The organism is Cryobacterium aureum (assembly GCF_002954245.1).
In the GTDB taxonomy this organism is placed as follows: Bacteria; Actinomycetota; Actinomycetes; order Actinomycetales; family Microbacteriaceae; genus Cryobacterium; species Cryobacterium aureum.
The window spans coordinates 57,672-111,126 of sequence record NZ_PPTG01000001.1 but is presented as its reverse complement, the minus strand read 5'-3'; the positions used below and the strand labels follow the sequence as shown (position 1 = coordinate 111,126).

The window sequence follows — 53,455 nt, the reverse complement described above, 5'->3', positions numbered from 1 at the left end:
TCCACCAGGTCGTTGTCGCGCAGCTCGCTGCCGCACGCCAGGGAACGAGCAAGGTCAAGCGCCGTGGAGAAGTTTCCGGTGCCGGCCGCAAGCCGTTCAAGCAGAAAGGAACCGGTCGCGCTCGTCAGGGCTCGATCCGCGCTCCTCAGATGACCGGTGGTGGAATCGTCCACGGACCGACCCCGCGCAGCTACGACCAGCGCACCCCGAAAAAGATGATCGCCGCAGCCCTCAAGGGTGCACTGAGCGACCGCGCCCGCGGTGGCCGCCTGCACATCGTCGAGGCACTGTTCACGGCTGAGACCCCCAACACGAAGATTGCCCTGGAGCTGCTCACGCAGATCGCCACGAGCAAGCACGTGCTGGTTGTGCTCGAGCGTACCGACGAGACCACGTTGCGCAGCATTCGCAACATCCCGACGGTGCACATCCTTTCGTGGGATCAGCTCAACGCCTATGACGTGCTCGTCAGCGACGACATTGTCTTCACCACCGGCGCGTTCAACGCGTTCGTGGAGAGCAAGACCAAGAAGGAAGAGGTGGCCGCATAATGACTATCGCGACCAACAAGGACCCCCGCGACATCATCATCTCTCCGGTTGTCTCTGAGAAGAGCTACGGCCTGATTGACGAGGGTAAGTACACCTTCATCGTTGACCCCCGCTCGAACAAGACGGAGATCAAGCTCGCGATCGAAAAGATCTTCAAGGTGCAGGTCGCTTCGATCAACACCCTGAACCGCGTGGGCAAGACTCGCCGCACCAAGTTCGGCATGGGCAAGCGCAAGGACACCAAGCGTGCCATTGTCACGCTCAAGTCTGGCTCCATCGACATCTTCACGGCCGTCGGCTAAGCGACAGGCAGAGGGATAACTAATGGCTATTCGTAAGTACAAGCCCACGACCCCGGGTCGACGCGGTTCATCCGTTGCCGACTTCGCGGAAATCACGCGTTCCACCCCGGAGAAGTCGCTTCTGCGTCCGCTCTCCAAGACCGGTGGACGTAACAACCAGGGCCGCATCACAACCCGTCACATCGGTGGTGGCCACAAGCGCCAGTACCGTGTGATCGACTTCAAGCGCAATGACAAGGACGGCGTCAACGCCCGCGTCGCTGAGATTGAATACGACCCGAACCGCACGGCGCGCATCGCGCTCCTGCACTTCATCGATGGCACGAAGCGTTACATCATCGCGCCGAACAAGCTCTCCCAGGGCGACATCATCGAGTCGGGAGCCGGGGCTGACATCAAGCCCGGTAACAACCTGCCGTTGAAGAACATCCCCACCGGTACCATCATTCACGCGATCGAGCTGCGTCCGGGTGGTGGCGCCAAGATGGCCCGCTCCGCCGGTTCGTCGGTTCGCCTCGTGGCGAAGGAGGGCGTCTACGCCCAGCTTCGTCTGCCGTCTGGTGAAATCCGCAACGTGGATGCTCGCTGCCGCGCGACGATCGGCGAGGTCGGCAACGCCGAGCAGTCGAACATCAACTGGGGCAAGGCCGGACGTATGCGCTGGAAAGGCGTTCGCCCGACCGTTCGTGGTGTTGCCATGAACCCGGTCGATCACCCGCACGGTGGTGGTGAGGGTAAGACGTCCGGTGGACGTCACCCCGTCAGCCCCTGGGGCCAGAAGGAAGGGCGCACCCGCCACCCGAATAAGGAAAGCGACAAGCTCATTGTTCGTCGCCGCACCGTCGGCAAGAAGCGTAAGTAGGAGTAGACGATGCCAAGAAGTCTTAAGAAAGGCCCTTTCGTTGACGACCACCTGCTTCGCAAGGTGTTCGCGGCGAACGAAGCCAAGAGCAAGAACGTAATCAAGACCTGGTCGCGCCGCTCGATGATCATCCCCGACATGCTCGGACACACCATCGCAGTGCACGACGGACGCAAGCACATCCCAGTGTTCGTCACCGAGAGCATGGTCGGACACAAGCTCGGTGAGTTTGCGCCCACCCGCACCTTCCGTGGACACGTGAAGGACGACAAGAAGGGCCGTCGCCGCTAACGCGGGGACGTGAAGGAGGAGAAGAAATGGTGGAGTCGATCGCACGCGTGCGTCACATCCGCGTTACCCCCCAGAAGGCTCGTCGCGTCGTTGACATGATCCGCGGCAAGCAGGCGCATGAAGCGCTGGGAATTCTGAAGTTCGCGCCCCAGGGCGCTTCCGATCCGGTGTACAAGCTGGTGGCCTCGGCCATTGCCAACGCCCGGGTCAAAGCAGATGCAGCCAACACGTATCTGGACGAGCAGGACCTGTTCATCAGCCGGGCATTCGTTGACGAGGGTACGACCCTCAAGCGTTTCCAGGCTCGTGCCCAGGGTCGCGCATTCGAAATCAAGAAGCGCACCAGCCACATCACGGTTGTGCTCACCACTCCTGAGGAGGGTACGAAGTAATGGGTCAGAAAGTAAATCCCTATGGCTTCCGTCTGGGAATCACTACCGATCACGTATCGCGATGGTTCTCTGACTCGACCAAGCCGGGTCAGCGTTACGCTGACTTTGTTGCAGAAGACGTCAAGATCCGTCGCCTGCTGAGCACCAGCCTTGACCGTGCCGGCGTCAGCCGCATCGAGATCGAGCGCACTCGTGACCGTGTTCGCGTTGACATTCACACCGCCCGTCCGGGCATTGTGATTGGTCGCCGCGGCGCGGAGGCCGAGCGCATCCGCTCTGACCTTGAAAAGCTCACCGCCAAGCAGATCCAGCTGAACATCCTCGAGGTCAAGAACCCCGAACAGGATGCCCAGCTCGTCGCGCAGGGTATTGCCGAGCAGCTCTCCGCTCGTGTGGCTTTCCGCCGCGCGATGCGTAAGGGCCTGCAGGGTGCACAGCGCGCCGGCGCCAAGGGTGTTCGCATCCAGGTCTCCGGTCGTCTGGGTGGCGCCGAGATGAGCCGCAGCGAGTTCTACCGCGAAGGCCGTGTGCCCCTGCACACCCTGCGCGCGAACATCGACTACGGCTTCTACGAAGCCAAGACCACCTTCGGCCGTATCGGCGTGAAGGTCTGGATCTACAAGGGTGACATCACCAACAAGGAACTCGCTCGCGAGCAGGCCAACGCTAAGTCGTCCCGCCCCGAGCGTCGTGACGATCGACCGCGCCGTGCACCTCGTGCAGATGCTCCGGCAGCGGCACCGGTCGGCGCAGTCGCGGAGGCTAAATAATGTTGATTCCACGTAGAGTCAAGCACCGTAAGCAGCACCACCCGGGTCGCACCGGCCACGCTACCGGTGGCACCACGGTGTCCTTCGGTGAGTACGGCATTCAGGCGTTGACCCCCGCGTATGTGACTAACCGTCAGATCGAGTCCGCTCGTATCGCCATGACGCGTCACATCAAGCGTGGCGGAAAGGTGTGGATCAACATCTACCCCGACCGCCCGCTGACCAAGAAGCCGGCCGAAACCCGCATGGGTTCCGGTAAGGGTTCGGTCGAGTGGTGGGTTGCCAACGTTAAGCCGGGTCGCGTTCTGTTCGAGCTCAGCGGTGTCACTGACGCCGTTGCGAAAGAGGCGCTGACCCGTGCAATTCATAAGCTGCCCCTCAAGGCACGCATCATCAAGCGCGAGGAGGGCGACGCATAATGGCGATCGGCACCAAGGAGCTCGCCCCAGTCGAGCTCGATACTTTTGACAATGAAAAGCTGTTCGAAGAGCTGAAGAAGGCCAAGGAAGAGCTGTTCAACCTGCGCTTCCAGTCGGCTACCGGTCAGCTTGAGAGCCACGGCCGCCTCCGCGCGGTCAAGCGCGATATCGCTCGCATCTACACGGTTCTCCGTGAGCGCGAGCTGGGCATTCGTGCCACGCCTGTTGCAGTGGAGGCTCCGGCCAAGGCTGAGAAGGCTGAAAAGAAGAACGCGGGTAAATCATCCGCTAAGAAGGCCAAGGCTGCAGTGGAGTCCACCGATGACGCTGAAGCCAAGGCCGTCGAGACGAAGGAGGCCTAGTCATGGCGAAGACTGACGAAACGGTCGTCGCGGGCGAAGCCACCGAGCTCGTACGCGGATATCGCAAGACGCTGCGTGGTTACGTGACCAGCGACAAGATGAACAAAACCATCATTGTCGTGGTCGAAGACCGCGTGAAGCACCCGTTGTACGGCAAGGTCATCCGCCGTACATCCAAGCTGAAGGCGCACGACGAGGCGAACTCCGCCGGCATCGGCGACCTGGTCCTGATCAGTGAGACCCGTCCGCTCAGCGCTTCCAAGCGCTGGCGCCTGGTCGAGATTCTTGAGAAGGCCAAGTAAGCCTCGCGCTTACTTGACGTAAAGGAGTTATAAAGTGCTTCAGCAAGAATCACGAGTCAAAGTTGCCGACAACACCGGTGCCAAGGAACTCTTGACCATCCGCGTTCTCGGTGGCTCCGGCCGTCGTTACGCCGGCCTCGGCGACGTCATCGTCGCCACGGTCAAGGATGCAATCCCAGGCGGCAACGTCAAGAAGGGTGACATCGTCAAAGCTGTCATCGTTCGCACCAAAAAGGAGACCCGTCGTCCAGACGGCTCCTACATCAAGTTCGATGAGAACGCTGCAGTGATCTTGAAGGCAGACGGTGACCCCCGCGGCACCCGAATCTTCGGACCGGTCGGTCGCGAGCTTCGCGACAAGAAGTTCATGAAGATCATCTCGCTGGCACCGGAGGTTATTTAATCATGGCCAGAATCAAAAAGGGTGACCTCGTTCAGGTCATCAGCGGCCGCAGCCAGGCTCGCGGCGGAGACCGTGGCAAGCAGGGCAAGATCATCTCCGTCGACGCCCCGAAGAACCGTGTCCTCGTAGAGGGCATCAACTTCGTGACCAAGCACGTTCGCGTCGGCCAGACCCAGCGCGGCACCAAGACGGGCGGCATCGAGACCTTCGAAGCCCCCATCCACGTGTCCAACGTTGCCATCGTCGACCCGGAGACCAAGAAGCCGACCCGCGTCGGCTTCCGCCAGGAAGAGGTAACGAAGGACGGCGTCTCCAAGACGGTCCGCATTCGTTACGCCAAGAAGTCAGGGAAGGACCTCTAATGACTGACACCGCAGTTGTTGAAGGCACTGAGGGCGCCGCGCCCGTCAAGGCCCTGCCGCGTCTGAAGCAGAAGTACCGCGATGAGATCAGTGCCAAGCTCTCCGCAGAACTCGGCTTCACCAACGTGCACCGCATCCCCACCCTGACGAAGATCGTCGTCAACATGGGTGTCGGCGAAGCAGCACGCGACGGCAAGGTGATGGACGGTGCGGTTTCTGACCTCACCAAAATCACCGGCCAGAAGCCGCAGGTCACCAAGGCCCGCAAGTCCATCGCGCAGTTCAAACTGCGTGAAGGACAGCCCATCGGCGCCCACGTCACACTTCGTGGCGACCGCATGTGGGAGTTCCTGGACCGGCTGCTCAGCCTGGCCCTTCCTCGTATCCGTGACTTCCGTGGTCTGTCCGACAAGCAGTTCGACGGTGCGGGCAACTACACCTTCGGTCTGACCGAGCAGGTCATGTTCCACGAGATCGACCAGGACCGGATTGACCGCGTTCGCGGTATGGACATCACGGTTGTCACGACCGCGAAGACCAACGACGAGGGTCGCGCGCTGCTCAAGGCGCTCGGTTTCCCGTTCAAGACGGACGACGTCAAGTAGCAGTTCCTCACTACGGAGGAACATTTTCAACTAGAGTTGGGAGCTTGCGCCTCGCAAGCTCCCAGCTTCGGTTGGCCCCGCCCGCCGAGAAATTGCGGGCGCACACAGATTTTCACCCCGGAATCCGATCAACCGATCGGTTTCCTTACCACCACAGGTCGTCATTCGTGTAACGGATGGGCGAAACCAGGCGAGAAAGGCACCACAAAATGACAATGACAGATCCGGTCGCAGACATGCTGACCAGACTGCGCAACGCGAACTCGGCGTACCACGACACCGTGTCGATGCCGCATAGCAAATTGAAAGCGCACATCGCTGACATCCTCAAGGCTCAGGGTTACATCTCCGCCTGGACCGTCAAGGATGCAACAGTAGGCAAGACCCTCACCTTGGACCTCAAGTTCGGTCCGAACCGCGAGCGTTCCATCGTCGGCATCAAGCGGGTTTCCAAGCCCGGCCTGCGCGTGTACGCAAAGTCGACTGAGATCCCCACGGTTCTCGGCGGCCTCGGCGTTGCCATCCTGTCCACCTCCAGCGGTCTGCTCACCGACCGCCAGGCTGAGAAGAAGGGCGTAGGCGGAGAAGTTCTCGCCTACGTGTGGTAACTGAGAATGTCACGTATTGGAAGACTCCCCATCGCGATCCCCGCTGGGGTCACGGTTGTGGCTGACGGCCAGGCCGTCTCCGTCAAGGGCCCGAAGGGCGAGCTCGCGCTCGTCGTTTCCAACCCCATCTCGGTGTCGATCGAGGACGGTCACGTTCTCGTCACCCGTCCGAACGACGAACGCCAGTCGCGTTCGCTGCACGGTCTGACCCGCACCCTGATCAACAACCAGATCATCGGCGTAACCGTTGGTTACACCAAGGGTCTTGAAATCGTCGGTACCGGTTACCGCGCGGCGCAGAAGGGCACCTCTGTTGAGTTCGCCCTTGGCTTCTCGCACCCGGTCGTCGTTGAGCCGCCCGTCGGCATCGTTTTGACCGTGGAGAGCGTCAACAAGCTCACGGTCAGCGGAATCGACAAGCAGGCCGTCGGCGAGGTTGCCGCCAACATCCGTAAGATTCGCAAGCCAGAGCCCTACAAGGGCAAGGGTGTGCGTTACGCCGGCGAGATTGTTCGCCGCAAGGCCGGAAAGAGCGGTAAGTAACCATGGGACTCGGAACTAGAGGCAAGAGCAAGGCCGCAGCCCGCGGACGTCGTCACACGCGTCTTCGTAAGAAGATCGAGGGAACGGCGCTTCGCCCGCGCCTCGTCGTCACGCGCTCGGCTCGCCACGTATTCGTGCAGGTCGTCGACGACAGCAAGGGTTTCACCCTTGCGTCGGCATCCACGCTCGAAACGGACTTGCGCACCTTCGATGGTGACAAGACCGCCAAGGCCCGTAAGGTCGGTGAGCTGGTTGCTGAGCGTGCGAAAGCCGCCGGCATCGAGGCCGTTGTATTTGACCGTGGTGGCAGTAAGTACGCAGGACGCGTCGCAGCCATCGCTGAAGGAGCTCGAGAGGGTGGATTGAACCTGTGAGCACTGAAAAGATCGAAACCACAGCACCTGTTGCTGCCGTTGCAGAGGCGCCGGTTGAAACCGCTGCCTCAACCACCCCGCCGCAGAACGAGCCTCGCGAGGCTCGTCGTGGTGGCCGTGAGCGCAATCCGAACAAGGACCGCGGAAGCCGCGATGCCGACAAGAGCCAGTTCCTGGAGCGCGTCGTCACCATCAACCGCGTGTCGAAGGTCGTCAAGGGTGGTCGTCGCTTTAGCTTCACCGCTCTCGTCGTCGTCGGCGACGGTAACGGCCTGGTCGGCGTTGGATACGGTAAGGCCCGCGAGGTCCCGACCGCTATCTCCAAGGGCGTCGAAGAAGCGAAGAAGAACTTCTTCCGCGTTCCTCGCGTTGGCCTGACTATCCCGCACCCCGTGCAGGGTGAGGCCGCAGCCGGCGTCGTTCTGCTTCGTCCGGCCGCAGCAGGTACCGGCGTTATCGCCGGTGGCCCGGTGCGCGCCGTACTCGAATGCGCTGGCATCCACGACGTGCTGAGCAAGTCGCTCGGTTCGTCGAACACCATCAACATCGTGCACGCCACGGTCGAGGCACTGCACCAGCTCGAAGAGCCGCGTGCGGTTGCGGCTCGCCGCGGCCTCGCCTATGAAGACGTGGCTCCGGCCCGTTTTCTTCGTGCCGACGCTGCTGCAGCTGCAGCGGCCGCAACCGCGAAGGCAGGTGCCTGATGGCCCAGCTGAAGATCACACAGATCAAGTCCAAAATTAGTGAGAAGCAGAACCAGCGCGACACTCTTCGCAGCCTGGGTCTGCGACGCATTGGCGCCGTCACGATCCGCGAGGACAACTCGCAGAACCGTGGCTACGTCAACACCGTCGCTCACCTCGTAAAGGTCGAGGAGATTGACTAATGGCTGACGAGAAGGAAGCTACCAAGGTAGCCGACAAGCCTGCCACGAAAAAGGCTGCTGCCCCCAAAAAGGCTGCCGTAACGAAGAAGGCCGCTGTTGCAGCGGAGCCTACTGAGCCCCGCGAGCACGTGCTGAAGGTACACCACCTTCGCCCGGCGCCCGGAGCGAAGAAGGCTCGCCAGCGCGTTGGCCGTGGTGAAGGATCCAAGGGTAAGACTGCGGGTCGAGGCACCAAGGGCACGAAGGCGCGCTACAGCGTGCGCGTCGGCTTCGAGGGTGGGCAGATGCCGCTGCACATGCGCACCCCGAAACTGCGTGGATTCAAGAACCCATTCCGCGTCGAGTACCAGGTTGTCAACTTGGAAAAGCTCGAACTGCTCTACCCGGACGGCGGCGATGTCACCATCGCCAGCCTGATCGCCAAGGGTGCAGTTCGTGACAACGAAAAAGTCAAGGTTCTCGGAACCGGTGAAATTACCGTTAAGCTGAACGTGACGGTCGACAAGGTCTCTGCTTCAGCTGAGCAGAAAATTGTCGCCGCGGGTGGATCTGTAAAGTAAGTCCGTAGACGCTCAGTCGAGCTTGTCGAATCCGTCAATCGAGTAAATCGTTTGGTGTGATTCGACAAGCTCGATCGTTTTAAGTCGAGTTGCCGCTCTATATCGATCTGCACTATCGATCTGCGTAAAAATCTGGAGGCCTTTTTGTTCAGCGCCATTGCGCGGATCTTCCGCACACCCGACCTTCGTAAGAAGATCGGCTTCACCCTGGGCATCATTGCTCTGTTCCGCTTGGGCTCGTTCGTTCCGACCCCATTCGTGGACTTCGGTAATGTACAGCTGTGTCTCGCAGCCAACCAGGGCACGAGCGGCCTCTACGAGCTCGTCAACCTTTTCAGCGGTGGCGCCCTGCTCCAGTTGAGTGTCTTTGCACTCGGAATCATGCCGTACATCACGGCCTCGATCATCGTGCAGTTGCTGCGCGTGGTCATCCCCCACTTCGACACCCTCTACAAGGAGGGTGCATCGGGCCAGAGCACTCTGACCCAGTACACGCGGTACCTCACCATCGCCCTCGGTATTCTGCAGTCGACTACGCTGATCACGGTGGCCCGAAGCGGGGCCCTGTTCGGGACATCCGCGAGTACCGAGTGCACTCAGTTGATCACCAACGACGCCTGGTACGCCATCATGCTCATGGTGATCACGATGACTGCCGGTACCGGCGTCATCATGTGGATGGGTGAGCTCGTCACCGAGCGCGGCGTCGGCAACGGCATGTCGCTCATGATCTTCATCTCGATCGCTGCCCTGTTCCCCGGCTCGCTCAGCTCGATCGGCCAGCAGCAGGGTCCCGACGTCCTCATCATCGTTCTGATCGTCGGAATATTGGTGGTCGCCGGCGTGGTCTTCGTGGAGCAATCGCAGAGGCGAATACCGGTACAGTACGCCAAGCGCATGGTCGGCCGACGCACCTACGGCGGCAACAACACCTACATTCCGATCAAGGTGAACATGGCCGGCGTGATCCCCGTGATCTTCGCGTCGTCGTTGCTGTACTTGCCAGCCCTGCTCGCGCAGTTCAACCAGCCGGCCGCAGGAGCGGAAGCGCCGGCCTGGGTGGTCTGGATCTCGCAAAACCTCACGGGCGGCGATCAGCCGCTGTACATGGCGATGTACTTCCTGCTCATCATCGGCTTCACCTACTTCTACGTGGCGATCACGTTCAACCCCGAAGAAGTCGCGGACAACATGAAGAAGTACGGCGGGTTCATCCCCGGCATTCGTGCCGGCCGTCCGACCGCCGAGTACCTGGACTTCGTGCTGACCCGCATCACACTCCCCGGATCGATGTACCTGGGCCTGATCGCGCTGATCCCGCTGATCGCGTTCTCGGTTATCGGTGCCGACCAGAACTTCCCGTTCGGCGGCGCGAGCATTCTCATCGTCGTCGGTGTGGGGCTCGAGACTGTCAAGCAGATTGACTCGCAACTGCAACAGCGACACTATGAGGGGCTTCTTAAATGACGCGGTTACTCCTGATCGGCCCGCCCGGAGCGGGCAAGGGTACTCAGGCCGAGCGTCTGGCGCTCGCCTTCGACGTTCCCGCCATCTCCACCGGCGACATCTTTCGCTACAACGTGACCAACAACACCCCTTTGGGGCTCGAGGCCAAGTCGTTCATGGATGCCGGCGCCTACGTGCCCGACTCCCTCACGAATGCCATCGTCGCTGACCGATTGAAAGAACCGGATGCCGCCAACGGCTTTCTGCTCGACGGCTACCCGCGCACGACCGATCAGGTCGCTGAACTCGACCGCCTCCTGAACGCCGAGGGTACCCAGCTCGACGTGGTCGTGCTGATCACCGCCGACACCGATGAGGTCGTCACTCGGCTGCTCAAGCGTGCCGCCGAGCAGGGCCGCGCGGACGACACGGCCGACGTCATCCGTCACCGTCTGAACGTCTATGCGGAGCAGACCGCTCCGCTCATCGATGTGTACAGCGCCCACGACCTGGTCGTCACGATCGACGGCCTCGGTGCCGTTGAAGTGGTCACCGACCGCATTCTCGCCGCGCTGGCCGAACGCGGCCTGCGCCCCGATACCAGCACGCTCTAGTAACCGCTTTGGGGCTGGGTCTAACGGCCCGGCCCATCACCATGTGCACCACCAGGTACATAGAAAAGATCGCTCCCCTTCTCGGAGCTAGTTTGTAGGAAATCAGTGAGTCTTCGTCGGTCCATTTACAAGAATCCCGCCCAGCTGCGCCTCATGGTCGCCCCCGGCCTGGCCACCGCAGCATCGCTCGCGGCCGCCCGCGCGGCCATGGTCATCGGCGCGACCACCCTCGAGCTTGATGCCGCGGCCGAGGCCGCCATCGTCGCGCTCGGCGGCAAGCCGAACTTCAAACTCGAGCAGGGCTACCACCACACCGTGTGCGCCTCGGTGAACGACGACGTCGTGCACGGAATCCCCTCGGAGCGTCGCCTCGGTGCCGGCGATATCGTCTCGATCGACAGCGGAGCCATCATCGAGGGCTGGAACGGAGACGCTGCGTTCAGCTTCGTGCTGCCCGACCCGGCCCGCCCTGAACTCGTCGCCGAACGCCAGAAGCTCTCCGACGTGACCGAGCAGTCGCTCTGGCACGGCATCGCCCGCCTGCACACGGCTCGTCACCTGAACGAGGTCGGCGACGCCATCGAGGACTACATCGAGTCGCAGGGCACTTACGGCATCCTGACCGACTACGTCGGGCACGGCATCGGCCGATCCATGCACGAAGCCCCGCCGGTGTTCAACTACCGCGTGCGCCAGAAGGGGCCGGATGTGAAGCCGGGCCTCGTCGTGGCCATCGAGCCAATGGTCGTGCTCGGATCGATCGACACCTACACTCGCGAAGACGACTGGACCGTCGCCACGAGCGACGGTAAGGCCGCCGCGCACTGGGAACACAGCATTGCCGTGCATAAGGACGGCATCTGGGTACTCACCGCCGAGGACGGCGGAGCGGCCGGTCTCGCCCAGTTCGGCATCGTTCCCGTCCCGATCGCCTAGGGTCTATGTGTCGATGAGGTGCACGAGCTCGTCGATAAAGGATGGGAAGTCCACCGAGCGCTTGATGAGGCGCTGCACATCGGCGCGTTCGGTGAAAACCTCGACGAACTGATCGAAGACGGACTGGAACGACGCCCGCCCGGCAGCGCTGAACGCGATCAGGGCCACGACGTTGACGCGGTTGTCACCCCAGGGCATGGGGGAGTCGTTGACCGCGATGGCGATGGATGTCTGCTGCGCGGTCATGGCCATGGCGTGGGGAACGGCGAGGTGGTCGGTGAACGCGGTCGACGACATCCGCTCGCGTTCAATAGCGCCGTCGACGTAGCTCGGGTCGATGAGCCCGCGCGCGACCATGCGCCCGCCGAGTTCGCGGATCATCGCCTCCTCGTTGGGCGCGGCGAAGTTGCGCAGGTAGAGGGACTCGTCGAAAAACTGCAGCAGGTCATTCTTGATGTGCGATCGCCGACGAAGCCGGCGCACACGGATGGCCGCCTCGCGGATTCGGTGCACGTCGCGCTCCGTGAGGAACGGCTGGATGACGATCACGCCGTCGGCCGGAACAGGCGGCTCGATCGTGGTGAGCACGATGTCGGCGCGAAGGTCTGCCCACGGCACGTCACTGCGCGTGATCTGGTCCACGACGGTCAAGTCATCGCCGAGAACCCGTTCGATGCGCTGACGCAACTGCACGTGCATCGTGTAGTAATTGGGGCAGACGATCACGCAGGTGACGAGTTGCTCGGATGGGGAATGCTGTTCCAGGTATGACCCGACGTGCATCGCGATGTAGGCGATCTCGTCGTCGTTGATGTGGATCTGCTCCTGGAGCTGCAGTTCGCTCGCGATGTATACGGCGAGTTCGTAAATCATCGGATAGGCGGTCTTGATCGACCGGGTGAGCGGGTTTCGTGAGTAATCTCGCACCTGTGCGCGGTCGATGAGGTTGCGAACGTGCAGCGTGAGTCGGGTGATGAAGTCCTCGTCGGCCAGGTCGACGAGATATTCCTCGCTGGCCTGGGCCACGATGCGTCGCACGACCTCGAGGTCCCCGGCACGGGCGACGGTTGCGCTGATCGCGTCGGTGGCCTCGTCGTGCCCGGGCGTCACGACCCGGGTCTGCAGGAGGAGCACGAGGTAGGCAAGGTCGGTGAAATCGAGCACGACACCAAAGTGGGTGTCGATGAGACTGGCCAACGCGACCGTGAGGTGTTCGCCGACATCTGGTGCTTCGTCGGCCCGGGCAGCGGCGCGCTTGCTCACCCGGTCCACGGCGATGGCCACGTGGAGCAGAACATTGTTGGTGCCGTACTCATTCACGAAATAACCCTGGGCGCCGAGCATGGCGATCAGGTCGGTCTTGAACGCACCGAGGCTGTCGGACGGGAACTCCTTCTGGATCGCCGCGAGTTCGAGGAAACCGCGGGCCGACTCTTGGCGGAACATCCGGCTGATTAGGCGGCGCCGGTCGGTTTCGGATCCGAGAAGGGTCACTCTGCTGCCGTGGCGGGCGAGGGAGAGCCCCGTGTCGGTCAGGAGTGCGCGCACTCGGGACAGGTCGGCCTCGACGGTGGAGTCGCTCACGAAGGTGTCGGCCGCAAGCTCATAGACGTCGAGGCCTTCTGCCGAGTCGACGAGGCGACGAACCAGCTGGTGCAGCCGTCGCTGCGGCGTGTCCGTCTCCGCGTGCTGCCGCGGCGGCGCTGTGCGGAATGAGGCGTAGGCCTCACGGTTGACGCGGTAGCCAGCCGGCCCCGACTCGATCACCTCGAGCGGATCCGCCGCCGTCTTCACACTCGTGACGTAGCTGCGTACGGTGCGCGCAGTCACGCCGAGGTGTTCGGCCAGTTCACTCGCCGTGACCCAGCCGGGGGAGCGGAAGAGGTAGTCGAGCATCCTCGATTGCTTGTCGCTCATTGTGCCTTGTTCTGTGCCTTGTGCCGTGTCGTGCGCGGTCCCATCGTGTTGATCCTATCTGCCGAACCCGAGGGTTTCCGGGGGTGCGGAAATGAGTCTGGTGGCCCCCCGAAGAGGTGCCCGGCAGACTGTATTCAGTCTGCTGTACGTCGACGACGAAAGGGTGAATCGATGAGGATTCATATTGTGTGTGGTGCCGGTGCGTCCAGCACGTTTGTGGCCCTGCGGCTGCGCAGGAGCGCGGCGGTCCGGGGGATTGCGGTTCGCGTGACCGCCGGAAGCGAATCCGATCTGGCGAGCATGCTGCCGGTCATCGATGTGCTTCTCGTAGGTCCGCATCTGGAAGCGTTGTTCGCCCAGATCCAGCAGCAGGCCGCAGCGGCCGGCGTGCGGGCCAGCTTGATGTCCACGACGGTCTTCACCGCTCGCGATGGCGAAGAAGCCCTCGACCTGGCCCTCGAGACGGCCGGCACCGGTTCCTAACTGTGGCAGACCAGCACTCCCAACACCTGCCGCATAACGCACACGCAACGAAAGGCACCGCAATGCTCGAACGAACGGTTCTCATCGGATCGACCCACGGACTGCACGCTCGCCCGGCGAAACTGTTCAGCCAGGCCGCAGCGGCCGCGGGTATTCCCGTCACGCTCACCAAGACCGGCGGCAAGACGGTGAACGCCGCGAGCATCCTCGGCATCATCTCCCTCGGCATCGGCCACGGTGACGAGGTCACCCTTGCGGCCGACGGTGACACGGCCGAGACTGTCCTCGACGAGCTGGCCGGGCTGCTGCTCGTCGACCACGACGCTTAGGGGCTCCGCATGGAATTGCAGGGAATCGGAATCGGTCAGGGTGTCGTTGTGGGCCGGGTCGTGCGCATGCCCGACCCGATTCCCGACCCCGTCGCCGCGCCCAGCGCGCTGACACCGGTAGAAGAGGGCGACCGCGTTGCCGAAGCCCTCGGCGCCGTCGCAGCCGACCTCCTCGCCCGTGCGGAGCGGGCCGGCGGAGTGGCCGGCGAGGTGCTCGAGGCCCAGTCCATGATGGCCCAAGACCCCAGCCTCGTTGACGACGTCACGCTGCGGCTCGCCGCCGGTGCGACGGCGGAGCGGGCGGTCTTCGAGGCCTTCGCGGCCTTCCGTGACATGCTGACTGAGCTCGGCGGCTACATGGCCGAGCGAGCGGGCGACCTCGACGACGTCTCGCAGCGAGTCATCGCGCGTCTCGGTGGAGTCTCGGCGCCCGGGGTGCCCGACCGGGGACATCCGTTCATTCTCGTGGCGCGCGACCTGGCTCCGGCCGATACCGCCACCCTCGACCTGAGCCAGGTGCTCGGTCTGATCACCCTCGACGGGGGTCCCACCTCGCACACCGCGATTTTAGCCCGCGAGAAGTCCATTGTGGCCATCGTGCGCGCGGTCGGTGCGGCGGGCCTCACCGATGGCGACGAGGTCATTCTCGACGCCGCGAACAACCTGGTGATCACATCACCCAGTGCCGAGCAACTCTCCCAGGCGCACGCACGTGTGGCCGCCCGGGCAGCCCGCACGCTCGCGCCGGTGTCGCCGGGCCGTCTTGCGGACGGTACCCCCATTCCGCTTCTGTCTAACCTCGGGTCGGCCGACGGCGCCGCCGCGGCCGTCGCCTTAGGCGCGGAGGGCGTTGGCCTGTTCCGCACCGAATTCCTGTTTCTCGACGCCGTCACGGCGCCGACGGTGGCCGAGCAACGCTCCGAATACGAGCGGATGCTGCGCGCCTTCCCCGGCAAGAAGGTCGTGGTTCGTGCTCTGGACGCCGGGGCGGACAAGCCGCTGGCCTTCCTCAACGACGCCCGCGAAGAAAACCCGGCCCTCGGCCTGCGGGGACTGCGCGCGCTGCGTGCATCCGAGCAGATCCTGCGTGACCAACTGGAAGCGCTCGCCCAGGCGGACGCCGCCACCGACGCCGACCTGTGGGTGATGGCCCCGATGGTCGCCACCGTCGAGGAGACCCGCTACTTCGTGGCACTCGCGCGCGAGCTCGGGCTCAAGACCGCCGGGGTGATGGTCGAGATCCCCGCCGCCGCCCTTCTCGCCGACCGCATCCTGCGCCACGCCGACTTCGCCTCGATCGGCACGAACGACCTCACCCAATACACGCTCGCGGCCGACCGCCTGCTCGGCTCCGTGGCCGCCTTCCAGGACCCGTGGAACCCCGCGGTACTGCGCCTGGTGGCCGAGGTCGGTGCCGCCGGTGCCGCGCTCGGCAAGCCCGTCGGGGTGTGCGGGGAGGCCGCCGCGGATCCGCTGCTCGCCGTGGTGCTGGTCGGCCTGGGCGCAACGAGCCTGTCGATGTCCGCTTCAGCCCTCGCCGACGTGCGCGCCACCCTGGCAGATTTCACGAGCGAGCAGGCCCGGCTGTTGGCCGATCTTGCCCTCGAAGCCGAGGATGCGGCATCCGCTCGCGAAGTGGTCACGACCCAGGCCGCCACATTTCTTGCTTCATCTTCACATCTAAACCCTCCCGTGCAGCACACCCTAGAAAGGTACTGAAATGACGACGACGTCAGCCGACACCAAGCGAACGGGCACTCGCGTGCACGTGCAGCGCTTCGGCACATTCCTCAGCGGAATGGTCATGCCCAACATTCCCGCCTTCATCGCGTGGGGGCTGATCACCGCGCTGTTCATCCCCACCGGATGGACCCCCAACGAGACGTTCGCAACCCTCGTCGACCCGATGATCATCTACATGCTGCCGCTTTTGATCGCCAACACGGGTGGCCGCATGATCTATGACACCCGTGGTGGCGTGGTCGCCACGATCGCCACGATGGGTGTGATCGTCGGCAGCAGCATTCCGATGTTCATCGGAGCGATGATCGTCGGCCCGCTTGCGGCCTACCTGCTCAAGAAGGTCGACAGCATCTGGGAGGGTAAGGTCAAGGCCGGCTTCGAGATGCTCGTGAACAACTTCACGGCTGGAATCCTCGGCGCCATCCTCGCCCTCGGCGCGTTCGTCGGCATCGCCCCGCTCGTGACCGGGCTGAGCAAACTGCTCGAAACCGGTGTCGACTTTCTGATCGCCAACGGATTGCTGCCTCTCGCGAGCATCCTGATCGAACCGGGCAAGATTCTCTTCCTCAACAACGCCATCAATCACGGCGTGCTCACCCCGCTCGGCGTGCAACAGGTATCCGACACCGGCAAGTCGATCCTGTTCCTGCTCGAAGCCAACCCCGGCCCCGGGCTGGGCATCCTGCTCGCGTTCACCCTCTTCGGAACTGGTATTGCCAGGGCCAGCGCGCCCGGCGCAATCATCATCCAGTTCCTCGGCGGCATCCACGAGATCTACTTCCCCTACGTGCTGATGAAGCCGATTCTCATCCTGGCCGCCATCGGCGGCGGCATGACCGGTGTGGCCATCAACGTGGCGTTCGCCACCGGGCTGCGCGCTCCCGCCTCACCCGGCAGCATCTTCGCCGTGTTGTTCCAGACGTCGCCCGAGAGCTACATCGGCGTCATCTTGTCGGTCATCGGTGCGGCAGCAGTTTCCTTCCTGATCGCCGCCGTCATCCTGCGCGCCAGCCGTCGCCGCGACCTCTCCGAAGGCGCCGGTCTTGACCTGACCGCCGCCGTGGCGAAGACCGAGGCCAACAAGGGTAAATCCAGTTCGGTACTGGGCAGTCTCGTCGGCTCTACCGCAACGGATGCCGCGGCGGGCGGCGGCACCCCCACCCGCGACCTCCGCAACATCGTGTTCGCGTGCGACGCCGGAATGGGCTCGAGTGCGATGGGCGCCTCCGTGCTGCGCAACAAGATCAAGAAGGCCGGCATCGCGGGGATCACGGTGACCAACCAGGCCATCGCCAACCTTGATGGCAGCGCCGATCTCGTGATCACGCACCAGGACCTGACCGACCGTGCGCGGGCCAAGTCACCCGACTCCATGCATGTCTCCGTCGACAATTTCATGAACAGCCCGAAGTACGACGAAGTCGTGGGCATGCTCGAACACCAGACCAACGAGGGAGTCACCTCATGAGCCAGATCCTCGAACCCCGCAACCTGATCGCCCGTGGAACGGCCCGGACGCGCGACGAGGCGATTCGCGAGGCCGGTGGCCTTCTCGTGTCGTCCGGCGCCGTGAGCGAGGACTACGTGGCGTCCATGTTCGAGCGCGAAGCATCCGTTTCGACGTACATGGGCAACTTCCTCGCCATCCCGCACGGCACGAACGACGCGAAGGATTCCATCCTGCGCTCCGCCCTGTCGCTCGTGCGCTACGCCGAGCCGATCGATTGGAACGGCCAGCCGGTGCGTTTCGCCGTGGGTATCGCGGGGCTGAACAATGAGCACCTCGAGATCCTCTCCAAGATTGCCATCGTGTTCTCCGACGAAGACGAGGTGGCCAAACTCATCGACGCCGACTCGGCCGAAGAAATTTACGCCCTCCTCGAGGAGGTCAACGCAGAATGAAGGCTATTCACTTCGGCGCGGGCAACATCGGGCGCGGCTTCGTCGGACTCCTGCTGCACGAAGCCGGGTACGAGGTGGTCTTCGCCGACGTGAATTCGACCCTCATCGACGCGCTGCACGCCGCACGCAGCTATGACGTGCACGAGAAGGGGGAGGGAGCCCGCCAGCACACCGTGCAGGGATTCCGCGCCATCAATAGCGCCACCGACAGCGAGGCGCTGATCGACGAGATCGCCACCGCGGACATTGTGACGACGGCCGTGGGACCGAACATCCTCAAGTTCGTCGCCCCGCTCATCGCGGCCGGGCTGGCGCGCCGGGAAGCGTCGCTGCCGCCGCTCGCCGTGATGGCGTGTGAGAACGCCATCAACGCTACCGACCTGCTCGCCGAGCACGTACACAGCCACGTGGCCGGTGCCGACTGGCCGGCCGTCTCGGCGCGCGCGGCCTTCGCGAATACGGCCGTCGACCGCATCGTGCCCAACCAGGCAGCGGATGCGGGCCTCACGGTGACGGTGGAGGCCTTCTACGAATGGGTCATTGAACGCGGCGCATTCGGCGATGCGGTTCCGGTCATTCCGGGAGCCACGTTCGTGGACAACCTCCTGCCCTATATCGAGCGCAAGCTCTTCACGGTGAACACCGGGCACGCCACCATCGCCTACCTCGGCAGCCGGGCCGGCGTCAGCACGATCGCCGAGGCGCTCGACGTGCCGGCCGTCGTGGCGGCCGCCCGCGCCGTGCTCGAAGAGACGTCGGCGCTGCTGGTTGCCAAGCACGGACTCGACGAGGACGCCCAGCGCGCCTACCGGGAAAAAATCCTCGTTCGGTTCAGTAACCCGGCCCTGCTCGACACCGTCGAACGCGTGGGCCGCCAGCCGCTGCGCAAGCTCAGCCGCAACGAGCGGTTCATCGGCCCGGCCGCGGAATTGATCGAATCGGGCATCAGGCCAGAGGCGCTCCTGAGCGCCATCGGTGCGGTGCTGCGCTTTGACGTTGCGGCCGACGAGCAGAGCGTCGAGCTGCAACGGATGATCCGGGCCGAAAGCGCGGAGCACGTGGTCCTGCAGGTCTGCGGGCTCGATGCGGCGCATCCACTCTTCGCGTCGGTCGTGCTTGAGGTACGACGCGCGCAGGGATTATAGGACTGAATTGCCAAAAGGCAATCTCATACCATAAGATTGATCCTTGGTGTCTGGTGTCGTCTTTTGTGGCGTGTCTGGCATCAATCCCGCATGACCAGCAATCAATACAGAGCGACAGTGAGGGTATGGCCAAAAAAGACGGTGTCATCGAAATCGAGGGCGCAGTAGTCGAAGCTCTGCCCAACGCGATGTTTCGCGTTGAGCTGTCAAACGGCCACCGAGTTCTTGCCCACATTTCGGGCAAGATGCGCCAGCACTACATTCGCATCCTCCCGGAGGATCGCGTGATCGTAGAGCTGAGCCCGTACGACCTGACCCGCGGCCGGATCGTCTACCGCTACAAGTAACGACTGCTGTAAGTAACGGCCCTCGGCATCCCGAGGGTACGAAGACAGCGAAAAACAAGGAATCACCATGAAGGTCAAGCCCAGCGTCAAAAAGATCTGTGACAAGTGCAAGGTCATCCGCCGTAACGGCAATGTGATGGTCATCTGCGAGAACCCGCGTCACAAGCAGCGCCAGGGTTAATTCCCGTCGCGACTCGTCGCCTCGAGATTTACCTGAATAACTAAATATTTACTAGCAGTTCCGGGAGCCCGTGAGGGTGACACCATCGGTTGGAGGCCGGTGTACAGGAGCTGTTACAGACCTCCATCACTAACAGGAGACACAATGGCACGTCTAGCCGGCGTCGACATCCCGCGCGATAAGCGCGTGGAAGTTGCATTGACTTACATTTACGGTGTTGGCCGTACGAGGGCCCTCAAGACCCTCGCCGACACTGGAATCGACGGAAACATCCGCGTCAAGGATTTGAGCGACGACCAGCTCGTCCTCCTCCGCGACTACGTCGAAGGCACCTTCAAGGTTGAGGGTGACCTCCGCCGTGAGGTTGCCGCTGACATCCGCCGCAAGGTTGAAATTGGCAGCTACGAGGGCATTCGCCACCGCAAGGGCCTGCCCGTTCGCGGACAGCGCACCAAGACCAACGCTCGCACCCGCAAGGGCCCGAAGCGCACCGTAGCCGGCAAGAAGAAGGCGCGCTAGGCCTCGGCCTAGCCCGCTAACGCCTTTAGGATTCAGGAGAAATTCATGGCACAACCCAAGTCGGCCGTACGGAAGCCGCGTAAGAAAGAAAAGAAGAACATTGCTGTGGGCCAGGCCCACATCAAGAGCACCTTCAACAACACGATCGTGTCGATCACCGACACGACCGGAGCCGTCATCAGCTGGGCCTCGTCGGGCCAGGTTGGTTTCAAGGGTTCGCGCAAGTCGACCCCCTTCGCCGCACAGCTGGCCGCCGAGTCGGCCGCCCGCCAGGCACAGGAACACGGCATGAAGAAGGTTGACGTCTTCGTCAAGGGACCCGGCTCAGGCCGCGAGACCGCGATCCGTTCGCTCCAGGCCGCTGGCCTGGAGGTCGGTTCGATCAACGACGTGACGCCTCAGGCTCACAACGGATGCCGTCCGCCGAAGCGCCGCCGCGTCTAAAGCACAAGCTGTCATCTCGACGGGCTCGGCACTTAATTGTCACCGAGCCCCGTCGGGATTCTTTTCTTTCACCTTTTCACTCTCTCGTCATTGCAAGTGTCATATAGCGGACACTTAGCCGAAAGGAATCAACAGTGCTTATTGCACAGCGTCCAACGCTCACCGAAGAGAACATCTCGGAGTTCCGTTCACGGTTCATCATTGAGCCGCTCGAACCTGGCTTCGGCTACACCCTCGGCAACTCGCTTCGCCGTACCCTGCTCTCCTCGATCCCGGGCGCTGCTGTAACCAGCATCCGTATCGATGGCGTGCTGCACGAGTTCAGCACCGTTCCCGGGGTGAAGGAAGATGTCACCGAGATCATCCTGAACATCAAGGGATTGGTCGTCTCGAGCGAGCACGACGAGCCGATCACCGCGTACCTGCGCAAGCAGGGTGCCGGCCAGGTTACCGCCGCTGACATTTCGGCTCCGGCCGGCGTCGAGGTGCACAACCCGGAACTGGTCATCGCAACCCTCAACGACAAGGCGAAGTTCGAACTCGAACTGACCATTGAGCGTGGCCGTGGTTACGTCTCCAGCACCCAGAACCGCAACGAGTTCTCCGAGGCCGGCCAGATTCCGGTCGACTCGATCTACTCGCCCGTGCTCAAGGTGACCTACCGTGTCGAGGCAACTCGTGCCGGTGAGCGCACTGACTTCGACCGCCTCGTCGTTGACGTGGAGACCAAGTCGGCTATCTCGCCCCGCGACGCCATCGCATCCTCTGGCCGCACCCTGACCGAGCTGTTCGGTCTGGCCCGCGAGCTCAATACCGCCGCTGAGGGCATCGAGATCGGCCCAGCGCCGGTTGACGCTGTGCTCTCGACCGAGCTTTCGATTCCGATCGAAGACCTCGACCTGTCGGTGCGCTCGTACAACTGCCTCAAGCGCGAAGGCATCAACAACGTCAGCGAACTGGTCGCCCTCTCGGAGACCCAGCTGATGAACATCCGCAACTTCGGGCAGAAGTCGGTTGACGAAGTGAAGGACAAGCTCGTTGAGCTCGGCCTGTCCCTGAAGGATTCGGTTCCCGGATTCGACGGCGCGCACTTCTACAGCGGCTACGAAGAAGAGACCATCTAAGGCTCGCGCTTCAACGCTGCCTTTCGATTTTTTGATACTGGAGATTACCAATGCCTAAGCCCACAAAGGGCCCCCGTCTCGGTGGCGGCCCGGCGCACGAGCGCCTCATGCTTGCGAACCTGGCCGCGGCCCTGTTCACCCACAAGTCGATCAAGACGACCGAGACCCGTGCCAAGCGCCTGCGTCCGCTCGCCGAGCGCATGGTGCAGTTCGCCAAGCGCGGCGACCTGCACGCCCGTCGTCGCGTTCTCGCGACGATTACAGACAAGACCGTCGTGCACGAGCTGTTCACGGTTATCGCCCCGCAGGTCAACGAGCGTCAGGGCGGCTACACCCGCATCACGAAGCTTGGTTTCCGCAAGGGTGACAACGCGTCCATGGTGCAGATGGAGCTCGTTCTCGAGCCCCTGACCCCCAAGGTCAAGCGCTCCAAGACAGCGACCGTTGCCGCGACCCCAGTCGGGTCCGAGAACGTCGTTGCCGAAGACGTCGTTGCTGACGACGTCGTCGTCGAAGATGCAGCCGTCGAGGAGACCGTTGTCGCTGAAGACGTCGTAGCTGAGGATGCAGTTGTCGAAGACGCTGCCGCCGACGAGGCCGACAAGAAGTAGCACCACCATCAAGAGGGGAGCCAACGACAGTTGGCTCCCCTCTTTTTTGTACCCCCACGTCCCGACATCCCGCGAGAGCGGGAAAAGTGTTGCTTCAGCTACCGGGAAGTAGCGTTTTCTCCGCTTTCGCGTGAAAGATAGGGTTGGGGGATGGATCACCGCGCTACTTCATTGGCCGAACGGGTGGGAGACGCCCCGGCTCCGGTACTTCCGCAGCACCCGGACGTGGGCGTGTGGCGAGCGGCCACCGAGGGCGACATCGACGGTATTTGGGAGCTGCGCCGGGCCATGGGCGAGGTAGACCACCCTAACTACCTCACCGCGCGCGGCGCGATCGCCGCCGACTTCGGCTACTCGCACTTTCACCCGGAGCTCGATTCGCTCGTCGCTCTCGACGAGGCCGGCCGCATTGTGGCGGTCGGCATGGTCATGTTCCCGCCCCGGCAGGTGAGCCTCGTGCGCTCGATGCCGATCGGCGGAGTTCATCCGGCGCTTCGCGGTCGGGGCATCGGCCGCCAACTGCTGGCCTGGCAGCTTGCTCGGGCGAAGCAACAACTCGCCTCCGGGGCCGGAACGCTTCCCGGTTGGATCCTGACCTACGCCGACGAACGTTCCCCGCAGAACGCCGCCCTGTTCGAACACGCCGGCCTCAGCCTCGCCCGCTACTTTCTCACCCTCGAACGCCCCTTGGATGCCCCGGTACGCGTAATCGACCCGGCCGCCGGAATCCGCATTGCCGCCTATACCGCTGCGGTCTCGGCCGAGGTGCACGCTGCCCGCGACGACTCTTTCATGGATCACTGGGGCAGCCAGCCAATGAGCGACGAAAACTGGGATGCCTTCGTCGGCGGCAAATGGTTTCGACCCGACCTGTCGTTCGTTGCCTATGGAACCGATGAGGCCGCCACGGACAGTGCCGGCACCGAGCACGTCGTCGGCTTCGTGCTGTCGACCGCCAACGAGAACGTCTGGGCCACGCAAGGGTTCACCGGCAGCTATATCGACCTGGTCGGTGTCTTGAGCGGATGGCGCGGCCGCCACATCGCGCAATCCCTACTGGCCGCCCAATTGGCCGCAGGTCGTGCTCTCGGCCACGAGCGGGTGACCCTCGCGGTGGACTCCGCCAGCCCCACCGGCGCCCTCGGCCTCTACACCGGCATGGGTTTCGTGCCCACCCACAAGAAAATGGCCTACACCCTCGAGTTCTGAGGTCTGGCCCAGTTCGGGGCAGCCTGGCTTGGGTGCAGCATGACCGAGTAACTGGCGGGCCACTCTCGACGTGGACTCGGCGAGCCCGCCCGGCGCGCTCGACCTCTACACGGGCATCGGCTTCTTCGCCACCAACAGGGAGCTCGCCTACGCGCTCGATTTCTGATTCTCAGCGGTAGGGCGGCGAACTGGGAGCGTCGGGGTCACGCATCAACCAGCTGTTGTCGGGCAGCGGCGGCACCGCAGCAAGACGCGCAAGCGCGGCGTGCACCTCGTCGGCGTAGAGTTGGCCGCCGGTCGGCCCCGGGTGCACATGGTCGTCTGCCAGCAGATTGAGTCGCCCCGCGATCACGTCGTGCCAGTTCGCCAGCTCGACCCGGCGATTGCCCGCAGCGAACTCGGCGAGCCTGGCATTGACCGTGTCGGTCCACTCCCGTTCGGCGTAGGCATTCACCAGTACGAGCTGCCGGTCGGGCCCGAGAATGCGCAGAATCTCGGTGAGTTCGTCGGTCGTGATCGGCCCGTTGGTGCCGAGCCCGACGACCACCACCGGCTGCAACTGGTCCGCCGCCTTCAGCGCCATCAATATGTCGTCTGCGGAATACATCCCGCGGGAGACCGATGCGTCAACGGTCATGCCCGCGAAGGTGGCCTGTAATTCCGGAGCCGACGCCAGCATGACCGAGTCGCCGATGGCGGTGATCGGTCCGTCGACCAGTGCAGGGGCTGCGGTGGCCTGGCGGGCAGCCGCGGCGGCCGCAGCCTGCGCGGCGGCCCGCGCCGCGGCATCCATTGCCCGTTGGCCGCGTTCGATGCGGAGTTGCGCCGAGGTCTGCGCCGGCGCGGCCACGACGGCGGCGGTGGTGCCGCCGACCAGCAACACCGATAGTGCGGCTGTCGCCGCTATCAGGCGGCGGCGGCGGGTGGGGCCGGTCCACAGTGCACCGATCTTGCGGATGCTGCCGCGCACGCCGACCCGCCGGATCGGCACTTCCAGCCAGCGGTAGGACACTCCGGCCACAAAAAGGGTAATGACCGTGGCGAGCACGCCGATCGGCAGCACACTGCCGGCGCGCGGCGATGCCGGCCAGAGCAGCTGAACCAGCACGAGGATCGGCCAGTGCCACAGGTAGATTCCGTAGGACCGCTCACCGAGGTAGCGGAGCGGGGCTGCGTCGAGCAGGCGCCCGAACCGGCCGCCGCGCACTCCCGCCCAGATGGCTAGCGCTGTGGCCAGGGACACGGCGACGAGGCCACCGCGGAAGGTTGCCGTACCGTCTTCCGGCAGCCAGAGCGCAAAGGCTACGATCGTCAGCACTGCGGCCCCGCCAAGCCACGGACGCAACCGTGGCAGCTCGTTGCGCTGCCCGCTCGGTCGGCGCAGCAGCAGGGCGAGGGCAGCGCCCGCGAACAGGCCGAAACTGTGGGTGTCTGAACCGTAGTACACCCGGGTGGGGTCCGCGCCGGGCTGGTACAGCGCTCCCATCCACAGGGCCGAGGCGACGAACAGCGTGGTGACAATGGCCAGCCGAACGCGCGGGCGGCGAATCAGCAGCACCGCCAGCAGGAGCAGCGGCCAGACCAGGTAGAACTGCTCCTCCACCGCGAGCGACCACAGGTTGCGCAGCAGTTCGGGTTCGTTGACGCTGAAATAGCTCGCATCATTCGCGATCGACACCCAGTTGTAGCCGAAGGTGCTGGCTCCGACTAGTTGCGCGCCGAGACCCACCAGCACGTCGCCGCCGATCACAAAGGCGATCGTGCAGCTGATCAGCACGACCGGAATGAGCGGCGGCACCAGTCTGCGGGCACGCCGCTGCCAAAACCGGCGAAGCGAGATGCGCCCGGTGCGCGTGTGCTCGGAGACCAGCAGCCCGGTGATCAGAAAACCACTGATCACGAAGAACACGTCAACGCCGATAAAACCGCCCGGCAGTACGGCCGGAAAGAAATGGTACAGCGCGACGGCAATGACGGCGAGTGCGCGCAGACCGTCGAGGCCGGCCAGGCGACCGCTGCGCGGGGCATTCGTCGGCCCCAGCACGGGCGTGTTTACCGGCCCGATCGTTGCGGTCGCTGACCGAGTCCTCCCGGTGAACGGGAACGCGCGCGGGGAACGAGTCATGGGCAACGCCGGGTTTCTTTGGCACTCATTATGGGGTGGGCCGTGGGCCGGTTTCAACGATAACCCGAGCGCGCCGCCTAGGCTTACCCTCGTGAATCTTTTTGTGCCCCGCGCCGCGAACGCAGCGCTCGGCTCCACGCGCATCCGTCTTGACCTCTCTTACGATGGCACCGATTTCACCGGTTGGGCCCGCCAGCCGGGCTTTCGAACCGTGCAGGCCGACATTGAGAACGGCCTCGCCGGCATTCTGCAGAGCTTTCCCCCGCACCCAACGCTCATCGTCGCCGGCCGAACGGATGCCGGAGTGCACGCCCGCGGACAGGTCGCCCATTTCGACCTCACCGCTGACCAGGCGCACTCCCTCGTGCGCATCCAGCGCGGTACCGGCAACCGTCCGCCGGTGGACCTCGGCACCGCCGTGCTGCGTCGCCTCGGCGGCATCCTGGTGACCAAGCCCGACATCGTGCTGCGCCGCGCCACGGTCGTGCCCGGCGGCTTCGACGCCCGGTTCTCGGCCATGTGGCGCCGGTACGAATACCGCATCGCAGACCCCCTCGCCCTGCATGACCCGCAGCAGCGCCTGCGCACCACGTGGCATCCGTTTAAACTCGACCTCGCGGCCATGGATGCCGCAGCAGCCACCCTGGTGGGCCTGCACGACTTCGCCGCCTACTGCAAGCCGCGCCCTGGAGCGACGACCATTCGCACCGTGCAGGACTTTCGCTGGCACCGCGACGACGACGGCCTCCTCATCGCCACGATCAAAGCGGATGCCTTCTGCCACAGCATGGTGCGCGCCATGGTCGGCGCCTGCGTGGCCGTGGGGGAGGGCCGCCTCGACGGCAGCACCCTCGCCCACCTGCACTTCGACAAACACCGCATCAGCGAGTTCAAGGTGATGCAGGCGCACGGCCTCACCCTGATCGATGTGGGCTACCCCGACGACGCGTCCCTGGCGCAGCGCGCCATTGATACCCGCAACCGGCGTTCACTTCCTGTGCAAGTTGCGTCCGCCACCGCCTCCGACTAGTGTTGTCCCTTGGTGTCTGTGCGTTGCAGCACGGCACCCGAACGTGAGCCCTCCATCGACAGTGTTCTCCTCGAGATGTATATCTCAATAGAACACGCCCGGAGCGGGATTCACGAACACCTCCGTTCGAAAAAGAAGAAAGCAGCACAACAGTGACGCGCACTTACACCCCCAAGGCAAGCGAACTCCAGCACGACTGGGTTGTCATCGACGCCACCGATATCGTCCTCGGACGTCTGGCCAGCCACGCGGCAATCCTGCTGCGCGGCAAGCACAAGGCCACCTTCTCCCCGCACATGGACGGTGGCGACTTCGTCATCATCGTCAACGCCGAGAAGGTTGCCTTGACCGGCAAGAAGCTCGACCTGAAGATCGCCTACCGCCACTCCGGTTACCCGGGCGGCCTCACGGCGACCAACTACTCCGAGATGCTCGAGAAGCACCCGACCCGTGCGGTTGAAAAAGCGATTCGCGGCATGCTGCCGAAGAACTCGCTCGGTCGCGCCCAGCTCACCAAGCTGAAGGTTTACGCCGGCCCTGAGCACCCGCACTCCGCTCAGCAGCCCACGCCGTACACCCTCAGCCAGGTCGCGCAGTAGCGCCGGCAACCAGACTTCTCGACTCTTAGATAAAAAGGATTCCCATCATCGTGGCGAAGATCGCAGACCAGATTGACCAGGCTCCGGAGAGCTACTCCACCGAGACTCCGGCCGAAACCGTAACCAAGGCGCCCCGCGCCGTCCTCAACGTTCCCGGCGCAGCCGTCGGCCGTCGCAAGCAGGCCATCGCCCGCGTGCGCATCGTCCCCGGCTCCGGCACGATCGTTGTCAACGGCCGCGAGTTCGCTGACTACTTCCCGAACAAGCTGCACCAGCAGCTGATCAACGACCCGTTCAAGGTTCTCGACCTGCTCGGCTCGTACGACGTCATCGCCCGCATCACCGGTGGTGGCCCGTCCGGCCAGGCAGGCGCGCTTCGCCTCGGCATCGCACGCTGCTTGAACCTGATCGACGAAGAGAACAACCGCGCCATCCTCAAGAAGAACGGCTTCCTCAGCCGCGACGCTCGAGTCAAGGAGCGTAAGAAGGCCGGACTCAAGAAGGCCCGTAAGGCACCTCAGTTCAGCAAGCGCTAACCCGATAGCCGACGACGAAATGACTCGTCTGTTCGGCACGGACGGCGTTCGGGGCCTGGCCAACCGTGATCTCACGGCTGGCCTGGCCCTGAGCCTTGCCCAGGCCAGCGCCGCAGTGCTGACCAAGGGTCGTCGTGCCCAAGCACGCCTCGAAGCGGGCCGCCGGCCCGTCGCTGTGGTCGCCCGCGACCCGCGAATTTCCGGTGAATTCCTCAACGCTGCCGTCTCGGCCGGTCTGGCCTCCAGCGGTGTCGACGTTCTCGACGCCGGAGTCATCCCCACGCCGGCTGCAGCCTTTTTGATCAACGACATCGGTGCCGACTTCGGTGTGATGATTTCTGCCTCACACAACGCGGCGCCCGATAACGGCATCAAGATCTTCGCCTATGGCGGAACCAAACTCCCCGACGACGTCGAGGACCGCATTGAGAGCTACATCGGTCGCGACACGCTGATGCCGATCGCCGGCGACGTTGGACGCATCCGTCGCTTTGCCGACGCCGAAGACCGCTACGTGGTGCACCTGCTCACCACCCTGCCGCACCGTCTCGACGGCATTCACGTCGTGCTCGACTGCGCCCACGGCGCCGCTGCCGGCGTCTCGCCGCAGGTGTTCACGGATGCCGGTGCCCGCCTCACGGTGATTGGCGCCGACCCCGACGGCCTCAACATCAACGACGGCGTGGGCTCCACCCACCTCGACAACCTCGCCAAGGCCGTGCTCGAGCACGGCGCCGACATCGGCATCGCCCACGACGGCGACGCCGACCGCTGCCTGGCCGTGGACAAGAACGGCAACATCGTCGACGGCGACCAGATTATGGCGATCCTCGCCGTGTCGATGGCCGAACGCGGCGTACTGAAAGACCGCACGCTGGTGGCGACCGTCATGAGCAACCTCGGTCTGCGCAAGGCGATGGCAGCCAACGACATCGCCATGGTGCAGACCAAGGTTGGCGACCGGTACGTGCTCGAAGAGCTCAACGCCCACGGGTATTCCCTGGGCGGTGAACAGAGCGGTCACGTCATTATGACCAAATTCGCCACCACCGGCGACGGGATCCTCACCGGCCTGCACCTCGTCGCCGAAATGGCGCGCACCGGTAAAACCCTCGCCGAACTGGCATCCGTCATGACGGTGTACCCGCAGATTCTGGTCAACGTGCGCGGCGTCAACCACAAGGGGCTCGGCGCCGACGACGTCATCGCCCAGGCCGTGCTCGCCGCTGAAGCAGAACTCGGCGACACCGGCCGCGTGCTGCTGCGCCCTTCGGGCACAGAGCCGATGGTGCGGGTCATGGTCGAAGCCGCCGACCAGCCGACGGCCGACCGCCTGGCGCACTCCCTCGCCGACGTGGTCCGCGAGCGCCTGGCCCTCTAGCCCTTACCGGACGGGGCCCGGGCCCCGTCCAGACAGAGCGCGTGCTTGCACGGAGTTAGACCTTGCGCAGGAGCACCTTGGAGACGGCGTGCGTGGGGTCCTTGCGCAGTACCAGGGTCGCGCGCGACCGGGTGGGACGAATGTTCTGCAGCAGGTTGGGCTGGTTGATACTGGTCCAGATGCTGCGCGCCTTGCCGCGCGCTTCATCTTCGGTGAGCGCCGCGTAGCGGTGGAAGAATGAGTTGGGGTTGGCAAACGCCCCGCGCTGCAGCTTGAGAAAACGCTCCTCGTACCAGCGGGCAATGTCCTGGGTACGAGCATCCACATAGATGGTGAAGTCAAACAGGTCGCTGACCGAGAGACCGTGCCCGGGGGCGGGAGGCTGCAGTACGTTGAGGCCCTCGACGATAAGAATGTCGGGCTGTCGCACCACGATCTGCGCGTCGGGCACGATGTCGTAGCTGAGGTGCGAGTAGAACGGTGAACGCACCTCTGGGGCGCCGCTCTTGACCGCGCTGACAAACCGCAGTAGCGCACGCCGGTCGTAGGACTCCGGGAATCCCTTGCGTTCCATCAGGCCGCGGCGATTCAGTTCGGCGTTGGGAAACAGAAATCCGTCGGTCGTGACAAGTTCCACCCGGGGGGTGTCGTCCCAGCGGGCGAGCATCTCCCGGAGCAGCCGGGCGGTGGTCGATTTGCCGACGGCGACCGAGCCGGCCACACCGATCACGAACGGGGTCGGGCGGGCACGTTCGCCCAGGAATCCGCTGGTCGCTCGGTGCAGCGTGCGGGCATTCGCCGCGTACAGGTTGAGCAGACGACTCAGCGGAAGGTAGACATCCGTCACCTCGTTGATGTCGAGCGGCTCGCCGATGCCGCGCAACTGCACGATCTCGGTCTCTCTCAGCGGCAGTAGAGTGGTCGGCGCGAGGGCTGCCCAATCGGCCCGGTCGAGCTCCACAAAAGGGGTACCGTGACCGTTCATAACAGGGGCCAGCACCGGATCGGACATTGCCCCAAGCTTAGTCCGACTAAAATCGACTTCCATGTGCGGAATCGTAGGTTATGTCGGAAGCAATAAAACCGTTGACGTTCTCATGGGAGGACTCGGACGGCTCGAATACCGTGGGTATGACTCCGCGGGAATAGCCGTCATTGATGAATTCGGTGCACTCAACACCGCCAAGAAGGCCGGCAAGCTGTCGGCCCTCACCAACGAGCTCAAGGCTCACCCGATCAACGACGGCACGACCGGAATCGGCCACACCCGCTGGGCCACCCACGGCGGACCCACCGACGGCAATGCCCACCCGCACCTCGGTGACAACAACAAGCTCGCCCTCATCCACAATGGCATCATCGAGAACTTCGCCCCCCTGCGCGACGAACTCCTGGCCGAGGGCTACACCTTTCTGAGCGAGACCGACACCGAGGTCGCCGCGGTGCTGCTCGGCCGCGAATACCAGCGCGTCGGCGACCTCGCCGAAGCTTTCCGCATCATCGTCGCCCGTCTCGACGGCGCGTTCACGCTGCTGGCCGTGCACCAGGACCAGCCCGGCGTCGTCGTCGGCGCCCGCCGCAACTCCCCGCTCGTCATCGGTCTCGGCGAGGGCGAGAACTTTCTCGGCTCCGACGTCGCCGCGTTCGTCGAATACACCCGCCGCGCCGTCGCTATCGGCCAGGACCAGATCGTCACGATCACAGCGGATGCCGTCACCGTCACCGACTTCGACGGTCACCTGGTCGAGACCGAAGAGTTCGACATCGCCTGGGACGCCTCCGCCAGTGAAAAGGGCGGCTGGTCCAGCTTCATGGCCAAGGAAGTCTCCGAGCAGCCCGACGCCGTCGCCAACACCCTGCGCGGCCGCATCACCGACGACCAGGTCGTCGTTCCCGAACTGACCGCGTTCGGCGATGACGTGCTCGCGGGCATCCGGCGTATCGTCATCGTCGCCTGCGGAACCGCAGCCTACGCCGGCCAGACCGCCAAATACGCCATTGAAAAGTGGGCGCAGGTTCCCGTCGACGTCGAACTCAGCCACGAGTTCCGCTACCGCGACCCGGTGCTCAGCGCCGACACCCTGGTGATCTCGATCAGCCAGTCCGGCGAAACCATGGACACGCTCATGGCCGTCAAATTCGCCATGTCACTCGGCGCCAAGGCCATCTCGATCTGCAACACGCAGGGTGCGACTATCCCGCGCGAGAGCGACGCCGTCATCTACACGCACGCCGGCCCCGAAGTCGCCGTGGCCTCCACCAAGGCCTTCGTCGCCCAGATCGCCGCGCTTTACCTGTTCGCCCTGCACCTCGCCCGCGTGCGCGGCAGCCTCACCGAGGCCGAACAGGCCGCGCAGGTCGCCGAACTGCAGGCCATTCCGGAGAAGATCCAGGCCGTTCTCGGCGTCGAAGACGAGGTACGCCAGCTCGCCCGCTGGATGAGCGACACCCGCGCGGTGCTGTTCCTCGGCCGTCACGTCGGGTTCCCGATCGCGCTCGAGGGTGCGCTCAAGCTCAAGGAACTCGCCTACATCCATGCCGAAGGCTTCGCCGCCGGAGAACTCAAGCACGGCCCGATTGCGCTGATCGAACCCGGTCAGCCGGTGTTCGTCGTGGTACCGAGCCCGCGCGGCTCGGCCCACCTGCACCCGAAGGTCGTCTCCAACATTCAGGAGATTCGCGCCCGAGGTGCTCGCATCATCGCCATCGCGGAGGTAGGCGACGCGGCCGTGCTGCCTTTTGCCGACACCGTCATCCACATCCCGCTCGCGGCGCCGCTGTTCGAACCGCTGCTGGCCGTGGTGCCGTTGCAGATGTTCGCTATGGAACTCGCCATCGCCAAGGGCCTCGACGTCGACCAGCCGCGCAACCTCGCAAAGTCAGTCACGGTCGAATAGGCCACGATGATCAAGGGCATCGGGGTTGACGTGGTCGACCTGGCGCGCTTCGTCCGCCAGGTCGAGCGCACCCCGCGCCTCGTGCCGCGCCTGTTCACCCCCAACGAACAAAACCTGCCGGTGCATTCCCTGGCAGCGCGCTTCGCCGCCAAGGAAGCTCTGATCAAGGCCCTCGGCGACAGTGCGGGAGCCACCTGGCAGGAGATGGAAATCGTGAACGACCCGCACGGGAACCCGGAATTCAAGCTCAGTGGCGCGGCCCGTCAAGCCCTGACCGATCGCGGCATCAGCCGGGTGCACGTCACCATGACCCACGATGCCGGCGTGGCCTGCGCCTTCGTCGTCGCCGAGGGCGAAGCATGACCGGGTTTCGCGAGGCCGTGATCGACCTCGCCGCCATCCGCACCAACATGGCCCACCTGCGCGCGCTCGTCGGCACTCCGCACGCCATGGCCGTCGTCAAGGCCAACGCCTACGGGCACGGTGCCGTTCCGGTGGCGCGCGCCGCCCTCGCCGGCGGGGCCGACTGGCTCGGCGTCGCCGACATCGACGAGGCCCTGGCTCTGCGTGATGCCGGTATCGACGCACCGATTCTGGCCTGGCTGCACGGCCCCGACGCCGACTTCAGCGCCGCCATCGACGACGACGTCACCCTGGCCTTGTCCTCGGTGCGCCAGGTGCAGCAGGTAGCGGATGCCGCGGCGGAACTTGGCCAGACCGCATCCGTTCATCTAAAACTCGAGACCGGACTCAGCCGTAACGGCGTGCACGAAAACGACTGGGCCGAGGTGTTCGCGCTTGCCGCCGCGCTCGAGCGGGTCGGCCTGCTGCGTGTCGACGGTCTCATGAGCCACCTCGCCAACGCCTCGGCGTTCGACGACCAACAGGCGCTGGACTGTTTCGAACGTGGTGTTGCTGCCGCCAGGGCCGCCGGCCTGGCCCCCACGCTGGTGCACCTGGCGTCATCCGCTGCGGCGCTGCGACTGCCGTCCGCCCGCTTCACCATGGTGCGGTTGGGCATCACCCTGTACGGGCTGTCGCCGTTCGAGGACGCGACCAGCGCCGACCTCGGGCTGGTTCCGGCGATGACCCTGCGCGGCCGGGTGGCCCTGGTGCGCCGGGTGAGCGCCGGCGCCGGTGTCTCCTACGACTACCTGTGGCGGGCGCCGCAGGATTCCACGCTCGTGCTCGTGCCGCTCGGCTACGCCGATGGCATTCCCCGGCAGGCGTCGGGCACGGCGCTCGTGCACATTAACGGCGAGAACTACCCCCTGGTCGGTCGGGTGGCGATGGACCAGTTCGTGGTCAACCTCGGCAACGACAACCCCGTCGTAGCCGTCGGCGATGAGGTCGTGCTGTTCGGCGACCCGGCCACCGGCGCGCCGAGCGCTACCGACTGGGCTGACGCCGCTGGCACGATCAACTACGAGATCGTCACCCGCATCGGGCACCGGGTGACCCGGCGACACGTCAATGACTGAACTCGTTCGTACGATTACGGACGCGGCGGCGATGCACCGGTTCGGTGTGAGCCTCGCCAGCATCCTGCAGGCCGGGGACCTCGTCGTGCTCACCGGTCCGCTCGGGGCGGGTAAAACCACCCTCACCCGCGGCCTGGGCGAGGGGCTGCAGGTGCGCGGAGCCGTCACCAGCCCCACCTTCGTACTCGCTCGTACGCATCCGAGCCTGGTCGATGGGCCACCGTTCGTGCACGTCGACGCCTATCGGCTCGAAAGCGCCATGGAACTGGACGACCTCGACATTGATTTCGCCCGCTCCATCGTGGTGGTCGAGTGGGGCCGCGGCCTGCTCGACGGTATCGGCGAATCCTGGCTGGACATCGAGATCGAGCGACCGCAGGGTGGTGCGGAGGCTGATCGTGAAGCGGATGCCGCGGCATCCGCTCTCGACGCCGTTATCGATCTCGATCACGACGTCGACGAACCGCGCACCCTGACGCTCACGGGTCACGGCCAGCGCTGGGCGCGGCTGGCCGATGTTGGTCTGGGCTGACCCGACTCTGTCGGCTCGGTGAATGACCTGATCACCGCGGGTATCGGCGCACGTTCCGGCGCCGGAGCGAGCGCCTGGACTGGTGGAATTCCTGACGCGGGGCTGGACCTACTTCAACAACGCGACGTCCGACACGAGTTCGATGTGCGCGAGCATCCGCGCCGCTGCCCCGTCGGCATCCTGCGAGCGGATGGCCGCCGCGATCGCCCGGTGCGACGCCAGCGACTGCTCCGGTCGCCCGGGCTGGCCGAGCGACTCCAGGCGTGTCTCGAGAATCATCTCGGCGATGAACGTCATCAGCTGCCCCAGAACCGCCGAGTGCGCGGCCTGGGTTACGGCCTGATGAAACAACTCATCGCCGTGGGCACCCTTGTGGCCGTCGGCGATTTCCTCGGCCATCGCGGTGAGGGCCGCATCGATGGCCGTGAGGTCGGCATCGGTGCGCCGGAGCGCTGCGAGGGAGGCGAGCTTGATCTCCAGCGTGCTGCGCGCCTCCACAATCTCCGGGAGTCGGTTTTGGTGCGCCTGCAGTCCCTTGATGACGGTGGCGATGCTGGGCCGGTAGACCAGCACGGCGCCGGTGCCGTGACGAACGTCGATGACGCCGAGCACTTCGAGGGCAACGAGCGCCTGCACCAGCGTTGGCCGGGACACGCCGAGGCGTTCGGCCAAATCACGTTCACTCGGCAGGAGATCTCCTGGGCCTAGTTGGGCGGATTCGATGTAGCCGAGCAGCTGCTCGACCAACTGCTCGTAGAGCCTGGGCCGGGACACCCGGCCGAGCTGCTCTGGCAGGGATTTCGGGATCAGCCGTTGGGGGGTCATCGTGAGTCCTCGCATCCTTCTTTTACCCCCACAGCGTATCGGAACCCGCACCAAGTCACCTATTGCGCCAGTGGGCTGTCCACTGCGCTGCCTCGAGCGGTCACGCATTCAGGCCGTCGGTCGCGCGAGCTCTTGACCGTGTTGGATGAGGGCATTTGTTGCGCCCAGGGCGGCGGAGATCTCGTGGGCCACGAGTTGCACGCGGCGTCCCAGTTCGTGCATTCGATCGTCGCTCATGCGCACGCTGGGTACCGATAGGCCGAGCGCACCGATGACGCTCCCGTTGTGGTCGAAAATGGGAGCGGCAACGGAACTGATGCCCAGTGTGCGTTCCGCGTTGGACTCGGCCCAGCCGCGATTGCGAGTTCTGTCGAGTTCGATCCGCATCTGGGCCGGGTCGGTGATCTGTTGCGGGGCGACGCGCGCAATGGGGCGCTCCAGCTGGGCTACCTGACGATCCCACGGCATCGCCGACAGAATCGCCTTTCCGGGCGCGCCCAGCGGCAGTGGGATCGGTACGCCGATCTCGGTATACCGTCGATGCAGCTCCTGATGACTCTCAACCTGGTCGATGACGGCACGGTCCTCGGAGGCCAGCAGCGAGTGCAGCGCCACGGTTTCGTTCACTTCGTCGCGCAGATTCGTCATGAACGGCAGGGCCACTTCATGAAATGTCGTGGCCAGGGCTCCGCTCTGAGCGAGTTGCACGAGTAGGGGGCCGAGGCCGTACCGCCGGCCCGAGGTGGACCGCACGAGTTGGTTGGCCAGCATCGCCGTGAGTATTCGGTGGGCGGTGCTGGTGGACAGGCCCGTCAGGTGGGCTATCTCGGTGATTCCCAAATGGGGATGCTGGGAGTCGAAGCACCGGAGGATGGCGACTGCCCGGTCGATCGACTGGACTCCGCTGCGCGGTGCCGCGCCCTCGAGCGCGTCGTTGTGTTCACTCATCGCGATTCCTTGACTTCTCTCTGGGATGACCATATGGTCAAACACATCATATATCCCGAAATGTGGTTATTTATCCCACTATGTAGGAAAGGAGCAACATGCGTCCCTTGGATGGATTTCGTGTTCTCGACTTGACCAGATTCCTCTCCGGCCCGTATTGCACGATGGTGCTGGCCGAGCTCGGTGCCGACGTTATCAAAATTGAACAGCCGCACACTGGAAGCGACGAGCGACGTTTCGAGCCGAAGATCAACGGAGAGAGCTATCCGGGCGCGATGCCCAACCGTAGCAAGCGGAGCATCTCCCTGGACCTGAAGAGTTCCGAAGGGCATGACATCTTCATGCGGCTCGTGGACGACGCCGACCTGGTCATCGAGAATTTTCGCCCGGGCGTCGCCAAGCGACTCGGAATCGACTACGACGCAGTGCGGGCCATTCGCGACGACATCCTCTATTGCTCCATCAGCGGATTCGGCCAGACCGGCCCCTACAAGCACCGGCCGGGATTCGACATCATGGCCCAGGGAATCAGCGGTTTTCTGCGCATGACGGGTGAGCCCGGTGGAAAGCCGGCGAAGATCGGCATCGCCATCAACGATGTTGCCGCCGGGATGACCGCGGTGTACTCGATCATGGGGGCGCAGATGGTGCGCGAGAAGACCGGCGAAGGTCAATACATGGATATCTCCATCGTCGAGGCCGGGCTGGCCTGGACCGTCTGGGAGTCCGGTGCCTTCTTCGGCTCGGGCGAAGTGCCCCAGGCGACGGGAACCCGCCATCGTCGGTCGACGCCGTATCAGGCCTACCGCACCTCAGACGGCTACGTCACGATCGGTGCCCCCAACGACCGCTTGTGGGAGATGCTGGTTGTGGATGCCTTCGATCGCGCGGCCTGGCTGACCGATCCCCGGTTCGAGACTCTCCCCGATCGCATGAAGAACATCGACGAACTCGAGCGTGAGATCGAGATCATCACGATGACCAAAACCACAGCGGAGTGGATAGCGATCATCGACCTCGCCGGAGTGCCGTGCGGTCCGGCCCTGACCTACGACCAGACCATGAACGATCCGCAGATTCTGGATCGGGAAATGATCGTCGAAATCGAGCACCCGATCATCGGCCCGATGAAGATGCTCGCGCCGCCGGTCAAGTTTTCGACGATGGACTACACCATTCGCAAGGCGCCGCCGTGGCTCGGCCAGCACACGGCCGAGGTGCTGCGCGAAGCCGGACTCAGCGACACCGAGGTCGACAAAATGTTTGCTGATGGTGTCGCTTTTGACGCACACCCAGAATTGGAAAGGCACTAAACCATGTCTGAAGACCTCCTCGTCGAACGGGCGGGCGCAATCGCCACCCTCGTTCTCAATCGGCCGCAGAGCCACAACGCGATTAACATGGCGATGTACACGGAATTGCCGGCGCTCATCTCGGCCCTCGACGATGATCCGACCGTCAAAGTTGTCATTGTGCGTGGTGCCGGTGAGAAGTCCTTCGCGTCCGGCGCGGATATCAGCGAGTTTCAGGAACACCGCTCCAATGCGGCCAAGGCGAAAAACTATAACGAGCGCGTCGCCGCTGCCGAACACGCCATTGAATCGTTGCAGAAGCCCACGATCGCCATGATCCACGGCTATTGCATCGGTGGCGGTGCCGGATTGGCGCTGGCGTGCGACATGCGGTTTGCCGATACCCGCGCGAAATTTGCCATTACGCCCGGAAAGCTGGGCCTCGTCTACAGCCTCGAGTCGACCAAACGCGTTGTCGATCTCGCCGGGCCGTCCCGTGCGAATTGGATTCTCACCTCCGGACTGCAAATACCCGCTGAGCGAGCCCTCGCTCTCGGCCTGTTCGACGAATTGTGCGAGCAGGGGGACCTCGAAAAGTACACCTACGAGTTTGCCGAAACGGTTGCCTCCCGAGCCCAATTCAGCGTGCGCACCGGCAAAGCCATGGTGCGCCGCGTCGTGACCGGCCAGGTGACCGACGATGCGGCCACCATCGACATGCGCAACTCCTCGTTCGATACCGAAGACTTCGCCGAGGGCGTGCGGGCTTTCATCGCCAAGCGGCCCCCACTGTTCACGTGGTCGTGACCGCGAACGGCATGGCCTTTTCGTCCGCGCTGGAGCGTGCCGAATTCGCGGCAGCGGATTCGACCCAGGAATTCGGCAATTTCTTTCTCTCTCGGTTCCTTGATCTGCGCATCAGCTACGACGAGGTCGCCCAAACCTGCACCGTCGCGCTGCCCTACGCGCCGCACCTGTGCAACCCGCAGGGTTCCATGCACGGCGGCATCATCGCGACGGTCCTGGACGTCTCGATGGGTCATCTGTGTGAGCACTTCCTCTCCACAGCCATGACACTGGAGATGCAGGTTCGTTACTTTCGGCCGCTGAAGGGGGACGGTCGATGTATCGGCACCGTGCTGCGGGCCGGGCGCCGAATCGTGCACCTTGAGTCGCGCCTGTTCGACGAGGACGACCGTCTGGTCGCCTTCGCGGTCGGTTCCTGGCATCGCCTCGACGCCCTCCAGTAACCGCACAGAAGTTTTACCCGCACCACCGTTCTACCTGTACCTCACTCAATGAAGAGAAGAGAATCACATGCGCAAGAAAATGAAGCTGATCGTGGCCCTGTCAGTACTGGGCCTCGTCGTTCCGCTCGCTGGCTGCAGCGAAACGGGCGGCAACGCCACCGAAGAGGATGCCGCCAGCTACCCCTCAGAGGAACTCGACTGGACGATCGCATTCGGCCCCGGCGGTGGCAATGACATCATGGCTCGCACCCTGGTGAACATCATCCAGCAATACGACCTGTACCCGGAGAACATCCGGCTGGAAAACCGGGAAGGTGGTGGTGGCGCCACCGGCTGGGGCTACCTGCTCAACAACTCGGGAAGCGGATACGACATCTCCACCACCTCCGGATCATTCATCACAACGCCGATGCAGGCGGACACGGGGTGGACCTATGAAGATTTCACGCCGGTGGGCCTGTTCAGCAGTGACGACGCGATCTTCACGCTCAACGGTGACAACCCCATCAATACCTGGGAGGAATGGGTCGACTACGCCAAGGGTGAGAAATCCGTCGTCGTCGGCGGCATTGGACCGCTCAACGTCGACTTTATTTTGCATGCCCTGCTGGCCGAGGCCGGGGGATACGAGATCGAGTACGTGCCCTTCAACGATGAGGGCCAGCTCAATACGGCCCTGCTCTCGCATGCTCTGGACGCCTCGGTGAACAACACCGGCAGCATCCTCGGACAGTTCGAAGCCGGCGCGATGAAGCCCCTGCTGTACACCGGTATCAGCCGCCTGGACGTGTTGCCCGATGTGCCGACCGGCGAAGAGCTGGGCATCACCGGCCTGCCCTCGATGCCCCGTGGAATGATTCTGGCGCCGGATGCTCCGAAGGTGGCCCAGGACTGGTGGATCGCCACCATGAAAAAGGTCGTCGCGACCCCGGAATGGAAGGAATACCTCGACTCCAACTACCTCACGGAGAACATCGCCTGGGGCGATGATTTCTTCGACCAGGTGAAGTCCACCTCGGACGACTTTGAAACCGTTCTCTCGGACATCGGCGCGCTGTGAGCTCGGCCGTAGCGGTACACCGCACGATATTCCCGGGTGTCGGGCATGCCGGCTGGGGTCGGCGCCCATCAGCCAAGACCGCCTTTCTCGGGGTCGTGCTCGTTCTGTTCATCGGATACACCGAAATGGCGTTTCGGATGGACTGGGTCACGCAGGCGGGGCGCATCGGCCCCGGCTTCTTTCCCCGGGTCGTGGGTGGGCTGATCATCGCGATCACCCTCATCGCTCTGGTGCAGAGCATGCGGGTGGCCTCCGAGGATTCGGGAGCCGCTGATCTGGAAGAGGACGTCGGAGAAGCCGATTTGGGCCACCATCCGCTGGTCATGACCGTCACTGTCGTTGCCTCCGGCGCCTTCATTCTTGTGCTCCTGTCCCTCGGTGCGATCGTGGCCGGTGCGCTCTTTCTGTTCGGCATGCTGTGGTTCCTCAACCGTGGTCGCTGGGTAGCGAACATCGTGATCAGCGTCGCCACGCCCCTCGCCCTGTACCTGATTTTGCAGACCGGGCTGAACGCGGGCTTACCGGCCGGCATCATCCCGGCATTCTGATCGCGATCCGACGATTCTCCTAGAGGAATAGCCATGGATATCTTCAACAACCTCGCACAGGGGATCATCACGATCCTCACCGTGCAGAACGTGCTCTTACTGTTGGCCGGGGTCACCCTCGGTATGATCATCGGAGTCATGCCGGGGCTCGGACCAACGGCAGGAATCGCGATCCTGCTGCCGGTTACTTTTGGAATGGATCCGACGGGCGCCATAATCATGCTCGCCGCGGTGTACTACGGGTCAATGTATGGCGGCACCATCACCTCGGTGCTGATCAACACTCCCGGTGAATCGGCCACGGTGGCAAGCACCTTCGATGGGTTTCCGCTGGCCCGGCAGGGCCGAGCCGGCCCGGCCCTGGTCATGGCTGCGATCGCATCCTTTATCGCCGGCACCATCGGCGTCATCCTCCTGAGCGCTTTCGCGCCCATGGTCGCATCGATTGCCCGTACCTTCGGCCCCCCGGAGTTGTTCCTGATCGTGGTGGTCGGTTTGCTCACGCTCATCATGATCATCGGTAAGAACCGAATTCTCGGTATTCTGTCGGCTCTTATCGGGTTTGCCCTGGCTACGGTCGGCATCGACATCGGGGTCGGCGAGCAGCGCTACACCTTCGGATCCAGCGAGCTGATCAGCGGAATCGACTTTGTGCCGGTGGCGATCGGGCTCTTCGGTGTGGGGGAGATCCTCTACTCGCTCTGGCGCGGAGCCCACAAGGAACACCTCGATTTCGGCAAGATTTCGATCAAGGGCAAGGGATTCTGGCCCACCAGGTCCGACTTCAAGGAGTCGAACGGTGCCATGGTGCGTGGATCCTTCCTGGGCTTCTTCACCGGGCTTGCCCCCGGCGCGGGTGCGACGGTCGCGTCTCTCATGTCCTACAGCCTGGAAAAATCGATCTCGAAGAAGCCGGAACGATTCGGCAAGGGCGCCATGGCCGGGCTTGCCGGACCGGAGGCCGCAAACAATGGTGCGTCGGCCGGTGCTATGGTCCCGCTTCTGACCCTGGGCATCCCCGGCTCGGCAGCGACGGCCGTGTTGTTGGCCGCCTTCCTCATGTGGGGGCTGCAGCCGGGCCCGCTGCTTATGGAACAGAATCCAGATTTCGCCTGGGGGCTCATCGCGAGCATGTACCTCGGAAACGTGGCACTGCTGATCATCAATATCTTCATGATTCCCACGTTTGCCAATGTTGCCCGGGTTCCCTTTCGCATTCTGGCTCCCATCATCATCGTGATCTGCGTGCTCGGTACCTTCGCCGTGCACAGCAGCATGGTCGAGGTAGGAATCATGCTGGCCTGTGGCGTGCTCGGCTTCTTCATGCGTCGTTATGGCTTCTCGCCGGCCGCGCTTGTCATCGCGCTCGTGCTTGGCCCACTAGCGGAGGAGTCGCTTCGCCAAACGATGATTATCTCTGGCGGCAACCTCGGCATCTTCATCGAGCGTTCGGCCTCGATGTGGATTCTCGCCGTGATGGTCGCACTCATCGCGCTACCCTTTGTGAGTCGTCGAATTACCCGTCTGGCCGCGATGGCGGTCACTGAGTTCGGGCGTCGGCGTCGCGGCACGCCGGTGGAACCCTCGCCAGAGGCTCAGGATTCGCTGGGCTCGCCGGGCTCGCCGGGCTCGCCGGATTTGCTGGATTTGTCTGGCCAGAAGAAGGACGTAAACTCGCCCAACTGACGCCACCACGACCGGAGACTAACCAATGCGTCACTTGCCCTGGGCGCTGTTCCAGCACGCCATGCTCGTACAGTTCATCGCGTTTATTGTGCGGCCGACGGCGGCCTATCGCGCCCTGGAAATGGGCGTTCCGGTCACCTGGCTGGGACTCATCGCCGCGAGTTCGGCGATCGTGCCGTTGTTCATCGCCGTGTTTGTGGGCAGGATCACCGACCTCCGCGGTGAACGGCTCGTGCTTTCCGTCGGCGCAGTGCTCTTCGTCGGATCCGCGGCTGGGCTCGTGTTCTACACCCCGACGCTGACGCTGCTGCTGGTGTGGAACGTGTTGCTCGGCCTGGGGCACCTGCTCTCGGCGGTAGGACAACAGAGTCGAGTCGCCAAAACCGACGCAAAAAACCTCGACTCGGCCTTCGGCTACTACACGGTCGCGGGAACGCTGGGGCAGGCGGTTGGACCGGGGGTCATCGCGCTCGTCGGCGGCGACAACATTCTGCCGCCGACCGCGACGCTATTCTTCATCGCCTTCGTGGCAGCTGTGCTGCTGCTCATACCGACCGCATTCTTAGCCCATCGGCAGCCGCGGGGGGCCACGGCCACACCGAGGCCGACCACGTCGCTGCGAGAAGCACTGCGGGCTCCGAAAGAGACTCGGCGACGCATGCTGGGAGCAATGCTGGTCAGCATGATGGTGCTGGCCGCCATCGATCTGCTCTCCGTCTACCTGCCGGCCCTCGGTGTCGAACGTCAGATTTCCGCCAGCGTCATCGGAGTTCTGCTCATGGTGCGGGCCGTGGCCACCATCGTGTCGCGGTTCTTCCTCAGCGCCCTCGTCACGCGATTTGGCCGGGACCGGCTCGTGTTCGGATCGACGGCCGTGTCCGCCATTGCGGTGGCGATGCTGGTGCTGCCCCTCGACGTCTGGCTGCTCGGCGCCGCGCTGATGCTGGCCGGGTTGGGGTTGGGTATCGGCCAGCCGCTGACCATGTCCGTGATCGCACTCACCGCGCCGGCGGGAACGCGCGGCACCTGGCTGGCCTTGCGCCTCAGTGCCAATCGGTTCGGGCAATCCGCCGTGCCGGCCGCCGTCGGACTGGTTGCCGCCTCGTGGGGGGTGCCAGGGGTGTTTGCCGCGACATCGGTGGGGTTGGCCATCGTCGCGGCGACCAGCGGACGCATGAGCCGACGGCACGGCCGGTAAGCCACAGAAAAAGTGGACTGTTCAGTGTGGCTCCGGGCCTTGACGCATCGCGAGGAGCTCATCGTTGTTCTGGAACCGCTTCTGGCCGCACGCAGCACCGCCGAATGGGTGCGGCTGCTCGATCTTGCCGGTGTGCCGGTCGGTCCGATCCAGTCGGTCGACGAGGCCCTGGTCGATCCCCAGATTATCGCTCGGGGCATGGTGACCGAGGTGCAGCATCCGTCGATCGGTGCTCTCGCCCAGATCAATTGTCCGATTCGGCTGACCCGCACTCCGGTCGCCGTACGGACCGCTCCGCCGCTACTCGGCCAGCACACCGATGACGTGCTGCTGGGTGCCGGCTTCAGTGCCGAGAGAATCCAGTCGTTACGAGAGACCGGTGCGGTTGCATGACCCGCACGGGTGACGAAATAGTGACGCTGTCCGAAAACGGTGCGGTGGCCACGATCAGGATCGGAACGGGGGAGCGATTCAACGCCCTCGGGATCGATGGCTGGCGGGAGCTGGAAGCGGTGGCCCTGTGCTGTGATCTGCAGCTGGTCAACAGCACGGCCAGGCTGGGCATGCCGTTTGCGCGCCTGGGGATTCTGGCGCCCGCGTCATTCGCCAACCGACTGTCACTGCGCGTGGGGCCGTCCCGCGCCAAGGCTGTGCTTTTCGACATCCAGCTGCTGACCGCGCAGCGAGCCGGGCGGCTCGGCCTGGTCACGACCCTCGTTGCTGACCACGCCATTGATGCAGCACTCGCCGAGCTGCTGGCCGCGTGGGGCGCCGTCTCAGCCGCGTCCCTGCGCGCGGCCAAGGCCGCCGTCGACCTCGGATTGCGGCCCGTAGCGGAGCCGGCGCGTCGAGCGCCGATGGGCCTCGCCTCCGACCCCGAGGAATTCAGCCGACGGGTGAGCTCTTTTCTGCACCACACGCCCTAAGCAAGGTCTCGAGGTCGACCAGGCTCGCGGCTTCCTGACCGGGAACCGGGCCGGCCGGGTCGAGCTCGTGGCCGGGCCGACGCAGGCGAATCACCCGGATGCCGGATTCCAGTGCTCCGCGCACGTCCCGGGCCGAGCTGGCGACGTGCACCAGGGCAGAACACGCGTCTCTCGCCCGCTCGTAGATGGCCGGATCGGGCTTGTAGACGCCGAGCCGTTCCGAGGTGAAGACGTGCTCCGGCTCGAAGAACCGCGCCGCTCGCGTGCGGGCGAACACGGCCGTGTCCACGTTGTTCCAGACCAGACCAACTTTCATTGCTGATCTCCTGAGTCTGGCGAGAAGACTCGGGAGCACCATGTATCGAGTGTCCGCAACGCCGCGGAATATAGAGTGAATAACTGACTAGTCCACTTAGTCGTACCCACGTTATGGTGACAAGTCAAACGGATGCCGTGGCCGTGTCTGTCGCCCGCGGCCGAATTTTTGAACGCACGATGCCTGAGCCATAATCAAACGAACCGAACATTTTGCACCTCCGCTGCTCTGACGAGTCAGAACGAAAGGACACTTCCACTGATGCAATCGATTCTGGTTGAACAGGGGATCGACGGACCACAACTGATGTTGCGTGAACGCGCCGTACCGGTACCAGGGCCGCGAGACGTACGCATCCTCGTGCACGCGGCATCGGTGAATCGGGCAGACCTGGCCCAACGCTCCGGAACCCATGAGCCGGCGGTACCGGGAACCCCTCCGCCGGTGGTCGGACTCGACGCGGCCGGCGAGGTGGTCGAGATCGGTTCCGACGTCACCTCGCTGAGGGTTGGCGATCGCGTCATGACCATCGTCGGCGGGGGGCTCAGCGAGCACATCGTCGTCGATGCCGGTCTGCCGATTCCGATCCCCGACGGGTGGAGTTACGCCGAGGGGGCCGCGGCGGTTCTCGGCCTCCTGACCGAACACAATGCATTGCGCACCCACGGTCGGTTGCAGCCCGGTGAGACCGTGCTGGTTCATGCCGCAGCGTCCTCGGTCGGCTTGCAGTGTGTTCAGCTGGCGAAATACCTCGGCGCCGGGCTCGTGATCGGTACCACCCGTTCGGAGAGTATGACCACGCTGATCCGTTCGGTCGGGGCCGACCAGGTGATCGTCGTCGGAGATGACGGCTTCGCCGACCAGGTGCTGGCGTTGACCGATGGGCGCGGTGCCGACGTCATCGTCGACCATGTCGGCGGACCATACCTGGCCGACAACATCCGCTCGGCCGCCATCGCGGGCCGCATCATCGGGGTGGGGCGACTCGGCGGCAGCGAGGGCACTCTCGATCTGGAAATGCTCGCCTACAAGCGACTCGCCCTGTACGGGGTCACCTTTCGCACCCGCTCCACGCCAGACAAAATCGACCTCGTCACCGCACTGCGTGCTGACGTCGACCTCGACGCAGTGGCTCTTCGACCGCTCATCGACCGAATCATGCCGTGGACCGAGGCCGACGCGGCCCAGGCTCTGATGCGCACCAACTCCTCCCTCGGCAAGATTGTGCTCGCCGTCGGCGACGCGGCCGCCGAGAATTCGAACACTGGAAAATCTCACTAAATGACTCTTCTCGAAGGCGCGATCATCCTGGTCGCCGGTATTGCCGCTGGCATCATCAACGTGGTCGCCGGCGCGGGAACCCTGATCACCTTTCCTACCCTGCTCGCCCTCGGTGTCCCTCCGATCACCGCGAACGTCTCCAACACGGTTGGTCTGGTTCCCGGGTCGATTGCGGGTGCTTACGGTTACCGCCGGGAACTCAAGTCACAGTGGCGGTCCGTGGGCTGGATGGCGGTGTTCTCGGCCGTCGGCGGCGTGATCGGCGGGTTGCTGCTGCTGATCCTGCCCGAGGAGGCTTTTTCGACGATCGTTCCGTTCCTGCTGCTGCTCGCCGCGCTGCTCTCGGCGATCCAGCCCCGTGTGGCCCGGTACGTGAGACGCAAGTCCCCGGAAGGCACCGGAGCCGACACTCGGCCGATCACGTTCGGCCTGGTACTCGGCATTCTCGGCACGGGCGTCTACGGGGGATACTTCGGCGCAGCGCAGGGTGTGGTGTTGTTGGCGCTGCTGGGAATTCTGTGGTCCACCGACATGCACCGGGCGAACGGTGCCAAGAATGTGCTGGCCGGCATGGCGAACCTCGTCTCCGCGATTATTTTCATCTCCAGCGGCACGGTGGACTGGGTGATCGCCGTGTTGATCGGCGTGGGGTCAGCCTTCGGCGGCTGGCTCGGTGCCCGAATCGGTCGGCGGCTGTCGGCTCCGGTGTTGCGTGCGATCCTCGTGATCGTTGCCCTGACCGCAGCCGTCGTGCTCTTTCTGACCTGATCGCAGCCACACGAAGCGCTGGCCCCATCACAGCCAGCCGCGCGAAGCGCTGGCCCATCACAGCCAGCCGCGCGAAGCACTGGCCCATAAAAGCCAGCCGTGCCAAGCACTGGCCCATAAAAGCTAGGCTGAACGGGTGCTACTTGCCATCGACACTTCCGCCGGTACGAGCGTCGCCGTCGTCGACCTTGCCCGCGGGGTCATCGCCGAACGCGGCGAAGCCGATACGATGCGTCATGCCGAAATTGTTGGACCGTTCATTCTGGAATGCCTGCGCGAAGCAGATATCGCCCCGGCTGACCTCTCCGGCGTTGTCGGCGGCATGGGTCCGGGCCCGTTCACTGGCCTGCGCGTGGGAATCGCCTCGGCCCGCGTCTTCGCCCTCGGCGCCGGCATACCGCTCGTTCCGGTGATCAGCCACGACGCCATCGCCTACGGCCACTACCGCCGCGGCCACACCGGCCCGCTCGTCGTCGTCACCGACGCCCGCCGCCGTGAAATCTACTGGAGCGCCTATAGCGAAGCGGATGCCGTTGGCCTGCCGGTGCGCGTAGGCCCGCCCGGACTCGCCAAGCCGTCCGAACTCGACGGCCCGAACTGGTTGCACGCAGGGTGGCCGCGCTTCGACGCCGCCACGGTTTCGGCCGGTGAGCTCGGTCTGGTCGCGGAATTGAGCTATGCCCATCGGCGCCCGTTCGCGGCCAATGAGCCGCTGTACCTGCGCTCGCCCGACGTCACGCTCTCGAACGGTCCGAAGCGGGTCAGCCGATGACCTGGCAACTGCGCCGCGCGCACGAGGTCGATCTTGAAGCCATCATGCACCTGGAGACGACCACTTTCGTCAATGACGCCTGGTCGCCGACCATGATGGCGCGCGACCTCGGCGACCCAGCCTGCTACTACCTCGTGGCGTTTCCGCCCGACGAACCAAGCGCGGTCGAGGGCTACGCCGGCCTGCTCGCCCCCCGGGGAGCCGTCGAGGGCGACATTCAGACCATCGCGGTCGCCGAATCTGCGCGCGGACGCGGCCTGGGCCGTGCACTCATGCAGGCGCTCATCAGCGAGGCCCGTAAGCGCGGCGCTCGGCTGATCTTTCTGGAGGTGCGGGCCGATAATCCCGGCGCCCAGCGCCTGTACGAACGCCTCGGATTCATCGACGTCGGCGTGCGCCGCGGCTACTACCAGCCCGACAACGTCGACGCCATCGTTATGCGCCTGAATATTCCAGAACTGGAATCTATGCTCGTGGAGAACTCGTGACGACCATGAATCGCGCCGATCCCCTCGTGCTCGGCATCGAAACTTCCTGCGACGAAACCGGCATCGGCATCGTGCGGGGAACCACCCTGCTCTCCAACACCATTGCGAGCTCCATGGACGAGCACGCCCGCTACGGCGGCGTCGTGCCCGAGATCGCGGCCCGGGCACACCTCGACGAGCTTGTGCCGGTCATCACCGCGGCCGTCGCCGAGGCGGGCATCCGTTTGAGCGATCTGGACGCCATCGCGGTCACCTGTGGGCCAGGACTCTCCGGCGCGCTCATGGTTGGCGTCGGTGCCGCCAAGGCGCTCGCCGTGGCGCTCGACAAACCGATCTACGCGGTCAACCACCTGGTCGGCCACGTCGGCGCCGACCTGCTGCAGGGTGATCTGCTGCACGGCGACACCACCAACACGGGCGACGCCGCGCCGCTCGAGTACCCGACGATCGCACTGCTGGTCTCCGGGGGCCACACCTCGCTGCTGCTCGTGCGCGACCTGGTCAGCGACGTGGAGCTGCTCGGCGAAACGATCGACGACGCCGCCGGCGAGGCCTTCGACAAGGTGGCACGACTGCTCTCCCTGCCCTACCCCGGTGGGCCGCAGATCGATCGGGTCGCTCTCGGCGGCAACCCGAAGGCGATTCGTTTTCCGCGCGGACTCAGCCAGCCCAAGGACATGGCCGCGCACCGCTACGACTTCTCCTTCTCCGGCCTGAAAACCTCGGTCGCACGCTTCGTCGAACAACGCCAGGACGCCGGCGAACCCGTGCCGATCGGCGATGTCGCGGCCAGTTTTCGAGAGGCGGTCGTCGATATTCTGCTCACCAAGGCCCTCGCCGCCTGCGCCGACTACGGCGTACCACGGCTGCTCCTCGGCGGCGGAGTCATCGCCAACAAACGACTGCGGGAAGTCGCCATCGACAGAACGGATGCTGCCGGCATCGTTCTGCGCATCCCGCCCCTCTCGCTGTGCACCGACAACGGTGCCATGATCGCCGCCCTTGGGGCGCAGCTCATCATGGCCGGGCATGAGCCCTCCACGGTGGAATTCGGCGCCGATTCCACCCTGCCGGTCGGCCAGATTCAGGTCTGATCTGCTGCGGAATTCGCCCACGTGCGGACTGACGCGATATTCTGGCTCTGCGACCCCGAATTTTCCGTCTGAAGGAGACCGCAGATGTCTGATCCCACCCAGCCCCCCGTCGATCCGACCAGCAGCAGCCCGGCAAGCAGCGACCCGGCACGTTCGACGCCGGCCTACGAAGCTCCGGCTGCTCCGGAATACCCGGCCGCTCCGAGCTACCCGGCACCCGGCGCTCCGGCCGCTTCCGGATATGGCCAGGCTCCCGCCTACGCCCAGCCCGCCGCGTATGGTCAGCAGCCGGCCTATGGCCAGAACCCCTACGGCCAGCAGAACCCGCAGGACAAGTACAACGTCCTGTCGATCATCTCGCTCGTCACCTCGATCCTTCTCATCTCGGTGGTTGGCATCATCACGGGCCACATCGCGTTGAGCCAGATCAAGAAAACCGGCGAAAGGGGGCACGGGCTCGCTCTCTGGGGGACCATCCTCGGCTACGTCGGCCTGCTCGGCGGCGTCATCTTCGCCGCTTTTACGATCGTCTTGGTGCTCGCGGCGGCCTCCGCCGGCACGAGCTACAACTACTAGCCACGCAAGTGGCCCCGACGGAGCCACGCGGCACGTTTCGATCGACCGGGGCCACCCCGACGAGCTGACCGTGTGCGATTCGCGGCCAGAGGACAGCCATGACTATACCCCACCAGCACGACGAGGCTCCGGCGCAGCTGCAATACACGCGCCCTCCCGCTCCGCCTGGCAGCCAGTTGGACTGGGCCTCTACGGTCACTGCTCCCACCGAGTTCGTGCCGTACAGCTACACCGAGGCCGAGGTGCAGCGCATCACCGGCCGCCGTCGGCTCGCGGTCTCCTCTGTCATCTGTGGCCTGGTCGGGCTCGCTCTCGGCGTGATTGGCGTGTTCGGTTTGCCCATCGCGCTCATCGCGGTCACCCTCGCATTGATCGCGCGCACCGCCGAGAATCGGGCGCGCACTCTCTGGCTCAGTGGCCTTGTGAGTGGTGTCGTCGGGGTTCTGCTAGCGGTTGGCTGGGTCATCTACATCAGCCAGATCGTGCTGCCGCTGCTGTAACCGGCTAGCGCACGCGCTCGACGAGCAACGCCACGCGATGCCCGTTCGTGCGAGTCAGAATCAAGGTCGCGGCCTCCGGCCCCTTGAGCTTCAATCGGGCGCGCAGCGTCGCCGGATCAACGTCGACGCCGCGCTTCTTGATCTCAAGGGTCCCGATGCGTCGCTGAAGCAGCGCCAGCCGCAGCTTCTTCTCATCGAACGGGAGCGTTTCGAGCACCCGAAAAGCGCTCGCAAACGGCGTCGGTGTGAGAGTGTCGTTGGTCAGGTAGGCGATGCCCTCACTCAGCATGCGGGCATCCAGCGAACGGACCAGATCGCCGATCAGGCGTGCCCGAATCACCGCGCCGTCAGGTTCGTAGACGTAATTTCCTAGGGCGCCAGCTTCAACGTCCGGACTGTCGTCCGGAGCGGTCAGTTCGTGCGTGCCGTCTACCGTCAGGAGCAGCGCCGACCGACGGATGCCCGGGCGCGCGAGCGCGCCAAACCACAGGCCCATCTCCACCAGTTGGCCATCCACCGACACCCACTGGGCCTCGGCATCGACCGGAATCTGGTCGCGGTCGTGGCCGGGCCCGAGCTTCATGCCGAGCGGCAGCCGGGTGGCCAGTAGGTAGGCGAAATCGAGTGAGGGCGAATAATCCTCGGAACGAGTCAGCCGTGTCGTGTTGCTGTGCCCGCTGGTGCGGCGGGCCGGATCCAGCCAGACCGCGTCGAAATCGTCGAGATCGACCGTCTCGGCATCGGCCTGCACCGCCGAGGCGTTCGGAAACGGCGCGAGGTTGAAGCTCGCGACGGTGGCCGTGACCTCGTCGGCGTCGACGGCGACGACCGACAGGTCCAGTGCGGCGAGGGCCATGGCATCGCCGCCGATGCCGCAGCCGAGGTCGGCCACTCGCGGCGCTCGACCGAGGGCAGCACCGAGACCATTGAATCGGCCCGCGTGCAGGGCGGCCACACGCAACCGGGTTGCCTGTTCCAGGCCGGCCTCTGTGAACAGCATCCGCTTCGCGAATTCACCGAACTTGAGGGCGGCCTTGGCCCGCAGTCGAGATTGGCTGAGCACCGCCGACACGAGCCCGGGCTCGTGTCCGGCCTTGCGCAGATCGCTCACGAGTTTCAGCACATCGCCGTGGGTGTCGTAGGGCGGCAGGGAATCCAACAGCCGCAAACTCGCGGGGGAAAGCAGCTCAACGAGTTCGGTTCGATCCATGCTGCAACGCTACCAAAATGACCCCCATCTGGCACTCACGTTGCGTGAGTGCCAGAACCCCCCTAAACTTCACTTGGCACTCTCGCTGTGAGTCTGCTAACCCAAATCTTAGAAAGAGGTCAACCGTGTCGGTCTCCATCAAGCCGCTCGAGGATCGCATCGTCATCAAGCAGGTCGATGCCGAGCAGACCACCGCATCAGGTCTGGTCATTCCTGACACCGCGAAGGAAAAGCCCCAGGAAGGCGAAGTTGTTGCAGTCGGCCCCGGCCGCATTGACGACAACGGCAACCGCATCCCCCTCGACATCGCCGTCGGCGACAAGGTGATCTACTCCAAGTACGGCGGAACCGAGGTCAAGTTCGGTGGCGATGACCTTCTGGTTCTCTCCGCTCGCGACGTGCTCGCCGTGGTCGTACGCTAACTCCACGCAGTCGGTCGTTCTAGACTGAAAACTCCCGGATAGCCCTGCTATCCGGGAGTTTTCTGCTTTCAGCCCGTTTCACCTCTGCTGTAGTCAAGGACCCTCATGACGGATGCCGTAAGCCCAGTCGCGACGACCGGCACTGCCGCCGGCACGCATCGCGCCGGACTCATCTTCGGCGGCCTTTCCTATGCACTCTGGGGTGCGCTGCCGCTCTACTTTCTGCTGCTCGCACCGTCGGGCTCCTTTGAAATCGTGGCCTGGCGGGTACTGTTCTCCCTGGTCTTCTGCGTACTGATCATCACGGTCACCCGCACCTGGACGGTGCTCGGGCGGGCCCTTAGACAGCGACGCCTGGTCTGGACCATGGGCCTGGCCGGGGTCTTCATCTTCATCAACTGGCAGACCTACGTGATCGCCGCGACCACCGGTCACGTGGTCGAAGCGGCCCTCGGTTACTTCATCAACCCGATCGTCACCGTGCTGCTCGGCGTGTTCGTGCTGCGGGAACACCTGCGCCGGCTGCAGTGGGTGGCCATCACCATCAGCTTTGTCGCCGTTGTCGTGCTCGCGGTCGGGTACGGCTCGCTGCCGTGGATCTCGCTCATCCTCGCCTTCTCCTTCGGGTTCTACGGTCTGATCAAGAAGCGCGTCGGCCCGAGTGTCGATGCCGTCACCGGTCTCACCCTGGAGACCGCCTGGCTCGCCCCGGTCGCCATCATCCAACTCGTCGTCGTCTCTGGCATTTCCGGGCTCACCTTCGGCACGGTGTCGCCCTGGCATACGGCAGGCCTGCTCGCGGCCGGTGTCATCACGGCGGTACCGCTGCTGCTGTTCGCCGCCGCCGCCCGGCGCCTGCCGTTGACGGTGCTCGGACTCATTCAGTTCGTGGCGCCGGTGCTGCAGTTCCTGGTGGGTGTGTTCATCCTGGGCGAGGCGATGCCGTTCGAACGCTGGGTCGGCTTCGGCCTGGTCTGGGTTGCCCTGATCATTTTGACGGTCGATATGGTGGCCTCCGGCCGCACTCCCCGCCGCAGCGCCGTCGAACCCGCTTAGCTTGCATGAGTCGGCCCGGCCAGCCGATACGCTGAACCAACAGCACGCGCCAGCCCAGACCAAGCAGCACCAGTTCAGCCCAGCACCAGAGGATCCACATGCCCCGTCGCCCCATGATCGTCGCCGTCTTGCTGCTTGCCCTGGCTCTGACCGGCTGCACCGGTGCGCCGGCCGCCAAGCCGAGTACGACCCCAACGCCGGTCACCAGCACCGCACCCACCGGCGACGGCACGCTTCTCATCGGCACGCTGTTTCCCATGACCGGCGACAACGCCGCGAGCGGTGCCGCTCAGGTAGCCGGCACCGAACTCGCCGTGCGTGACATTTTCTCCGACCCGACAACGCCCACCCAGCCCGTGCAGCTCATCCACCGCAACGTGGCCGGCGACCTCGCCGCTGCCTACGCCGACCTCGCGGCGCGCGGCGTGGATCTGGTGCTGTGGGACGCGACGACGGCATTGCCAGCGGATGCTGAAGGCCTGATTGGCAGCGCTGCCGTCGTTGCCCTGATCGACTTTGCCAATGGTGGAACCCCGCTGGCCGCCACGGACGCGTTCGCCGCACGCCTCAAGACGGCCGATCCGACGCTGACGGCGACCGCTGGCGGTGCAGAAGCCTACGACGGAGTGATCACGGCCGCCCTGGCCGCCGTCATCACCGGCGACGATGGCGGTTCCTCGCTCGAGGCCGGCTGGCCCCAGGTGATTTCCGGAAGTACCGTGTGCGCTTCCTGGGGAGAGTGCGTCTTCGCCATGACGGAGAAGCAGGTCGTTGATTATCAGGGGATTACCGGCCGTCGTTCGTAACGATTTGGTCGCATTGCAAAGTTCTCCCATCAGGGGGTATGTTTCGGGGCCCTTGATTGCCTACTCTGACACCACGGCAGTCAACCGGCTGACCAGTCTTACCCCTCTTTATTATTCAAGGAGCAACATGAGCGTTTTCGCGAAGGCCTCGGCCTCCCGCTCCGTTCGTACCCTCGTTACCGGTGTCGCCCTCATCGGCGTGAGCGCCCTTTTGCTCACCGGCTGCAGCAATGGCGCTGCTACGGCGCCGGTAGAATCAGCAGCCCCCACTGCGGATGCTGCCGCAGACTTCAAGCCGGTCGAGGCTGGT

The 53,455-nt window shown here is 64.3% G+C and carries 69 protein-coding genes (2 of these 69 only partly in view); 62 read left to right on the top strand and 7 right to left on the bottom strand.

Annotated features, from left to right (window positions below; translation table 11 throughout):
• The 21 genes from rplD to map form a co-directional block, all read left to right on the top strand.
• Window positions 1-551: the 3' portion of a 50S ribosomal protein L4 gene (gene rplD, locus CJ028_RS00595; protein ID WP_105033352.1), read on the top strand. It extends 100 nt beyond the left edge of the window; only the last 551 of its 651 coding nucleotides appear in the window; its start codon lies beyond the left edge, outside the window; its stop codon occupies window positions 549-551.
• Complete coding sequence (gene rplW, locus CJ028_RS00590) at window positions 551-853, top strand: 50S ribosomal protein L23 (RefSeq protein ID WP_092107233.1); 303 nt, start codon at window positions 551-553, stop codon at window positions 851-853. The genes rplD and rplW overlap by 1 nt, the downstream gene beginning before the upstream one ends.
• Before the next feature lie 22 nt (window positions 854-875).
• Window positions 876-1,715: a 50S ribosomal protein L2 gene (gene rplB, locus CJ028_RS00585; RefSeq protein ID WP_092339441.1), complete on the top strand. Its 840-nt coding sequence runs from the start codon at window positions 876-878 to the stop codon at window positions 1,713-1,715.
• A 9-nt stretch (window positions 1,716-1,724) separates the two neighbouring features.
• Window positions 1,725-2,006: a 30S ribosomal protein S19 gene (gene rpsS / locus CJ028_RS00580; protein ID WP_092107237.1), complete on the top strand. Its 282-nt coding sequence runs from the start codon at window positions 1,725-1,727 to the stop codon at window positions 2,004-2,006.
• Between the two features lie 26 nt (window positions 2,007-2,032).
• Window positions 2,033-2,398, top strand: coding sequence for a 50S ribosomal protein L22 (gene rplV, locus CJ028_RS00575; RefSeq protein ID WP_092339439.1), 366 nt, complete (start codon window positions 2,033-2,035; stop codon window positions 2,396-2,398).
• Window positions 2,398-3,168 (top strand): 30S ribosomal protein S3, encoded by a 771-nt coding sequence (gene rpsC, locus CJ028_RS00570; RefSeq protein ID WP_105033351.1) that lies wholly within the window; start codon window positions 2,398-2,400, stop codon window positions 3,166-3,168. The genes rplV and rpsC overlap by 1 nt, the downstream gene beginning before the upstream one ends.
• Complete coding sequence (gene rplP / locus CJ028_RS00565) at window positions 3,168-3,587, top strand: 50S ribosomal protein L16 (RefSeq protein WP_035880247.1); 420 nt, start codon at window positions 3,168-3,170, stop codon at window positions 3,585-3,587. Before rpsC ends, rplP begins: the two co-directional genes overlap by 1 nt.
• Window positions 3,587-3,949, top strand: coding sequence for a 50S ribosomal protein L29 (rpmC, locus tag CJ028_RS00560; protein WP_105033350.1), 363 nt, complete (start codon window positions 3,587-3,589; stop codon window positions 3,947-3,949). Before rplP ends, rpmC begins: the two co-directional genes overlap by 1 nt.
• Before the next feature lie 2 nt (window positions 3,950-3,951).
• Entirely contained in the window at window positions 3,952-4,251 is a 300-nt protein-coding gene (gene rpsQ / locus CJ028_RS00555; protein ID WP_035834619.1) for a 30S ribosomal protein S17, read from the top strand.
• Between the two features lie 34 nt (window positions 4,252-4,285).
• Entirely contained in the window at window positions 4,286-4,654 is a 369-nt protein-coding gene (gene rplN / locus CJ028_RS00550) for a 50S ribosomal protein L14 (RefSeq protein ID WP_035834620.1), read from the top strand.
• A gap of 2 nt (window positions 4,655-4,656) precedes the next feature.
• On the top strand, window positions 4,657-5,016 hold the full coding sequence (gene rplX, locus CJ028_RS00545; RefSeq protein WP_105033349.1) for a 50S ribosomal protein L24: 360 nt from the start codon (window positions 4,657-4,659) through the stop codon (window positions 5,014-5,016).
• Complete coding sequence (gene rplE, locus CJ028_RS00540) at window positions 5,016-5,621, top strand: 50S ribosomal protein L5 (RefSeq protein WP_105033348.1); 606 nt, start codon at window positions 5,016-5,018, stop codon at window positions 5,619-5,621. The genes rplX and rplE overlap by 1 nt, the downstream gene beginning before the upstream one ends.
• Before the next feature lie 209 nt (window positions 5,622-5,830).
• Window positions 5,831-6,229, top strand: a complete 399-nt coding sequence (rpsH, locus tag CJ028_RS00535) for a 30S ribosomal protein S8 (protein WP_092107248.1) — start codon at window positions 5,831-5,833, stop codon at window positions 6,227-6,229.
• 6 nt (window positions 6,230-6,235) lie between these two features.
• On the top strand, window positions 6,236-6,772 hold the full coding sequence (gene rplF / locus CJ028_RS00530; RefSeq protein WP_105033347.1) for a 50S ribosomal protein L6: 537 nt from the start codon (window positions 6,236-6,238) through the stop codon (window positions 6,770-6,772).
• A 2-nt stretch (window positions 6,773-6,774) separates the two neighbouring features.
• Window positions 6,775-7,146: a 50S ribosomal protein L18 gene (gene rplR, locus CJ028_RS00525; protein ID WP_092107252.1), complete on the top strand. Its 372-nt coding sequence runs from the start codon at window positions 6,775-6,777 to the stop codon at window positions 7,144-7,146.
• Window positions 7,143-7,850, top strand: a complete 708-nt coding sequence (gene rpsE, locus CJ028_RS00520) for a 30S ribosomal protein S5 (RefSeq protein WP_369827303.1) — start codon at window positions 7,143-7,145, stop codon at window positions 7,848-7,850. The genes rplR and rpsE overlap by 4 nt, the downstream gene beginning before the upstream one ends.
• Window positions 7,850-8,032 carry a 50S ribosomal protein L30 gene (gene rpmD / locus CJ028_RS00515; protein WP_066597599.1) on the top strand — a complete coding sequence of 61 codons (183 nt, stop codon included), beginning with the start codon at window positions 7,850-7,852 and terminating at the stop codon, window positions 8,030-8,032. Before rpsE ends, rpmD begins: the two co-directional genes overlap by 1 nt.
• The gene (gene rplO / locus CJ028_RS00510) at window positions 8,032-8,592 is read left to right on the top strand and encodes a 50S ribosomal protein L15 (protein WP_105033346.1); all 561 of its coding nucleotides are present in this window, start codon (window positions 8,032-8,034) and stop codon (window positions 8,590-8,592) included. The genes rpmD and rplO overlap by 1 nt, the downstream gene beginning before the upstream one ends.
• 144 nt (window positions 8,593-8,736) lie before the next feature.
• Window positions 8,737-10,059, top strand: coding sequence for a preprotein translocase subunit SecY (gene secY, locus CJ028_RS00505; RefSeq protein WP_105033345.1), 1,323 nt, complete (start codon window positions 8,737-8,739; stop codon window positions 10,057-10,059).
• Window positions 10,056-10,652 carry an adenylate kinase gene (locus CJ028_RS00500; protein WP_105033344.1) on the top strand — a complete coding sequence of 199 codons (597 nt, stop codon included), beginning with the start codon at window positions 10,056-10,058 and terminating at the stop codon, window positions 10,650-10,652. Before secY ends, CJ028_RS00500 begins: the two co-directional genes overlap by 4 nt.
• Window positions 10,653-10,757: 105 nt before the next feature.
• Complete coding sequence (gene map / locus CJ028_RS00495; protein ID WP_240607008.1) at window positions 10,758-11,588, top strand: type I methionyl aminopeptidase; 831 nt, start codon at window positions 10,758-10,760, stop codon at window positions 11,586-11,588.
• A 3-nt stretch (window positions 11,589-11,591) separates the two neighbouring features.
• On the opposite strand, the gene CJ028_RS00490 is transcribed toward map, so the two are convergent.
• On the bottom strand, window positions 11,592-13,505 hold the full coding sequence (locus CJ028_RS00490; protein WP_105033343.1) for a BglG family transcription antiterminator: 1,914 nt from the start codon (window positions 13,503-13,505) through the stop codon (window positions 11,592-11,594).
• A gap of 171 nt (window positions 13,506-13,676) precedes the next feature.
• On the opposite strand from CJ028_RS00490, the gene CJ028_RS00485 reads away from it, so the two are divergent.
• The 13 genes from CJ028_RS00485 (at window position 13,677) to CJ028_RS00425 (ending at window position 23,542) form a co-directional block, all read left to right on the top strand.
• The gene (locus CJ028_RS00485; protein WP_105033342.1) at window positions 13,677-13,988 is read left to right on the top strand and encodes a PTS sugar transporter subunit IIB; all 312 of its coding nucleotides are present in this window, start codon (window positions 13,677-13,679) and stop codon (window positions 13,986-13,988) included.
• Window positions 13,989-14,050: 62 nt separating this feature from the next.
• Complete coding sequence (locus CJ028_RS00480) at window positions 14,051-14,317, top strand: HPr family phosphocarrier protein (RefSeq protein WP_105033341.1); 267 nt, start codon at window positions 14,051-14,053, stop codon at window positions 14,315-14,317.
• 9 nt (window positions 14,318-14,326) lie between these two features.
• Window positions 14,327-16,036 (top strand): phosphoenolpyruvate--protein phosphotransferase, encoded by a 1,710-nt coding sequence (gene ptsP / locus CJ028_RS00475; protein WP_105033340.1) that lies wholly within the window; start codon window positions 14,327-14,329, stop codon window positions 16,034-16,036.
• A gap of 1 nt (window position 16,037) precedes the next feature.
• Window positions 16,038-17,528, top strand: a complete 1,491-nt coding sequence (locus CJ028_RS00470) for a PTS mannitol transporter subunit IIBC (protein ID WP_105033339.1) — start codon at window positions 16,038-16,040, stop codon at window positions 17,526-17,528.
• Window positions 17,525-17,962: a PTS mannitol transporter subunit IIA gene (locus CJ028_RS00465; RefSeq protein ID WP_105033338.1), complete on the top strand. Its 438-nt coding sequence runs from the start codon at window positions 17,525-17,527 to the stop codon at window positions 17,960-17,962. The genes CJ028_RS00470 and CJ028_RS00465 overlap by 4 nt, the downstream gene beginning before the upstream one ends.
• Window positions 17,959-19,107 (top strand): mannitol-1-phosphate 5-dehydrogenase, encoded by a 1,149-nt coding sequence (locus CJ028_RS00460; protein WP_105033337.1) that lies wholly within the window; start codon window positions 17,959-17,961, stop codon window positions 19,105-19,107. The genes CJ028_RS00465 and CJ028_RS00460 overlap by 4 nt, the downstream gene beginning before the upstream one ends.
• 125 nt (window positions 19,108-19,232) lie before the next feature.
• Window positions 19,233-19,454 (top strand): translation initiation factor IF-1, encoded by a 222-nt coding sequence (gene infA, locus CJ028_RS00455; protein WP_035834638.1) that lies wholly within the window; start codon window positions 19,233-19,235, stop codon window positions 19,452-19,454.
• A 67-nt stretch (window positions 19,455-19,521) separates the two neighbouring features.
• Window positions 19,522-19,635, top strand: coding sequence for a 50S ribosomal protein L36 (gene rpmJ / locus CJ028_RS00450; RefSeq protein WP_035834639.1), 114 nt, complete (start codon window positions 19,522-19,524; stop codon window positions 19,633-19,635).
• 144 nt (window positions 19,636-19,779) lie between these two features.
• The gene (gene rpsM / locus CJ028_RS00445; protein WP_092449488.1) at window positions 19,780-20,154 is read left to right on the top strand and encodes a 30S ribosomal protein S13; all 375 of its coding nucleotides are present in this window, start codon (window positions 19,780-19,782) and stop codon (window positions 20,152-20,154) included.
• A gap of 45 nt (window positions 20,155-20,199) precedes the next feature.
• Window positions 20,200-20,598 (top strand): 30S ribosomal protein S11, encoded by a 399-nt coding sequence (rpsK, locus tag CJ028_RS00440; RefSeq protein WP_035834641.1) that lies wholly within the window; start codon window positions 20,200-20,202, stop codon window positions 20,596-20,598.
• 134 nt (window positions 20,599-20,732) lie between these two features.
• Window positions 20,733-21,722, top strand: coding sequence for a DNA-directed RNA polymerase subunit alpha (locus CJ028_RS00435; protein ID WP_092107272.1), 990 nt, complete (start codon window positions 20,733-20,735; stop codon window positions 21,720-21,722).
• A gap of 50 nt (window positions 21,723-21,772) precedes the next feature.
• Window positions 21,773-22,333, top strand: a complete 561-nt coding sequence (rplQ, locus tag CJ028_RS00430) for a 50S ribosomal protein L17 (RefSeq protein ID WP_105033336.1) — start codon at window positions 21,773-21,775, stop codon at window positions 22,331-22,333.
• Between the two features lie 150 nt (window positions 22,334-22,483).
• Window positions 22,484-23,542, top strand: a complete 1,059-nt coding sequence (locus tag CJ028_RS00425) for a GNAT family N-acetyltransferase (RefSeq protein ID WP_105033335.1) — start codon at window positions 22,484-22,486, stop codon at window positions 23,540-23,542.
• Between the two features lie 169 nt (window positions 23,543-23,711).
• Here CJ028_RS00425 and CJ028_RS00420 read toward each other — a convergent pair whose 3' ends face one another.
• Complete coding sequence (locus CJ028_RS00420; RefSeq protein WP_161498849.1) at window positions 23,712-25,667, bottom strand: acyltransferase family protein; 1,956 nt, start codon at window positions 25,665-25,667, stop codon at window positions 23,712-23,714.
• 91 nt (window positions 25,668-25,758) lie between these two features.
• Here CJ028_RS00420 and truA point away from each other — a divergent pair, with 91 nt between their 5' ends.
• From truA to glmM, 4 genes are all read left to right on the top strand, one after another.
• Entirely contained in the window at window positions 25,759-26,697 is a 939-nt protein-coding gene (gene truA / locus CJ028_RS00415) for a tRNA pseudouridine(38-40) synthase TruA (protein WP_240607007.1), read from the top strand.
• 152 nt (window positions 26,698-26,849) lie between these two features.
• Window positions 26,850-27,296: a 50S ribosomal protein L13 gene (rplM, locus tag CJ028_RS00410; protein ID WP_104083755.1), complete on the top strand. Its 447-nt coding sequence runs from the start codon at window positions 26,850-26,852 to the stop codon at window positions 27,294-27,296.
• Between the two features lie 50 nt (window positions 27,297-27,346).
• Complete coding sequence (rpsI, locus tag CJ028_RS00405) at window positions 27,347-27,832, top strand: 30S ribosomal protein S9 (protein ID WP_092107287.1); 486 nt, start codon at window positions 27,347-27,349, stop codon at window positions 27,830-27,832.
• A gap of 19 nt (window positions 27,833-27,851) precedes the next feature.
• Window positions 27,852-29,213 carry a phosphoglucosamine mutase gene (glmM, locus tag CJ028_RS00400; RefSeq protein WP_105033333.1) on the top strand — a complete coding sequence of 454 codons (1,362 nt, stop codon included), beginning with the start codon at window positions 27,852-27,854 and terminating at the stop codon, window positions 29,211-29,213.
• A gap of 55 nt (window positions 29,214-29,268) precedes the next feature.
• Here the strand turns inward: glmM and coaA are convergent, their stop codons facing one another.
• A complete protein-coding gene (gene coaA / locus CJ028_RS00395) occupies window positions 29,269-30,225 on the bottom strand; it encodes a type I pantothenate kinase (RefSeq protein WP_105033332.1) in 957 nt (318 codons plus the stop codon).
• 34 nt (window positions 30,226-30,259) lie between these two features.
• On the opposite strand from coaA, the gene glmS reads away from it, so the two are divergent.
• Genes glmS through tsaE form a run of 4 tightly spaced genes read left to right on the top strand, consistent with a single transcriptional unit; the run spans window position 30,260 to window position 34,123 of the window.
• Complete coding sequence (glmS, locus tag CJ028_RS00390; RefSeq protein ID WP_105033331.1) at window positions 30,260-32,110, top strand: glutamine--fructose-6-phosphate transaminase (isomerizing); 1,851 nt, start codon at window positions 30,260-30,262, stop codon at window positions 32,108-32,110.
• Window positions 32,111-32,116: 6 nt separating this feature from the next.
• Window positions 32,117-32,473 (top strand): holo-ACP synthase, encoded by a 357-nt coding sequence (locus CJ028_RS00385; RefSeq protein ID WP_105033330.1) that lies wholly within the window; start codon window positions 32,117-32,119, stop codon window positions 32,471-32,473.
• Entirely contained in the window at window positions 32,470-33,591 is a 1,122-nt protein-coding gene (gene alr, locus CJ028_RS00380; RefSeq protein WP_105033329.1) for an alanine racemase, read from the top strand. Before CJ028_RS00385 ends, alr begins: the two co-directional genes overlap by 4 nt.
• Entirely contained in the window at window positions 33,584-34,123 is a 540-nt protein-coding gene (gene tsaE, locus CJ028_RS00375; RefSeq protein ID WP_205683894.1) for a tRNA (adenosine(37)-N6)-threonylcarbamoyltransferase complex ATPase subunit type 1 TsaE, read from the top strand. Before alr ends, tsaE begins: the two co-directional genes overlap by 8 nt.
• 108 nt (window positions 34,124-34,231) lie before the next feature.
• Here tsaE and CJ028_RS00370 read toward each other — a convergent pair whose 3' ends face one another.
• A complete protein-coding gene (locus tag CJ028_RS00370) occupies window positions 34,232-34,948 on the bottom strand; it encodes a FadR/GntR family transcriptional regulator (protein WP_105033328.1) in 717 nt (238 codons plus the stop codon).
• 108 nt (window positions 34,949-35,056) lie between these two features.
• Entirely contained in the window at window positions 35,057-35,896 is an 840-nt protein-coding gene (locus CJ028_RS00365; protein WP_105033327.1) for an IclR family transcriptional regulator, read from the bottom strand.
• Window positions 35,897-35,994: 98 nt separating this feature from the next.
• On the opposite strand from CJ028_RS00365, the gene CJ028_RS00360 reads away from it, so the two are divergent.
• The 9 genes from CJ028_RS00360 to CJ028_RS00320 all read left to right on the top strand — a co-directional run bounded on the left by CJ028_RS00360 (window position 35,995) and on the right by CJ028_RS00320 (window position 43,856).
• The gene (locus tag CJ028_RS00360) at window positions 35,995-37,209 is read left to right on the top strand and encodes a CaiB/BaiF CoA transferase family protein (RefSeq protein WP_105033326.1); all 1,215 of its coding nucleotides are present in this window, start codon (window positions 35,995-35,997) and stop codon (window positions 37,207-37,209) included.
• Between the two features lie 3 nt (window positions 37,210-37,212).
• A complete protein-coding gene (locus tag CJ028_RS00355) occupies window positions 37,213-37,995 on the top strand; it encodes an enoyl-CoA hydratase-related protein (RefSeq protein ID WP_105033325.1) in 783 nt (260 codons plus the stop codon).
• The gene (locus tag CJ028_RS00350; RefSeq protein WP_105033324.1) at window positions 37,986-38,438 is read left to right on the top strand and encodes a PaaI family thioesterase; all 453 of its coding nucleotides are present in this window, start codon (window positions 37,986-37,988) and stop codon (window positions 38,436-38,438) included. Before CJ028_RS00355 ends, CJ028_RS00350 begins: the two co-directional genes overlap by 10 nt.
• A gap of 67 nt (window positions 38,439-38,505) precedes the next feature.
• A complete protein-coding gene (locus CJ028_RS00345) occupies window positions 38,506-39,498 on the top strand; it encodes a Bug family tripartite tricarboxylate transporter substrate binding protein (protein ID WP_105033323.1) in 993 nt (330 codons plus the stop codon).
• Complete coding sequence (locus CJ028_RS00340; protein ID WP_105033322.1) at window positions 39,495-40,046, top strand: tripartite tricarboxylate transporter TctB family protein; 552 nt, start codon at window positions 39,495-39,497, stop codon at window positions 40,044-40,046. Before CJ028_RS00345 ends, CJ028_RS00340 begins: the two co-directional genes overlap by 4 nt.
• A gap of 33 nt (window positions 40,047-40,079) precedes the next feature.
• Window positions 40,080-41,732: a tripartite tricarboxylate transporter permease gene (locus CJ028_RS00335; RefSeq protein ID WP_105033321.1), complete on the top strand. Its 1,653-nt coding sequence runs from the start codon at window positions 40,080-40,082 to the stop codon at window positions 41,730-41,732.
• A 25-nt stretch (window positions 41,733-41,757) separates the two neighbouring features.
• Window positions 41,758-42,930 carry an MFS transporter gene (locus tag CJ028_RS00330; protein ID WP_105033320.1) on the top strand — a complete coding sequence of 391 codons (1,173 nt, stop codon included), beginning with the start codon at window positions 41,758-41,760 and terminating at the stop codon, window positions 42,928-42,930.
• Window positions 42,931-42,969: 39 nt separating this feature from the next.
• Complete coding sequence (locus tag CJ028_RS00325) at window positions 42,970-43,323, top strand: CoA transferase (RefSeq protein WP_161498848.1); 354 nt, start codon at window positions 42,970-42,972, stop codon at window positions 43,321-43,323.
• Complete coding sequence (locus CJ028_RS00320) at window positions 43,320-43,856, top strand: enoyl-CoA hydratase-related protein (RefSeq protein ID WP_105033318.1); 537 nt, start codon at window positions 43,320-43,322, stop codon at window positions 43,854-43,856. The genes CJ028_RS00325 and CJ028_RS00320 overlap by 4 nt, the downstream gene beginning before the upstream one ends.
• Here CJ028_RS00320 and CJ028_RS00315 read toward each other — a convergent pair.
• Window positions 43,816-44,172, bottom strand: a complete 357-nt coding sequence (locus CJ028_RS00315; RefSeq protein ID WP_105033317.1) for an HAD family hydrolase — start codon at window positions 44,170-44,172, stop codon at window positions 43,816-43,818. The two genes, CJ028_RS00320 and CJ028_RS00315, sit on opposite strands and share 41 nt — an antisense overlap.
• 261 nt (window positions 44,173-44,433) lie before the next feature.
• Here CJ028_RS00315 and CJ028_RS00310 point away from each other — a divergent pair, with 261 nt between their 5' ends.
• The 7 genes from CJ028_RS00310 to CJ028_RS00280 all read left to right on the top strand — a co-directional run bounded on the left by CJ028_RS00310 (window position 44,434) and on the right by CJ028_RS00280 (window position 49,651).
• Complete coding sequence (locus CJ028_RS00310; RefSeq protein ID WP_205683893.1) at window positions 44,434-45,453, top strand: zinc-binding dehydrogenase; 1,020 nt, start codon at window positions 44,434-44,436, stop codon at window positions 45,451-45,453.
• Window positions 45,454-46,221, top strand: coding sequence for a sulfite exporter TauE/SafE family protein (locus CJ028_RS00305; RefSeq protein ID WP_105033316.1), 768 nt, complete (start codon window positions 45,454-45,456; stop codon window positions 46,219-46,221).
• Between the two features lie 136 nt (window positions 46,222-46,357).
• Window positions 46,358-46,993, top strand: a complete 636-nt coding sequence (gene tsaB / locus CJ028_RS00300) for a tRNA (adenosine(37)-N6)-threonylcarbamoyltransferase complex dimerization subunit type 1 TsaB (RefSeq protein ID WP_105033315.1) — start codon at window positions 46,358-46,360, stop codon at window positions 46,991-46,993.
• Window positions 46,990-47,481 (top strand): ribosomal protein S18-alanine N-acetyltransferase, encoded by a 492-nt coding sequence (gene rimI, locus CJ028_RS00295; RefSeq protein WP_105033314.1) that lies wholly within the window; start codon window positions 46,990-46,992, stop codon window positions 47,479-47,481. Before tsaB ends, rimI begins: the two co-directional genes overlap by 4 nt.
• A 5-nt stretch (window positions 47,482-47,486) precedes the next feature.
• Window positions 47,487-48,575, top strand: coding sequence for a tRNA (adenosine(37)-N6)-threonylcarbamoyltransferase complex transferase subunit TsaD (gene tsaD, locus CJ028_RS00290; protein ID WP_105033381.1), 1,089 nt, complete (start codon window positions 47,487-47,489; stop codon window positions 48,573-48,575).
• 84 nt (window positions 48,576-48,659) lie between these two features.
• On the top strand, window positions 48,660-49,151 hold the full coding sequence (locus tag CJ028_RS00285) for a DUF4190 domain-containing protein (RefSeq protein ID WP_105033313.1): 492 nt from the start codon (window positions 48,660-48,662) through the stop codon (window positions 49,149-49,151).
• Between the two features lie 98 nt (window positions 49,152-49,249).
• Window positions 49,250-49,651, top strand: coding sequence for a hypothetical protein (locus tag CJ028_RS00280; RefSeq protein WP_129590324.1), 402 nt, complete (start codon window positions 49,250-49,252; stop codon window positions 49,649-49,651).
• A gap of 4 nt (window positions 49,652-49,655) precedes the next feature.
• Here CJ028_RS00280 and CJ028_RS00275 read toward each other — a convergent pair whose 3' ends face one another.
• The gene (locus CJ028_RS00275; protein ID WP_105033311.1) at window positions 49,656-50,861 is read right to left on the bottom strand and encodes a class I SAM-dependent methyltransferase; all 1,206 of its coding nucleotides are present in this window, start codon (window positions 50,859-50,861) and stop codon (window positions 49,656-49,658) included.
• 125 nt (window positions 50,862-50,986) lie between these two features.
• On the opposite strand from CJ028_RS00275, the gene groES reads away from it, so the two are divergent.
• From groES to CJ028_RS00255, 4 genes are all read left to right on the top strand, one after another.
• Window positions 50,987-51,283 carry a co-chaperone GroES gene (gene groES, locus CJ028_RS00270; RefSeq protein ID WP_092339382.1) on the top strand — a complete coding sequence of 99 codons (297 nt, stop codon included), beginning with the start codon at window positions 50,987-50,989 and terminating at the stop codon, window positions 51,281-51,283.
• A gap of 105 nt (window positions 51,284-51,388) precedes the next feature.
• On the top strand, window positions 51,389-52,339 hold the full coding sequence (gene rarD / locus CJ028_RS00265) for an EamA family transporter RarD (RefSeq protein WP_105033310.1): 951 nt from the start codon (window positions 51,389-51,391) through the stop codon (window positions 52,337-52,339).
• 98 nt (window positions 52,340-52,437) lie between these two features.
• On the top strand, window positions 52,438-53,145 hold the full coding sequence (locus CJ028_RS00260) for a type 1 periplasmic-binding domain-containing protein (RefSeq protein ID WP_129590323.1): 708 nt from the start codon (window positions 52,438-52,440) through the stop codon (window positions 53,143-53,145).
• Between the two features lie 127 nt (window positions 53,146-53,272).
• Window positions 53,273-53,455: the beginning of an ABC transporter substrate-binding protein gene (locus CJ028_RS00255; protein ID WP_105033308.1), read on the top strand. Its footprint extends 1,122 nt past the window's final position; 183 of the gene's 1,305 nt are visible here — the first part of the coding sequence; its start codon is at window positions 53,273-53,275; the stop codon falls past the right edge of the window.

What these genes read in the sequence shown, in the direction of transcription:
- CJ028_RS00285 (WP_105033313.1), top strand. Translation starts at nt 48,660, where the DNA reads ATGTCTGATCCCACCCAGCCCCCCGTCGATCCGACCAGCAGCAGCCCG.
- glmS (WP_105033331.1), top strand. Translation starts at nt 30,260, where the DNA reads ATGTGCGGAATCGTAGGTTATGTCGGAAGCAATAAAACCGTTGACGTT.
- CJ028_RS00365 (WP_105033327.1), bottom strand. Translation starts at nt 35,896, where the DNA reads ATGAGTGAACACAACGACGCGCTCGAGGGCGCGGCACCGCGCAGCGGA.
- CJ028_RS00330 (WP_105033320.1), top strand. Translation starts at nt 41,758, where the DNA reads ATGCGTCACTTGCCCTGGGCGCTGTTCCAGCACGCCATGCTCGTACAG.
- rplB (WP_092339441.1), top strand. Translation starts at nt 876, where the DNA reads ATGGCTATTCGTAAGTACAAGCCCACGACCCCGGGTCGACGCGGTTCA.
- rpsM (WP_092449488.1), top strand. Translation starts at nt 19,780, where the DNA reads ATGGCACGTCTAGCCGGCGTCGACATCCCGCGCGATAAGCGCGTGGAA.
- CJ028_RS00275 (WP_105033311.1), bottom strand. Translation starts at nt 50,861, where the DNA reads ATGGATCGAACCGAACTCGTTGAGCTGCTTTCCCCCGCGAGTTTGCGG.
- rplQ (WP_105033336.1), top strand. Translation starts at nt 21,773, where the DNA reads ATGCCTAAGCCCACAAAGGGCCCCCGTCTCGGTGGCGGCCCGGCGCAC.
- CJ028_RS00335 (WP_105033321.1), top strand. Translation starts at nt 40,080, where the DNA reads ATGGATATCTTCAACAACCTCGCACAGGGGATCATCACGATCCTCACC.
- rarD (WP_105033310.1), top strand. Translation starts at nt 51,389, where the DNA reads ATGACGGATGCCGTAAGCCCAGTCGCGACGACCGGCACTGCCGCCGGC.
- rplX (WP_105033349.1), top strand. Translation starts at nt 4,657, where the DNA reads ATGGCCAGAATCAAAAAGGGTGACCTCGTTCAGGTCATCAGCGGCCGC.
- rpsQ (WP_035834619.1), top strand. Translation starts at nt 3,952, where the DNA reads ATGGCGAAGACTGACGAAACGGTCGTCGCGGGCGAAGCCACCGAGCTC.
- tsaD (WP_105033381.1), top strand. Translation starts at nt 47,487, where the DNA reads ATGAATCGCGCCGATCCCCTCGTGCTCGGCATCGAAACTTCCTGCGAC.
- rpmD (WP_066597599.1), top strand. Translation starts at nt 7,850, where the DNA reads ATGGCCCAGCTGAAGATCACACAGATCAAGTCCAAAATTAGTGAGAAG.
- rpmC (WP_105033350.1), top strand. Translation starts at nt 3,587, where the DNA reads ATGGCGATCGGCACCAAGGAGCTCGCCCCAGTCGAGCTCGATACTTTT.
- CJ028_RS00385 (WP_105033330.1), top strand. Translation starts at nt 32,117, where the DNA reads ATGATCAAGGGCATCGGGGTTGACGTGGTCGACCTGGCGCGCTTCGTC.
- CJ028_RS00305 (WP_105033316.1), top strand. Translation starts at nt 45,454, where the DNA reads ATGACTCTTCTCGAAGGCGCGATCATCCTGGTCGCCGGTATTGCCGCT.
- rplW (WP_092107233.1), top strand. Translation starts at nt 551, where the DNA reads ATGACTATCGCGACCAACAAGGACCCCCGCGACATCATCATCTCTCCG.
- ptsP (WP_105033340.1), top strand. Translation starts at nt 14,327, where the DNA reads ATGGAATTGCAGGGAATCGGAATCGGTCAGGGTGTCGTTGTGGGCCGG.
- rplP (WP_035880247.1), top strand. Translation starts at nt 3,168, where the DNA reads ATGTTGATTCCACGTAGAGTCAAGCACCGTAAGCAGCACCACCCGGGT.
- rpsH (WP_092107248.1), top strand. Translation starts at nt 5,831, where the DNA reads ATGACAATGACAGATCCGGTCGCAGACATGCTGACCAGACTGCGCAAC.
- CJ028_RS00490 (WP_105033343.1), bottom strand. Translation starts at nt 13,505, where the DNA reads ATGAGCGACAAGCAATCGAGGATGCTCGACTACCTCTTCCGCTCCCCC.
- rplV (WP_092339439.1), top strand. Translation starts at nt 2,033, where the DNA reads ATGGTGGAGTCGATCGCACGCGTGCGTCACATCCGCGTTACCCCCCAG.
- rplR (WP_092107252.1), top strand. Translation starts at nt 6,775, where the DNA reads ATGGGACTCGGAACTAGAGGCAAGAGCAAGGCCGCAGCCCGCGGACGT.
- CJ028_RS00485 (WP_105033342.1), top strand. Translation starts at nt 13,677, where the DNA reads ATGAGGATTCATATTGTGTGTGGTGCCGGTGCGTCCAGCACGTTTGTG.
- rpmJ (WP_035834639.1), top strand. Translation starts at nt 19,522, where the DNA reads ATGAAGGTCAAGCCCAGCGTCAAAAAGATCTGTGACAAGTGCAAGGTC.
- CJ028_RS00315 (WP_105033317.1), bottom strand. Translation starts at nt 44,172, where the DNA reads ATGAAAGTTGGTCTGGTCTGGAACAACGTGGACACGGCCGTGTTCGCC.
- rplO (WP_105033346.1), top strand. Translation starts at nt 8,032, where the DNA reads ATGGCTGACGAGAAGGAAGCTACCAAGGTAGCCGACAAGCCTGCCACG.
- rpsC (WP_105033351.1), top strand. Translation starts at nt 2,398, where the DNA reads ATGGGTCAGAAAGTAAATCCCTATGGCTTCCGTCTGGGAATCACTACC.
- infA (WP_035834638.1), top strand. Translation starts at nt 19,233, where the DNA reads ATGGCCAAAAAAGACGGTGTCATCGAAATCGAGGGCGCAGTAGTCGAA.
- CJ028_RS00360 (WP_105033326.1), top strand. Translation starts at nt 35,995, where the DNA reads ATGCGTCCCTTGGATGGATTTCGTGTTCTCGACTTGACCAGATTCCTC.
- rpsS (WP_092107237.1), top strand. Translation starts at nt 1,725, where the DNA reads ATGCCAAGAAGTCTTAAGAAAGGCCCTTTCGTTGACGACCACCTGCTT.
- CJ028_RS00480 (WP_105033341.1), top strand. Translation starts at nt 14,051, where the DNA reads ATGCTCGAACGAACGGTTCTCATCGGATCGACCCACGGACTGCACGCT.
- CJ028_RS00420 (WP_161498849.1), bottom strand. Translation starts at nt 25,667, where the DNA reads ATGACTCGTTCCCCGCGCGCGTTCCCGTTCACCGGGAGGACTCGGTCA.
- CJ028_RS00470 (WP_105033339.1), top strand. Translation starts at nt 16,038, where the DNA reads ATGACGACGACGTCAGCCGACACCAAGCGAACGGGCACTCGCGTGCAC.
- CJ028_RS00310 (WP_205683893.1), top strand. Translation starts at nt 44,434, where the DNA reads ATGCAATCGATTCTGGTTGAACAGGGGATCGACGGACCACAACTGATG.
- coaA (WP_105033332.1), bottom strand. Translation starts at nt 30,225, where the DNA reads ATGTCCGATCCGGTGCTGGCCCCTGTTATGAACGGTCACGGTACCCCT.
- CJ028_RS00500 (WP_105033344.1), top strand. Translation starts at nt 10,056, where the DNA reads ATGACGCGGTTACTCCTGATCGGCCCGCCCGGAGCGGGCAAGGGTACT.
- CJ028_RS00345 (WP_105033323.1), top strand. Translation starts at nt 38,506, where the DNA reads ATGCGCAAGAAAATGAAGCTGATCGTGGCCCTGTCAGTACTGGGCCTC.
- glmM (WP_105033333.1), top strand. Translation starts at nt 27,852, where the DNA reads ATGACTCGTCTGTTCGGCACGGACGGCGTTCGGGGCCTGGCCAACCGT.
- rplF (WP_105033347.1), top strand. Translation starts at nt 6,236, where the DNA reads ATGTCACGTATTGGAAGACTCCCCATCGCGATCCCCGCTGGGGTCACG.
- rplE (WP_105033348.1), top strand. Translation starts at nt 5,016, where the DNA reads ATGACTGACACCGCAGTTGTTGAAGGCACTGAGGGCGCCGCGCCCGTC.
- CJ028_RS00320 (WP_105033318.1), top strand. Translation starts at nt 43,320, where the DNA reads ATGACCCGCACGGGTGACGAAATAGTGACGCTGTCCGAAAACGGTGCG.
- CJ028_RS00460 (WP_105033337.1), top strand. Translation starts at nt 17,959, where the DNA reads ATGAAGGCTATTCACTTCGGCGCGGGCAACATCGGGCGCGGCTTCGTC.
- rimI (WP_105033314.1), top strand. Translation starts at nt 46,990, where the DNA reads ATGACCTGGCAACTGCGCCGCGCGCACGAGGTCGATCTTGAAGCCATC.
- CJ028_RS00260 (WP_129590323.1), top strand. Translation starts at nt 52,438, where the DNA reads ATGCCCCGTCGCCCCATGATCGTCGCCGTCTTGCTGCTTGCCCTGGCT.
- tsaE (WP_205683894.1), top strand. Translation starts at nt 33,584, where the DNA reads ATGACTGAACTCGTTCGTACGATTACGGACGCGGCGGCGATGCACCGG.
- CJ028_RS00355 (WP_105033325.1), top strand. Translation starts at nt 37,213, where the DNA reads ATGTCTGAAGACCTCCTCGTCGAACGGGCGGGCGCAATCGCCACCCTC.
- CJ028_RS00425 (WP_105033335.1), top strand. Translation starts at nt 22,484, where the DNA reads ATGGATCACCGCGCTACTTCATTGGCCGAACGGGTGGGAGACGCCCCG.
- CJ028_RS00280 (WP_129590324.1), top strand. Translation starts at nt 49,250, where the DNA reads ATGACTATACCCCACCAGCACGACGAGGCTCCGGCGCAGCTGCAATAC.
- rpsK (WP_035834641.1), top strand. Translation starts at nt 20,200, where the DNA reads ATGGCACAACCCAAGTCGGCCGTACGGAAGCCGCGTAAGAAAGAAAAG.
- CJ028_RS00465 (WP_105033338.1), top strand. Translation starts at nt 17,525, where the DNA reads ATGAGCCAGATCCTCGAACCCCGCAACCTGATCGCCCGTGGAACGGCC.
- CJ028_RS00370 (WP_105033328.1), bottom strand. Translation starts at nt 34,948, where the DNA reads ATGACCCCCCAACGGCTGATCCCGAAATCCCTGCCAGAGCAGCTCGGC.
- alr (WP_105033329.1), top strand. Translation starts at nt 32,470, where the DNA reads ATGACCGGGTTTCGCGAGGCCGTGATCGACCTCGCCGCCATCCGCACC.